Annotated in this window: 42 protein-coding genes, 2 tRNA genes and 3 pseudogenes; 33 read left to right on the top strand and 14 right to left on the bottom strand. The window is 70.2% G+C overall.

The window, feature by feature from the left end:
- The 5 genes from AB0M26_RS18925 to AB0M26_RS18905 all read left to right on the top strand — a co-directional run.
- A partial coding sequence (locus AB0M26_RS18925) for a hypothetical protein (protein ID WP_365262230.1) occupies positions 1 to 300 on the top strand: 300 nt, incomplete at its 5' end.
- Between the two features lie 85 nt (positions 301 to 385).
- Positions 386 to 1,396 carry a polyprenyl synthetase family protein gene (locus AB0M26_RS18920; protein WP_365262227.1) on the top strand — a complete coding sequence of 337 codons (1,011 nt, stop codon included), beginning with the start codon at positions 386 to 388 and terminating at the stop codon, positions 1,394 to 1,396.
- A gap of 716 nt (positions 1,397 to 2,112) precedes the next feature.
- Positions 2,113 to 3,399 (top strand): DUF2092 domain-containing protein, encoded by a 1,287-nt coding sequence (locus AB0M26_RS18915; RefSeq protein WP_365262224.1) that lies wholly within the window; start codon positions 2,113 to 2,115, stop codon positions 3,397 to 3,399.
- A 240-nt stretch (positions 3,400 to 3,639) separates the two neighbouring features.
- Entirely contained in the window at positions 3,640 to 4,641 is a 1,002-nt protein-coding gene (locus AB0M26_RS18910) for an ABC transporter ATP-binding protein (RefSeq protein WP_365262222.1), read from the top strand.
- Positions 4,628 to 5,629, top strand: coding sequence for an ABC transporter permease (locus AB0M26_RS18905; protein ID WP_365262219.1), 1,002 nt, complete (start codon positions 4,628 to 4,630; stop codon positions 5,627 to 5,629). The genes AB0M26_RS18910 and AB0M26_RS18905 overlap by 14 nt, the downstream gene beginning before the upstream one ends.
- Positions 5,630 to 5,733: 104 nt before the next feature.
- Here AB0M26_RS18905 and AB0M26_RS18900 read toward each other — a convergent pair whose 3' ends face one another.
- From AB0M26_RS18900 to AB0M26_RS18870, 7 genes are all read right to left on the bottom strand, one after another.
- Positions 5,734 to 7,119 (bottom strand): M28 family metallopeptidase, encoded by a 1,386-nt coding sequence (locus AB0M26_RS18900; protein WP_365262216.1) that lies wholly within the window; start codon positions 7,117 to 7,119, stop codon positions 5,734 to 5,736.
- 293 nt (positions 7,120 to 7,412) lie between these two features.
- Complete coding sequence (gene rarD, locus AB0M26_RS18895) at positions 7,413 to 8,435, bottom strand: EamA family transporter RarD (protein WP_365262415.1); 1,023 nt, start codon at positions 8,433 to 8,435, stop codon at positions 7,413 to 7,415.
- A gap of 344 nt (positions 8,436 to 8,779) precedes the next feature.
- Complete coding sequence (locus AB0M26_RS18890; protein WP_365262213.1) at positions 8,780 to 9,844, bottom strand: 2-oxoacid:ferredoxin oxidoreductase subunit beta; 1,065 nt, start codon at positions 9,842 to 9,844, stop codon at positions 8,780 to 8,782.
- Positions 9,837 to 11,765: a 2-oxoacid:acceptor oxidoreductase subunit alpha gene (locus tag AB0M26_RS18885; protein ID WP_365262210.1), complete on the bottom strand. Its 1,929-nt coding sequence runs from the start codon at positions 11,763 to 11,765 to the stop codon at positions 9,837 to 9,839. Before AB0M26_RS18885 ends, AB0M26_RS18890 begins: the two co-directional genes overlap by 8 nt.
- A gap of 246 nt (positions 11,766 to 12,011) precedes the next feature.
- Positions 12,012 to 12,671, bottom strand: a complete 660-nt coding sequence (locus tag AB0M26_RS18880) for a response regulator transcription factor (RefSeq protein ID WP_365262411.1) — start codon at positions 12,669 to 12,671, stop codon at positions 12,012 to 12,014.
- Positions 12,672 to 12,825: 154 nt separating this feature from the next.
- Positions 12,826 to 14,220 carry a sensor domain-containing protein gene (locus AB0M26_RS18875; protein ID WP_365262207.1) on the bottom strand — a complete coding sequence of 465 codons (1,395 nt, stop codon included), beginning with the start codon at positions 14,218 to 14,220 and terminating at the stop codon, positions 12,826 to 12,828.
- A gap of 267 nt (positions 14,221 to 14,487) precedes the next feature.
- Positions 14,488 to 15,699, bottom strand: coding sequence for a sensor domain-containing protein (locus AB0M26_RS18870; protein WP_365262204.1), 1,212 nt, complete (start codon positions 15,697 to 15,699; stop codon positions 14,488 to 14,490).
- A gap of 160 nt (positions 15,700 to 15,859) precedes the next feature.
- Here AB0M26_RS18870 and AB0M26_RS18865 point away from each other — a divergent pair, with 160 nt between their 5' ends.
- The 12 genes and pseudogenes from AB0M26_RS18865 to AB0M26_RS18810 all read left to right on the top strand — a co-directional run bounded on the left by AB0M26_RS18865 (position 15,860) and on the right by AB0M26_RS18810 (position 28,704).
- On the top strand, positions 15,860 to 16,294 hold the full coding sequence (locus AB0M26_RS18865; RefSeq protein ID WP_365262201.1) for an NADH-quinone oxidoreductase subunit A: 435 nt from the start codon (positions 15,860 to 15,862) through the stop codon (positions 16,292 to 16,294).
- Positions 16,285 to 16,968, top strand: a pseudogene (locus AB0M26_RS18860) (NADH-quinone oxidoreductase subunit B family protein); the annotation flags it as partial. The gene AB0M26_RS18865 and the pseudogene AB0M26_RS18860, both read left to right, overlap by 10 nt.
- Before the next feature lie 422 nt (positions 16,969 to 17,390).
- Positions 17,391 to 18,914, top strand: a complete 1,524-nt coding sequence (locus AB0M26_RS18855) for an NADH-quinone oxidoreductase subunit C (RefSeq protein WP_365262408.1) — start codon at positions 17,391 to 17,393, stop codon at positions 18,912 to 18,914.
- Positions 18,911 to 19,879 (top strand): complex I subunit 1 family protein, encoded by a 969-nt coding sequence (locus AB0M26_RS18850; RefSeq protein ID WP_365262198.1) that lies wholly within the window; start codon positions 18,911 to 18,913, stop codon positions 19,877 to 19,879. The genes AB0M26_RS18855 and AB0M26_RS18850 overlap by 4 nt, the downstream gene beginning before the upstream one ends.
- Before the next feature lie 107 nt (positions 19,880 to 19,986).
- Complete coding sequence (locus tag AB0M26_RS18845; RefSeq protein WP_365262404.1) at positions 19,987 to 20,670, top strand: 4Fe-4S binding protein; 684 nt, start codon at positions 19,987 to 19,989, stop codon at positions 20,668 to 20,670.
- On the top strand, positions 20,667 to 21,287 hold the full coding sequence (locus AB0M26_RS18840) for an NADH-quinone oxidoreductase subunit J (protein WP_365262195.1): 621 nt from the start codon (positions 20,667 to 20,669) through the stop codon (positions 21,285 to 21,287). The genes AB0M26_RS18845 and AB0M26_RS18840 overlap by 4 nt, the downstream gene beginning before the upstream one ends.
- Before the next feature lies 1 nt (position 21,288).
- Positions 21,289 to 21,678, top strand: coding sequence for an NADH-quinone oxidoreductase subunit NuoK (gene nuoK, locus AB0M26_RS18835; RefSeq protein ID WP_365262192.1), 390 nt, complete (start codon positions 21,289 to 21,291; stop codon positions 21,676 to 21,678).
- Positions 21,675 to 23,669, top strand: a complete 1,995-nt coding sequence (locus AB0M26_RS18830; protein ID WP_365262189.1) for an NADH-quinone oxidoreductase subunit L — start codon at positions 21,675 to 21,677, stop codon at positions 23,667 to 23,669. The genes nuoK and AB0M26_RS18830 overlap by 4 nt, the downstream gene beginning before the upstream one ends.
- Before the next feature lie 3 nt (positions 23,670 to 23,672).
- The gene (locus tag AB0M26_RS18825) at positions 23,673 to 25,451 is read left to right on the top strand and encodes an NADH-quinone oxidoreductase subunit M (protein ID WP_365262186.1); all 1,779 of its coding nucleotides are present in this window, start codon (positions 23,673 to 23,675) and stop codon (positions 25,449 to 25,451) included.
- Entirely contained in the window at positions 25,451 to 26,956 is a 1,506-nt protein-coding gene (locus AB0M26_RS18820; protein ID WP_365262183.1) for an NADH-quinone oxidoreductase subunit N, read from the top strand. The genes AB0M26_RS18825 and AB0M26_RS18820 overlap by 1 nt, the downstream gene beginning before the upstream one ends.
- A gap of 204 nt (positions 26,957 to 27,160) precedes the next feature.
- A complete protein-coding gene (gene htpX / locus AB0M26_RS18815; RefSeq protein WP_365262180.1) occupies positions 27,161 to 28,024 on the top strand; it encodes a zinc metalloprotease HtpX in 864 nt (287 codons plus the stop codon).
- A 272-nt stretch (positions 28,025 to 28,296) separates the two neighbouring features.
- Positions 28,297 to 28,704: a YccF domain-containing protein gene (locus tag AB0M26_RS18810; RefSeq protein ID WP_365262177.1), complete on the top strand. Its 408-nt coding sequence runs from the start codon at positions 28,297 to 28,299 to the stop codon at positions 28,702 to 28,704.
- 159 nt (positions 28,705 to 28,863) lie between these two features.
- On the opposite strand, the gene AB0M26_RS18805 is transcribed toward AB0M26_RS18810, so the two are convergent.
- Both AB0M26_RS18805 and AB0M26_RS18800 read right to left on the bottom strand, forming a co-directional pair.
- On the bottom strand, positions 28,864 to 29,352 hold the full coding sequence (locus AB0M26_RS18805; protein ID WP_365262175.1) for a YajQ family cyclic di-GMP-binding protein: 489 nt from the start codon (positions 29,350 to 29,352) through the stop codon (positions 28,864 to 28,866).
- An 89-nt stretch (positions 29,353 to 29,441) separates the two neighbouring features.
- Positions 29,442 to 30,343: pseudogene (locus AB0M26_RS18800) on the bottom strand (IS982 family transposase).
- A 70-nt stretch (positions 30,344 to 30,413) separates the two neighbouring features.
- Between AB0M26_RS18800 and AB0M26_RS18795 the strand changes: the two are divergent.
- Entirely contained in the window at positions 30,414 to 30,803 is a 390-nt protein-coding gene (locus AB0M26_RS18795) for a hypothetical protein (RefSeq protein ID WP_365262172.1), read from the top strand.
- A gap of 240 nt (positions 30,804 to 31,043) precedes the next feature.
- Positions 31,044 to 31,126 (top strand) — tRNA-Tyr (locus tag AB0M26_RS18790).
- A 151-nt stretch (positions 31,127 to 31,277) separates the two neighbouring features.
- Here the strand turns inward: AB0M26_RS18790 and AB0M26_RS18785 are convergent.
- The 4 genes from AB0M26_RS18785 to AB0M26_RS18770 all read right to left on the bottom strand — a co-directional run bounded on the left by AB0M26_RS18785 (position 31,278) and on the right by AB0M26_RS18770 (position 34,248).
- A complete protein-coding gene (locus AB0M26_RS18785; protein ID WP_365262169.1) occupies positions 31,278 to 31,454 on the bottom strand; it encodes a hypothetical protein in 177 nt (58 codons plus the stop codon).
- A gap of 621 nt (positions 31,455 to 32,075) precedes the next feature.
- Entirely contained in the window at positions 32,076 to 32,891 is an 816-nt protein-coding gene (locus AB0M26_RS18780; RefSeq protein ID WP_365262166.1) for an inositol monophosphatase family protein, read from the bottom strand.
- The gene (locus AB0M26_RS18775; protein ID WP_365262163.1) at positions 32,881 to 33,738 is read right to left on the bottom strand and encodes a DUF5919 domain-containing protein; all 858 of its coding nucleotides are present in this window, start codon (positions 33,736 to 33,738) and stop codon (positions 32,881 to 32,883) included. Before AB0M26_RS18775 ends, AB0M26_RS18780 begins: the two co-directional genes overlap by 11 nt.
- An 18-nt stretch (positions 33,739 to 33,756) precedes the next feature.
- Complete coding sequence (locus AB0M26_RS18770) at positions 33,757 to 34,248, bottom strand: GntR family transcriptional regulator (RefSeq protein WP_365262160.1); 492 nt, start codon at positions 34,246 to 34,248, stop codon at positions 33,757 to 33,759.
- A 170-nt stretch (positions 34,249 to 34,418) separates the two neighbouring features.
- On the opposite strand from AB0M26_RS18770, the gene AB0M26_RS18765 reads away from it, so the two are divergent.
- The 13 genes from AB0M26_RS18765 (at position 34,419) to AB0M26_RS18705 (ending at position 40,947) form a co-directional block, all read left to right on the top strand.
- On the top strand, positions 34,419 to 34,769 hold the full coding sequence (locus AB0M26_RS18765) for a hypothetical protein (protein ID WP_365262157.1): 351 nt from the start codon (positions 34,419 to 34,421) through the stop codon (positions 34,767 to 34,769).
- 2 nt (positions 34,770 to 34,771) lie between these two features.
- Positions 34,772 to 36,127, top strand: coding sequence for an FtsK/SpoIIIE domain-containing protein (locus tag AB0M26_RS18760; protein ID WP_365262154.1), 1,356 nt, complete (start codon positions 34,772 to 34,774; stop codon positions 36,125 to 36,127).
- An 84-nt stretch (positions 36,128 to 36,211) separates the two neighbouring features.
- Complete coding sequence (locus tag AB0M26_RS18755; RefSeq protein ID WP_365262151.1) at positions 36,212 to 36,406, top strand: hypothetical protein; 195 nt, start codon at positions 36,212 to 36,214, stop codon at positions 36,404 to 36,406.
- Entirely contained in the window at positions 36,406 to 37,092 is a 687-nt protein-coding gene (locus AB0M26_RS18750) for a DUF2637 domain-containing protein (protein ID WP_365262149.1), read from the top strand. Before AB0M26_RS18755 ends, AB0M26_RS18750 begins: the two co-directional genes overlap by 1 nt.
- A 20-nt stretch (positions 37,093 to 37,112) precedes the next feature.
- Positions 37,113 to 37,304 carry a mobile element transfer protein gene (locus AB0M26_RS18745; protein WP_365252246.1) on the top strand — a complete coding sequence of 64 codons (192 nt, stop codon included), beginning with the start codon at positions 37,113 to 37,115 and terminating at the stop codon, positions 37,302 to 37,304.
- A 13-nt stretch (positions 37,305 to 37,317) separates the two neighbouring features.
- Positions 37,318 to 37,473, top strand: a complete 156-nt coding sequence (locus tag AB0M26_RS18740) for a hypothetical protein (RefSeq protein WP_365252243.1) — start codon at positions 37,318 to 37,320, stop codon at positions 37,471 to 37,473.
- Between the two features lie 24 nt (positions 37,474 to 37,497).
- On the top strand, positions 37,498 to 37,818 hold the full coding sequence (locus tag AB0M26_RS18735; RefSeq protein WP_365262146.1) for a SpdD-like protein: 321 nt from the start codon (positions 37,498 to 37,500) through the stop codon (positions 37,816 to 37,818).
- Between the two features lie 88 nt (positions 37,819 to 37,906).
- Complete coding sequence (locus AB0M26_RS18730) at positions 37,907 to 38,095, top strand: hypothetical protein (RefSeq protein WP_365262143.1); 189 nt, start codon at positions 37,907 to 37,909, stop codon at positions 38,093 to 38,095.
- The gene (gene repSA, locus AB0M26_RS18725) at positions 38,088 to 39,467 is read left to right on the top strand and encodes a replication initiator protein RepSA (protein WP_365262140.1); all 1,380 of its coding nucleotides are present in this window, start codon (positions 38,088 to 38,090) and stop codon (positions 39,465 to 39,467) included. The genes AB0M26_RS18730 and repSA overlap by 8 nt, the downstream gene beginning before the upstream one ends.
- Positions 39,464 to 39,676 (top strand): excisionase family DNA-binding protein, encoded by a 213-nt coding sequence (locus tag AB0M26_RS18720; protein WP_365262137.1) that lies wholly within the window; start codon positions 39,464 to 39,466, stop codon positions 39,674 to 39,676. The genes repSA and AB0M26_RS18720 overlap by 4 nt, the downstream gene beginning before the upstream one ends.
- Entirely contained in the window at positions 39,676 to 40,440 is a 765-nt protein-coding gene (locus AB0M26_RS18715) for a hypothetical protein (protein WP_365262135.1), read from the top strand. The genes AB0M26_RS18720 and AB0M26_RS18715 overlap by 1 nt, the downstream gene beginning before the upstream one ends.
- A gap of 28 nt (positions 40,441 to 40,468) precedes the next feature.
- Positions 40,469 to 40,855 carry a tyrosine-type recombinase/integrase gene (locus AB0M26_RS18710; RefSeq protein ID WP_365262132.1) on the top strand — a complete coding sequence of 129 codons (387 nt, stop codon included), beginning with the start codon at positions 40,469 to 40,471 and terminating at the stop codon, positions 40,853 to 40,855.
- Between the two features lie 19 nt (positions 40,856 to 40,874).
- A tRNA-OTHER gene (locus AB0M26_RS18705) sits at positions 40,875 to 40,947 on the top strand.
- Positions 40,948 to 41,135: 188 nt separating this feature from the next.
- On the opposite strand, the pseudogene AB0M26_RS18700 reads toward AB0M26_RS18705, so the two are convergent.
- Positions 41,136 to 41,708: pseudogene (locus tag AB0M26_RS18700) on the bottom strand (site-specific integrase); the annotation flags it as partial.
- A 617-nt stretch (positions 41,709 to 42,325) separates the two neighbouring features.
- Between AB0M26_RS18700 and AB0M26_RS18695 the strand changes: the two are divergent.
- Positions 42,326 to 44,998 (top strand): LuxR C-terminal-related transcriptional regulator, encoded by a 2,673-nt coding sequence (locus tag AB0M26_RS18695; protein ID WP_365262401.1) that lies wholly within the window; start codon positions 42,326 to 42,328, stop codon positions 44,996 to 44,998.
- Positions 44,999 to 45,573: the final 575 nt, after the last annotated feature.

The following is a 45,573-nucleotide window of genomic DNA, read 5'->3' as shown; positions in this document are numbered from 1 at the left end:
GGGCTCGGGGTCTCGCTCGGGCTCGGGGTCCGGCTCGGGCTCCGGGTCTCGCTCGGCTTCCGCTCCGGCTCGGGCTTCCGCTCTGGCTCCCGCTCCCGCTCGGACTCCCGCTCCCGCTCCTGCTCCGGGGTCCCCGTGCCGCTGTCGGGCGACCCGGGGTCCGGCACGGGACCGCCCTCGCGCCCCGCGCACGCGCTGCGCCGTCTGGCCGAGCGCACACTGCCGGCGTCCCGGCGCCACCGGTCGTCGCGGTGGTCTTCCGGCGGCCGGGCCGGTCGGACGGGCGGCCGCCCGCTGTGATCCACAGGCGACCGGATACGCTGCCAGTGGTGACAGCGACAGATCGACATTCCGTGTAGGTCGTTTGCAGACAGGAGAACCCCTCGTGACCGTCGTCGGGCCGTTCGGGCTGAGCGTGCGGGACCAGGCTCTGGAAGCCGGTGTCCAGGCCGGGTTGGCGGCTGTCGAGGAGGGCCTGCTGGAGGCCACCAAGAGCGGCGTGCCCTTCATCACCGAGGCCGCGCAGCATCTGGTGAGGGCCGGGGGCAAGCGTTTCCGGCCGCTGCTGGTGATGCTGGCGGCGCAGTTCGGCGACAGTCACGCCCCGGGCGTCGTCCCGTCCGCCGTGGTCGTCGAGCTGACGCATCTGGCGACGCTCTACCACGACGACGTCATGGACGAGGCCGACGTACGGCGCGGGGTGCCCAGCGCGAATGCGAACTGGGACAACTCCGTCGCGGTGCTGACCGGCGACTTCCTCTTCGCCCGTGCCTCGCACATCCTCGCCGACCTCGGCCCCGAGGCCGTCCGCATCCAGGCCGAGGCCTTCGAGCGGCTGGTCACCGGCCAGATCCTGGAGACGGCCGGGCCGCGGAACGGCCGTGACCCGGTGGACCACTACCTCGACGTCCTCGCGGGCAAGACCGGCTCGCTCGTGGCGGTCTCCGGACGCTTCGGCGCGATGATGTCGGGCGCCGACGAGCGCGTCGTCGACGTCCTGACCCAGTACGGGGAGCGGCTCGGCATCGCCTTCCAGCTCGCCGACGACGTGCTCGACATCGCGAGCGACAGCCACGAGTCCGGCAAGACGCCGGGCACGGACCTGCGCGAGGGCATTCCGACGCTGCCGGTGCTGCACCTGCGGGCGCGGGCGGCCACCTCGGGCGACCCCGCCGACCAGGAGCTGTGCGCGCTGCTCGACGGCGACCTCACGGACGACGCCTTGCATACGGAGGCGCTCCGCAGGCTGCGGATCCACCCGGCGCTCGAACAGGCGCGCAGGGACACCGTCCGGTACGCGGAGGAGGCGCGCGCGGTACTGGCGTCGCTGCCGGTGGGCCCGGCGCGGGCGGCGCTGGAAGAGCTGTGCGACGCGGTGGTGCACCGCGCGGGCTGAGGGCCGGCCCCGCGGGTTCGGAACCGGCCCCTGCGCTTCGGAACCGGCCCCTGCGCTTCGGAACCGGCCCCTGCGCTTCGGAACCGGCCCTGCGCTTCGGAACCGGCCCTGCGCTTCGGAACCGGCCCTGCAGTTCGGATCCGGCCCTGCAGTTCGGACCGGCCCTGCGCTTCGGAACCAGCCCTGCAATTCGGAAGGACCCGCGGGTTCGGACAGGCCCCGCGGGTTCGGAACCGGCCCCTGCAGTTCGGACCGGCCCTGCGCTTCGGAACCGGCCCTGCAGTTCGGATCCGGCCCTGCAGTTCGGACCGGCCCTGCAGGATCGGGGCCGGCGAAGGCCGCGTCTCGGCGGCCCGGGCTCCGAGAGCTTGCCGTTGACGCGCCGTCATATCGCTTGCTCCCCACCGGCCCCACAGGCGCAGCGCGTCCGGCCCTTGCATTCCCCCCGCGCCCGCTTCCCGCTGCCGGTGCCCGCTCGCCACGTGCGGCGGGGCTCCACCCCCTAGGGGATGCTCCGCCTTCTGCGGTAGGCCCTCCGCCGGGCGGACGGTGCGTCTCATCCCCCAGGCGTATGCGGAGTTGATCCCGTCGGCTGACGCCTCGGCGTGGCCGGTTTGGTGGGATTAGTAGCACCAGCCCGGCGGACTAGGGTGACAATATGCGCGACGTGCCCGGGCTCGACGCAACGACCGCCGCCGACCACGGAGGTAGGGCAGATGTCAGGTAAGCGACCGACGCAGACCAACGACGCATGGGACGTCGACGACGCTGCAGTGCCGCCGAGCCGCAGAGCAGCCCGCTACGCGGTCCCGGTCGCCGTGGCGGGAATCGCGGCGGCCACGATCGGACTCGTGCCGGCGTTCGCCGGGTCCGGTGACCCCGACCTTCCGGAGATCTCGGCCGAGGACCTGATCGCCAAGGTCGCAGCCGCAGACGCCCAGCACATGTCCGGCACCGTCAAGGTAAAGACCGACCTCGGGCTTCCGTCGCTTCCGGGCGCGGGCTCCGGAGGCGGCTCCGGCTTCTTCGGCGGCGGAGAGGACGGCAAGGGCGGCGGCAAGGGCGGGGCCGCGGATCCGCAGTCGAAGCTGGCGCAACTTCTGTCCGGCTCCCACACGTTGAGGATCGCCGTCGACGGGCCCGAGAAGCAGCGGGTCTCGATCATCGACGACGCCGCCGAGTACAGCCTCGTCCACAACGGCAGCGAGGTGTGGGCGTACGACTCCGCGAGCAACTCCGCGTACCACGCGAAGGAGCCGGAGGGCGTCGGGACGGACGGGAAGAACGGCGACCGCGCGCACCGTCCGCCGCACGGCGATGCGGTGGACGCGACGCCGCAGCAGCTCGCGAAGGAGGTGCTGCAGGCGGCGGACGAGACCACGTCCGTGACGGTCGACGGCACGGCGAAGGTGGCCGGGCGCGACGCCTACCAGCTCCGGATCGAGCCGAGGCAGCCGGAGTCCACGGTCGGTGAGGCCCGTATCGCCGTGGACGCGAAGAACGGTGTGCCGTTGCAGTTCACGCTCTCGCCGAAGGCCGGCGGCGACCCGGTGGTCTACGCGGGCTTCACGTCGGTCGACTTCTCCGAGCCGGACGCGAAGACCTTCGAGTTCACCCCGCCCAAGGGCACCGAGGTCACCGAGCAGAAGGACGAGCCCGGTGGGGCGGCCGAGCGCGGAGTGGGCGTGCCGGTCGAACCCTCGGCGCCCCGTGGCGGCCTGCCCCAACTGCCCGGACTCGGCGGCTCGGGCGAGGGCTGGGCGACCGTCGTCCGGGTCAAGGACCCGGACCGCGGCTCGGCACCCAGGTCCGGCAAGGGCCGGGAGGGCTCCGAGGCGCGGTCGTTCATGGACGCCTTCGGTGACAAGGTCAGCGGCAAGTTCGGCTCGGGCACGGTCTTCAGCACCCGCCTGATCAACGCCCTGGTGACGGACGACGGCGCGGTCTACGTCGGCGCCGTCGACAAGTCGGCGCTGGTGAAGGCGGCCAACGAGTCGTACTAGCGCGGGCCCGGCGGGAGTTGTCCAAGGACCCGGCTCGCCACTCCGACACGCGCCCCACCGCTTCCCCCCGCGGTGGGGCGCGGCCGTGTCCCGCCCCCCGGTCCGCGTGGCGCGGAGGCCTTTCGCGACCACCACGGGGGCAGGATGGGTGCGGGCGGCCCGGGTCGTCCTCGGCAGTGCTTGACGACGGGGAGAGCGATGGAGCGATTGCTCGGTGAACGGGCAGGGCCCGGCGGGCCCATGAGGCGAGGAGCCGCGACCGCCCGTACGGGCCTCCCTGCGGGCGCGGAGGGCGAGGAAGGCGAGGAGGCCATCACCACGCGAGGTCTCACGAAGCGCTACCGCGGTGGGCAACTCGCCGTCCACGCCCTCGACCTCGTGGTGCCGCGCGGCAGCGTCTTCGGCTTCCTCGGTCCCAACGGCTCGGGCAAGACCACCACGATCCGCATGCTCATGGGACTGATCGCCCCCACCTCCGGATCGGCCCGCGTCCTCGGCCGCCCCATGCCCCGCTTCGAGCGCGACGTGCTCCCCGAGGTCGGCGCGCTCATCGAGGGCCCGGCGCTGTACGGCTTCCTCTCCGGCCGGGACAACCTCGTACGCCTCGACTCCGCCGACCCCACCGCAGATCCGCGCACCCGTTCCGCCCGTGTCGCCGCCGCACTCGACCGTGTGGGCCTCGCAACTGCAGCGCGCAAGAAGGCGCGCGCGTACTCGCTCGGTATGAAGCAGCGGCTGGGGCTGGCCGCCGCTCTGCTCCGGCCGCGCCGGCTGCTCGTCCTCGACGAGCCGACCAACGGCCTCGACCCGCAGGGCATGCGGGAGATCCGGTCCCTGGTGCGGGAGCTGGCGTCCGACGGCACGACGGTCTTCCTCTCCTCCCATCTCCTCGACGAGATCGAGCAGGTGTGCACGCACGCTGCCGTCATGGCACGCGGCCGCCTCCTCCAACAGGGCTCGGTCGCCGATCTGTCCGCGGGGGCGCGCGGCAGGCTGGTGGTGACCACACCGGATACGACCGTCGCCGCACGGGTGCTGGGCGCGCACGGCGTGACCGGGATCGCCGTGGCCGGGGGCCGGGTCACCGGCGACCTGCCGCAGAGCGAGGTGCCGGACCTCGCGGATCTCAACGCCGCGCTCGTCCGGGCCGATGTGCGCGTACGCGGCTTCGGTGCCGAACGGGCCTCGCTGGAGGACGCGTTCGTCGCTCTGACCGGGGAGGGCTTCGATGTCGCGGGCTGAGGACGCCATGGGGACCGCCGACGCACGGACGGCCCAGGCACGGGCCGCGCAGGCGCGGACGGTGGACGGGGCCGGTGCCCGGGCCCGCGACCGGGCCGAAGTCCGTACCCCCGCCGAAGCCCGTATCCCCGTGCAGGGCGAGGTACGGCGCGGCCTGCCGCGGTCGCTCGGTCTGCTCCGCAGCGAACTGCGGACCACGTTCCGGCGCTGGCGCACGCTCGCGCTGCTCGCCGTGCTCGCCGCCGTGCCCGTCCTCATCGGCGTCGCGGTGCGGATCGAGACGCGCGACGGGGGCCGGGCGGGCGGGGACGGCGGCGGCCCGGCCTTCCTCACCCAGATCACCGGCAACGGCCTTTTCCTGGTCTTCGCCGCGCTCGCCGCGACCCTGCCCGTCTTTCTGCCGATGGGGGTGGGCGTGGTCGCGGGCGACTCGATCGCGGGCGAGGCGAGCGCGGGGACACTGCGCTATCTGCTGGTCGCGCCCGCGGGCAGGACCCGTCTGCTGCTCTCCAAGTACGGGGCGGTGCTGGCCTTCTGTCTCGTGGCGACCCTCGTCGTGGCCGGTTCGGCCCTGGCCACCGCCGCATTGTTCTTCCCGCTCGGCGACCTCACGCTCATCTCCGGCGTCACGGTCTCCTTCACGGAGGGACTCCTGCGGGCTCTGGCGGTCGCGGCCGCCGTGGCCGCGTCGCTGACCGGGATCGCGGCGCTCGGTCTGTTCGTGTCCACCCTCACCAACAGCGGGATCGCGGCGATGGCGACGACCGTCGGCCTGCTGATCACCGTGCAGATCCTCGACTCCATCCCGCAGTTGCACGCCGTTCACCCGTATCTCTTCCCGCATTACTGGATGAGCTTCGCGGACCTGCTCCGCGAACCGGTCTACTGGGAGAAGCTGGTGAGCAATCTGGAGCTGCAGGGCCTGTACGTCGCGGTGTTCGGCTCACTGGCCTGGGCCCGGTTCACTGCGCGCGACATCACTGCTTGAGCGTCGCGGACAGCGCTTCGACGGCAGGGCGAAGGCCCCGCGCCGCAGCGGACGCGGGGCCTTCGCATCGGTGGGGGGTGGCGCTCGAGGGGCCGGTCAGCGGGTCAGAACGTCAGCTTCCAGCTGTCGATGTAACCCGTGTCCTGCGCGGCCACGTCCTGCACGCGCAGCTTCCACGTGCCGTTCGCGACCTCGCTGGAGGCATTGACCGTGTAGGTGGCGATGACGTTGTCCGCCGAGTCGAAGCCGCTGGAGTTCTTCATCCGGTACGCCGTGCCGTCCGGCGCGAGGAGATCGACCACCAGGTCACCGCGCCAGGTGTGCTTGATGTCGACGCCGACCTTGAGGGTCGCGGGGGCGTTGCCCGTACGGCCGGTGACGGCGACGGTGGAGCTGACCGCGCTGCCGTTGTCGGGGATGGCGACGTCAGTGGTGTTCTCGAAGACCGTTCCGGGGTCGGGGTCGGTCTGGCCCGCCGAGAGGGTCCAGATCGCGTGGGCGATGGCGTCGCTGTTGCGGTCGAGCGCGGTGTCGTTGATGTTCGACGTCGTGTCGCAGGAGGAGTGGTAGCAGCGGTCGAACGCCTGGCCTGCCGTGCCGCCCCACTTCTGCGCCTGGGCCGAGGACTTGGCGCGGCTCGCACCGGTGAAGAGGCCGCCGACGGGGATGCCTGCGTTCTTGAACGAGGCGTGGTCGGAGCGGCCGTCGCCCTCGGTCTCGATCTCGGTCGGAATGCCCTTGCTCGCGAAGAAGTCCTTGAAGACCGACTCGATCTGCGGGTCGTCGTCGTAGACGAAGTAGCCCGGGTTCGGTGAGCCGATCATGTCGAAGTTGAGGTAGCCGGAGATCTTGGAGCGATCGGGGGAGGGCAGGTTGTTCACGTAGTAGCGGGAGCCGACCAGACCCAGCTCCTCGGCGCCCCACCAGCCGAACCGCAGATGCTTTGCGGGCTTCAGGTTCTCGCGGGCCACGGTGAGCGCGGTCTCCAGGACGGCGGCGGAGCCGGACCCGTTGTCGTTGATACCGGGCCCCGAGGAGACGGAGTCGAGGTGGGCCCCGGCGAAGAGCACCTGGTCGGGGTCGCCGCCCGGCCAGTCGGCGATGAGGTTGTATCCGGTGGAACCGCTGGAGGTGAACTGCTGGACGGTGGTGGTGAATCCGGCCGCGTCCAGCTTGGCCTTCACGTAGTCGACGGACGCCTTGTAGCCGGGACGGCCGTGGGCGCGGTTCCCGCCGTTGGCGGAGGCGATCGACTGCAGCTCGCCGAGGTGTGCCTTGACGTTCGCGACGGAAATGTCGGGCGCGGCGACGGGAGACGCCGAGAATCCCCGGGCCGCCGAGGGGGCGGACGCCGAGGCGGTCGCGCCGGGTGCGGTGACGACGAGCCCGGCGACAGCGCCTGCCGCGAGAGCCGCGGCGGACGCCCTGCGGCGGAGCAACGATCTTCGGGTGGGCCGGGGTTCGGCTATGCGGGGGGTGCGTGATGACATGGTGGGGGCTCCGGATTCCGGGAGGTCCGATGAAGATCAGGACGGAACGAACGGGTCGCCCTGCGGGTTGGGCGACCGCAGGGCTCTGGAGCGAAAACGATTCTTTGACGCGAGCATGATGCTCGGGCGCGGCTGACGCTCCGTCAAGGGCAGATTTCGGACATGACCCGCCGGATATCGGTTTTTCCGGGTCTGGCTGAGGTCGTCGGTCGTACGAGCCCCCGGCCGCATGACGTACGGGCGTCCGGGGCGAGTCGGAGGGCTGGGGCCGACTCGGGGGCGTCGTAACCGCGCTACGTCGAGGTGACGGGTCCGGGGTCGGCCTCCGCGCCGCTCTCCCCCCGAGCGGCCGGACTTCCCATCGTCTCGGCCTGCCGCAGAGCGTCCCGGTCCGCCAGGGCCCGCAGGGCGGCGCGGCCGCGGCGCGCCGCGCGCAGCGCATCCCAGGTCAGCATCGTGAGCGCGAGCCAGACGAGCCCGAAGCCGGCCCACCGCTCCGCGGGCATCCTCTCGTGGAACCAGACCAGTCCGAGCAGGAACTGGAGCACCGGGGCGAGGTATTGCAGCAGGCCGATCGTGCTCAGCGGGATACGGATCGCGGCCGCCCCGAAGCACACCAGCGGCACCGCGGTGACCAGGCCGCAGCACGCCAGCAGCAGGGCGTGCGGGACGCCCTCCGCGGCGAAGGTCGAGGTGCCGCGCGAGGAGAGGAACAGCAGGAAGCCCAGCGCGGGCAGGAACTGCACGGCGGTCTCCGCGGCCAGGGACTCCATGCCGCCCAGCCCGATCTTCTTCTTCACCAGGCCGTACGTCGCGAAGGAGAAGGCAAGGACGAGCGCGATCCACGGCAGCCGTCCGTAGCCGGCGGTCAGCACGACGACGGCGACCGCACCGATGCCCACCGCGGCCCATTGGGCCGGTCGCATCCGCTCCTTGAGCAGCACGACGCCGAAGAGGATGGTGACCAGGGGGTTGATGAAGTAGCCGAGCGAGGTCTCGACCACGCGCCCGGAGTTCACGCCCCAGATGTAGAAGCCCCAGTTGACTGAGATGACGGTCGCCGCGACTGCGACCAGCGCGAGCCGCTTGGGTTGGCGCGCCAGTTCGGACAACCACGCCCAGCGCCGCAGCGCGAGCAGGATGAGCCCGACCGCGGCCAGGGACCACACCATGCGGTGCGCCAGGATCTCGACGGCCGAGGCGGGCTTGAGCAGGGGCCAGAACAGCGGCACGAGGCCCCAGAGGCCGTATGCGGCGACACCGCAGAGCAGGCCGGTGCGCTGGTCGTTCTTCGTCGGTGCCGCATCGCTCTCCAGCGGTGGCTGCGGCGTCTGCGGCTTCGGCGTCAAGGGCACTCCCGGGTGCGGCGGGGCAACACCACGAAGGTAGCGCCGCACCGGTGCTCCTGTCATGCCCGTATCGCCATACGGTCATGACAGGCTCGCGGGCGGCATGCGGGCTGCATGCCAGGCCGGTGGCCTCGCGGGCGGGCCGGTTGCGATGTCCCGGGGCGGCCACGCCCGGCCGAGGTCTCCCGGGCGAACGGATGGGGCGGGCGACGGTCTGGGCGCGACGCACGAACGCGGCCCGCCCCCAGTCACTTCGGGTGCGGGCCGCGCGGGGTGCAGTCTGCCGCGGGCGGCGCCGCGGGCCGCCTGAGTCAGGCCGTGACGGTCCAGGTGTCGTTTCCGCGCATCAGCGCGGCCAGGTCACCCTTGCCGCCCTGCTCGACCGCCTGCTCCAACTGGTCCGCCATGAGCGTGTCGTAGACCGGGCGGCGGACACTGCGCAGAACGCCGATGGGCGTGTGGTGCAGGGTGTCCGGGTCGGCGAGCCGGGACAGCGCGAACGCCGTGGTCGGGCTCTCCGCGTGCGCGTCGTGCACCAGAACACCGGCCGCCGACTCGGGCGTCACGTCGATGATGCGGAGGTCGCCGGTCGCCGGGTCGCGGACGACACCCTTGGATCCGAGGCCGTCCTCGGCGGGGTTGCCGAAGCGGATCGGCCGCCCGTGCTCCAGCCGGATCACCGCCTCCTGCGCCTGTTCCTTGTCCTTGAGGACCTCGAAGGCGCCGTCGTTGAAGATGTTGCAGTTCTGGTAGATCTCCACCAGTGCCGTGCCCGGGTGGTCGGCGGCCTGGCGCAGCACCTCTGTCAGGTGCTTGCGGTCCGAGTCGACCGTACGGGCCACAAAGCTCGCCTCGGCGCCGACCGCCAGCGAGACGGGGTTGAAGGGCGCGTCGAGCGAACCCATCGGCGTCGACTTCGTGATCTTCCCGACCTCGGAGGTGGGGCTGTACTGGCCCTTCGTCAGGCCGTAGATCCGGTTGTTGAACAGCAGGATCTTGAGGTTGACGTTGCGCCGCAGGGCGTGGATCAGGTGGTTGCCGCCGATGGAGAGGGCGTCGCCGTCGCCGGTGACCACCCAGACCGACAGGTCGCGGCGCGAGGCGGCGAGCCCGGTAGCGATGGCGGGGGCGCGGCCGTGGATGGAGTGCATCCCGTAGGTGTTCATGTAGTACGGGAAGCGGGAGGAGCAGCCGATGCCGGAGACGAAGACGATGTTCTCCTTGGCCAGGCCGAGTTCGGGCATGAAGCCCTGCACGGCGGCGAGAACCGCGTAGTCACCACAGCCGGGGCACCAGCGCACTTCCTGGTCGGACTTGAAGTCCTTCATGGACTGCTCGGCTTCGGCCTTCGGTACCAGCGAGAGCGCCTCAGTCATCGATGGCCTCCTTAAGGGCCTTGGCGAGCTCTTCGGCCTTGAACGGCAGCCCCCGCACCTGGTTGTACGAGCGGACGTCGACCAGATATCGGGCCCGCAGCAACGTGGCGAGCTGCCCCAGGTTCATCTCGGGCACCACCACTTTCTCGTAACGCCCCAGCACCTCGCCCAGATTCCGCGGGAACGGGTTGAGGTGACGCAGGTGCGCCTGGGCGACCCGCTCGCCGGCGGCGCGGAGGCGGCGCACGCCCGCCGTCACCGGTCCGTACGTCGAACCCCAGCCCAGCACCAGCAGCGGGGCGTCACCGGTCGGGTCGTCCACGGCCACGTCCGGGACCTCGATGCCGTCGACCTTGGCCTGGCGGGTGCGGACCATGAAGTCGTGGTTGGCAGGGTCGTACGAGATGTTGCCCGTGCCGTCCTGCTTCTCGATGCCGCCGATGCGGTGTTCCAGTCCCGGCGTCCCGGGGATCGCCCAGGGGCGGGCGAGACTGTGCGGGTCGCGCTTGTAGGGCCGGAAGACCTCGGCGCCGTCCTCGGTGGTGTGGTTGGGGCCGGTCGCGAACTGCACGCGCAGATCCGGGAGTTCGTCGATGCCCGGGATGCGCCACGGCTCCGAGCCGTTGGCCAGGTAGCCGTCGGAGAGCAGGAAAACCGGGGTGCGGTACGTCAGCGCGATACGGGCCGCCTCCAGCGCCGCGTCGAAGCAGTCCGCCGGGGTCGCCGGGGCCACCACCGGAACCGGTGCCTCGCCGTTGCGCCCGTACATCGCCTGCAGCAGGTCGGCCTGCTCGGTCTTGGTCGGCAGACCCGTGGACGGGCCGCCGCGCTGGATGTCGATGACCAGTAGCGGCAGCTCGAGCGACACCGCGAGCCCGATCGTCTCCGACTTCAGCGCGACCCCGGGCCCCGAGGTCGTCGTCACGCCGAGCGCACCGCCGAAGGCCGCGCCGAGCGCGGCACCGATGCCCGCGATCTCGTCCTCGGCCTGGAAGGTCCGCACGCCGAAGTTCTTGTGCCGGGACAGCTCGTGCAGGATGTCGGAGGCCGGGGTGATCGGGTACGAGCCGAGGAACAGCGGCAGGTCGGCCTGCTGGGAAGCGGCGATCAGTCCGTAGGCCAGCGCCAGATTGCCCGAGATGTTGCGGTACGTACCGGAGGGGAACGCGGAGGCCGCCGGCGCCACCTCGTATGAGACCGCGAAGTCCTCGGTGGTCTCGCCGAAGTTCCAACCCGCCCGGAACGCTGCCACGTTGGCCTCGGCCAGCCGCGGTCTCTTCGCGAACTTCGAGCGTAGGAAGGACTCCGTGCCCTCGGTCGGCCGGTTGTACATCCAGGACAGCAGGCCGAGCGCGAACATGTTCTTGGAGCGCTCGGCCTCCTTCCGAGTCAGCTCGTACTCCTTCAGCGCCTCGACCGTCAGGGTGGTCAGCGGCACCGGGTGGACGTGGTAGCCCTCCAGCGAGCCGTCCTCCAGCGGGCTGGCCGCGAATCCGACCTTGGCCAGCGCGCGCTTGGTGAACTCGTCGGTGTTGACGATGATCTCCGCGCCGCGCGGCAGGTCCGCCAGGTTCGCCTTCAGTGCCGCCGGGTTCATCGCGACCAGCACGTTCGGCGCGTCACCCGGCGTGAGGATGTCGTGGTCCGCGAAGTGCAGCTGGAAGCTGGACACGCCCGGCAGGGTGCCGGCGGGGGCGCGGATCTCGGCGGGGAAGTTCGGCAGCGTGGAGAGGTCGTTCCCGAAGGACGCCGTCTCGGAGGTGAAGCGGTCACCCGTGAGCTGCATGCCGTCGCCCGAGTCACCCGCGAACCGGATGATCACTCGGTCGAGACGTCTGACTTCCTTGGTGCCGGGAGCACGCTGCTCGCCGGTGGCTGCCCCGTCGGCCTCATCGGCCTGGGTGCTGACCTGGCTGGTCACTGAACTGGCCCTCCTTCGAGGCGGCGGCTGGGGTCTCACGCCGTACCGACCGGTGTTCCCTCGGCCACTGTACGGGGGTAAGGGTGGCCTTCCCCCTAGGTGTCACATCGTGGAACCGGGTCCGAGACGCCATTCTGGGCAGGTATGTCGTAATGTGCCCGGCTTGCAGGCCGCCGCCTCGTCCCGGACCCCAGGCTCATTCTTTGGGCCTACGACCCTGCCTCGAGCGAACGGCCAGAAACGGCTTCAGGAGTTGAGATACGTCAGCACGGCCAGCACCCGGCGGTGATCTCCGTCACTCTGCGACAAGCCCAGCTTCATGAAGATGTTGCTGACGTGCTTCTCCACCGCACCGTCGCTCACCACCAGCGCCCTCGCGATCGCCGAGTTCGTCCGGCCCTCGGCCATCAGCCCCAGCACCTCCCGCTCCCGCGGCGTCAGCCCCGCCAGCACGTCCTGCTTGCGGCTGCGCCCCAGGAGCTGGGCGACGACCTCCGGGTCGAGCGCCGTACCGCCCCGGGCCACCCGCACCACCGCGTCCACGAATTCGCGCACCTCGGCCACCCGGTCCTTGAGCAGATAGCCGACGCCCCGGCTGCTCCCGGCGATCAGCTCCGTCGCGTACTGCTCCTCCACGTACTGGGAGAGGACCAGCACTCCCAGACCCGGATGGTCGCGGCGCAGCCGTACGGCCGCACGGACGCCCTCGTCGGTGTGGGTCGGCGGCATCCGTACGTCGGCGACGACCACGTCCGGCAGCTCGCCCCGGCCGTCCATGTCGGCGATCGCCTCGACCAGTGCCTCGGCGTCGCCGACACCGGCGACCACCTCGTGGCCCCGGTCGGTGAGGAGCCGGGTCAGCCCCTCGCGGAGCAGCACCGAGTCCTCGGCGATGACCACTCGCACGGTGTCGCGCACGCTGTTCTGCGCGCCGCTCTGCGCATCCGTCACGCTGCAGTCCCCCGATCGGTTCGCGATGTTCCGGGTGGGTGTCCCAGGTGGGTGCGCGCGCCCGGACTGCCGGTGTCCCGGACGCCGCCCGATCGCGGGCCCCAGTGTCTCAGGATCCGGATTCCGGTCCCAGGCGGCGCGGGGCGGGCGCAGGCTGTTCGCGCCAGGGGAGTTCGGCGGTGACCGTGGTGCCGGCGCCCGGAGGGGAGTCCACGACGAGCAGGCCGTCGACCGCGTCCAGACGTCCGGCGAGTCCCGCGAGACCGGTGCCCCCGCCGCCGTCTCCCGCGCCCCCAGTGGTGAACGCGGTGGCCCCGCCCAGGCCGTTGTCCGTCACCTGGACCATGATCCGGTTCTCCGTCCGCCAGACGTCCACGGAGGCGGCGGCCGCATCACTGTGTTTGCTGATGTTCTGGAGGAGTTCGGAGACGGTGAAGTAGGCGATGCCTTCGATGGCGGGTGCGGGGCGGGTGGGGAGTTCGACTGTGACGGTGACGGGGACGGTGCAGCGTGCGGCGAGTGCGGAGAGGGCGGGGCCGAGTCCGCGGTCGGTGAGGATGGCGGGGTGGATGCCGCGGGCGAGGTCGCGGAGTTCCTGGAGGGCGAGTTTCACCTCTCCGTGGGCTTCGTCGACCATGCGGGCGGCGGTGTCGGGGTCGTCGAGGAGTTTTTCCTTGGCGAGGCCGAGGTCCATGGCGATGGCGACGAGGCGGGCCTGTGCTCCGTCGTGCAGGTCGCGTTCGATACGGCGGAGGTCGGCGGCCGCGGTGTCGACGACGATCCCCCGGTCCGACTCCAGCTCCGTCACCCGTGTGGCCAGCCGGGACGGCCCGAGCAGCCCGGCGAGCATCGTCCGGTCCACATGCGCGAACCCGCGGATCACCCAGGGCGTGGCGAGGACCAGCAACAGGCCGGCGGCGGAGGTGACCGCGACCTCGAAGGGGGAGTCGAGGTAGAAGCGGTCGCGGCCGTCCTCGCTCCCGTACAGCTGCAGGCCCGGCTGATGCCCGTAGTGGGGGAGCGTCCATCGCCAGAGCGGATAGAGGAAGAGCCCCCAGGCGTTCGCCCACAGCACGAGCGAGACGCAGAAGGCGAAGACCGCCCACGGGAAGTGCAGCACGCAGTACAGCAGATGGCGCCAGGACGCACCGTCCTTCAGCACCGCGCCGATCAGCGGCATCGGCCCGCCGCGCTTCGGGCGTACGGGATCGGGCGCCGGAACGTCCAGACGCAGCAGCGCGCGCGCCCTGGCCCGCTCCAGGGTGCCGAAGCGGCGCGCGCCGCCCAGCGCGCCCGCCAGCACCGGCACGCCGAGGAAGGTGATGAGCAGTCCGAGGCCGAGGCTCGTCGCCGTCACCGCATACACGAACATCAAGGTCGCGACCGGCAGGTTGAGCAGCAGGTGGAGGAACTCCCGCCAGGTGCGGCCTTCGACCGGGGCGCGCAGTACCGCGGGCGTCCGGTGCGGGCGGGTCCGCGGTCCGTACCCGTATGCGGTGTGCATCGTGTCGCCATCCGTTCTGTCTGCGCGCGGCCGGACGAGCCGGTCGCGGAGAGGGAGGGAGTGCCGGGGGTCGGGGTGTGCTGGGGGGTTCGGGTGTGCTGGGCGTCGGCGGGCGGAGGGCGAGGCGTGCCGGGGGTTCCGCCGGAGGTTCCGGTGTGCCGGAGCTGCTGGATCAAGATTGCGGGTACGGGGGCGGCCGGAACCATGGAGCCGTTCGGTGTCCTGGGGGTGGGGCTTTCCCCACCCCCGGTCGTCCTGGCGCGCCCGTCACCCCTCCGTACGGTCGCGCCAGGGCAGCTCAGCCGTCACCGCCGTCGGCCCACCCACGGGGGAGTCGAGCACGAACAGCCCGTCCACCGCGCCCAGCCGCTCGGCCAGTCCCGCGAGTCCGCTGCCGCCGTCCAGGCGTGCCCCGCCGCACCCGTCGTCCCGCACCTGGAGAAGCAGGCGCTGCTCGGACCGCCACAGTTCGAGGGACGCGGAACGGGCCTTGCTGTGTTTGCTGATGTTCTGGAGGAGTTCGGAGACGGTGAAGTAGGCGATGCCTTCGATGGCGGGTGCGGGGCGGGTGGGGAGTTCGACTGTGACGGTGACGGGGACGGTGCAGCGTGCGGCGAGTGCGGAGAGGGCGGGGCCGAGTCCGCGGTCGGTGAGGATGGCGGGGTGGATGCCGCGGGCGAGGTCGCGGAGTTCCTGGAGGGCGAGTTTCACCTCTCCGTGGGCTTCGTCGACCATGCGGGCGGCGGTGTCGGGGTCGTCGAGGAGTTTTTCCTTGGCGAGGCCGAGGTCCATGGCGATGGCGACGAGGCGGGCCTGTGCTCCGTCGTGCAGGTCGCGTTCGATACGGCGGAGGTCGGCGGCCGCGGTGTCGACGACGATCCCCCGGTCCGACTCCAGCTCCGCGATGCGCCGCTCCAGCTCGTCCGAGGGGGAGAGCAGACCGCGGACCATCGCGCGGTCGGCGTTCGTCAGCCCCCGCGCGATCCACGGCAGCACCGGCCAGAGCACGAGAAGCGAGACGAGCGCGACCGCGAAGGTCGCCACGCCCCACGGCAGCCGCATGAACGCGTACAACGCCGTGCGCCAGCCGACCGGATCCCGCAGGTGCGTCCACAGCCAGGTGAAGAAGCCGCCCCGTGCGCGCAGGCGCAGCGGCGACGGTTCCTCGACCCGTACGCGCAGCAGCACCCGGGCCCGCGCGCGTTCCCAGCGGCCGAGCAGCCGCGCCCCCGCCATGCCGGCCGCGAGCAGTGGCAGGCCGATCACGGTCACCGAGAGCGCCGTGCCCGTGAGCAGCCACGTCGTCACATAGACGAAGCCCGCGAGCGCCATCGGCAGGTTGGTCAGGAGGTGGGCCACCTCCCGCCACGTCTGCCCGCCGAAGGCGGCGCCCGGGGGTGCCGGCCGGTCGCCGCCGTCCGCGACGGCCGTCGCCGCGAAGGGCGTGGCGCCGCGGGAGGAAGGGGAGCTCTCGGTCATGGAGTCAGCCTGCCGGGAAGCGCCCCGTGGGCGCCATGGGGTGATTAGGTGGGAGACGGGTGGGGACAACCCCACCGCTGTCCGGGGCGGGGACGTGAGACGGCTGCTCACGCGGCCTGTGGCAGGCCCTAGACTTCCCGTCCGTACAGATCGTCGAACAATGCAGAACCCACCGGCAGTCAGGGAGCGAGGGGCGGACGTGACGGACGTGGCGACCGGCTATGCCGCGGGCTACTACGAGAGCTACTCGGTGGTCGGCCTGCTCGCCCTCGTCGGCGTGCTGTTCGTGGCCGTGGCCTTCGGGGCCGGGCGGCTGCTGCGGCCCGCCGTGCCCACGCCGGAGAAGCTGCTGACCTACGAGTGCGGAGTCGATCCCGTCGGCGAGGGCTGGGCGCACACGCAGGTCCGCTACTACGTGTACGCGTTCCTGTATGTGATCTTCGCGGTGGACTCGATCTTCCTGTTCCCGTGGGCCACGATCTTCGCCGCCCCCGGCTACGGCGGAACGACGCTGGTGGAGATGTTCGTCTTCCTCGGCTTCCTCGCCGTGGGTCTGCTCTACGCCTGGAAGAAGGGCGTCCTGGCATGGACGTGACACCCGCCCCCGAGCTGCTCCCGGAGCCGCGCCGGCTCGGTGTGCTCTCCCGTCTCGCCCCGGAGCCGATGAAGGTGGTCCTGAACTGGGGCCGCCGTTACAGCCTGTGGGTCTTCAACTTCGGGCTGGCGTGCTGCGCGATCGAGTTCATCGCCGCGTCGATGGCGCGGCACGACTTCATCCGGCTCGGCGTGATCCCGTTCGCCCCGGGGCCGCGCCAAGCGGACCTCATGATCGTCTCCGGTACGGTCACGGACAAGATGGCCCCGGCCGTCAAGCGGCTGTACGAGCAGATGCCGGAGCCGAAGTACGTTATCTCTTTCGGCGCCTGCTCGAACTGCGGCGGCCCGTACTGGGATTCGTACGCCGTGACCAAGGGCGTCGACCAGATCATCCCCGTCGACGTCTATGTCCCCGGCTGCCCGCCGCGGCCGGAGGCCCTGCTGCAGGGCATCCTCAAGCTGCAGGAGAAGATCGCGCGCGAGTCGCTGGGGGAGCGGTACGGGCGGACCGCGGGTGGGGCTTCGGAGAACGCTGCGGGTTCCGGAGACGCTGCGGGTTCCGGGCACGGTGTGGGATCCGGACACGGTACGGGATCCGGACGCGGTGCGGTCGGCCGTGCCTCGACGGCCGCGCTGCGCAGCGGGCTGGTGCAGCCGCCGGCGCCGCCCGCGGTTCCGGGTCGCCCGGTCGCGGAAGGGCCCAACTCGCCGGAGGGACGGGGCACTCCCGAGAGGCCGGACGCAGCGGAAGGGCTGGACGCAGCGGAAGGGCTGGACGCAGCGGAAGGGCCGGACGCACCGGAAGGGCCGGACGCACCGGAAGGGCCCCACTCGATCGAGTTCAAGGCGCTGCCGCTGATGCCCCGACGACCGGACGCACCGGAACGGCCGGACGCACCGGAAGGGCCGGACGCACCGGAGGGAGACGCCCGGTGAGCGAGCCCACGGCACCGAGGGAGCCGGAGAACGAGCCCACTCCTGGGGCGGAAGAATCCGTGGCAGGGGCGCCCACTGCGGAGGCGTCCGGCGCGGATGGCACTGCCCCGCACACGCCCGTCCCGGAGACGCCCGTCCCGCAGACGCCCGTCCCGGAGATGTCCGCTGCGGAGCCGACCGCCGCGGCCGAGTCGCCGGTGGGCTGGCTGCCGCGCCGCACCGCCGAGCTCTTCGGCGAGGAGGCCACGGCCGAGCAGGCCTATGACCTGCTGACGGTCGATGTCCCGCCCGCCGCCTGGCTGTCCGCGCTGGAGACCGCGCGGGACACCCTCGGCTGCACCTACTTCGACTGGCTCAGCGCGGTCGACGAGCCCGGCGCGGGCTTCCGCGTCTCGGCGCACGTCGTCGCTCTCCCGGCAGGCGCGCCCGGCAGCGGCGACGCCCCGGCCCCGGACGCCGGTTCCGCGCACGCCCGTTCCACCGGACCGCGCCGACTGCTCGTCCGCACGACCGTGTCGCACGAGGCGCCCGTGCTGCCCACCGCGACCGGGGTCTACGCGGGCGCGGCCTGGCACGAGCGCGAGACGCGCGAGATGTTCGGCGTGGACTTCACCGGACACCCCCACCTCGTACCGCTGTTGCTCCCCGACGGCTTCGAAGGACACCCGCTGCGCAAGGACTTCGTCCTGGCGGCGCGGGTGGCGAAGGCATGGCCGGGAGCCAAGGAACCGGGGGAGTCCGAGCACGGAGGGCCGAAGCGGCGGCAGATGCTGCCCCCCGGCGTGCCCGACCCGAACGAATGGGGGCCCCTCAAGGGCCAGTTGCCGCCCGCGCCCGCACGGCCCGCGCGAGGCGCGCGCGCCGCCGGTGGCGAGCGTCCGCCGCGCCGGGCGCGGACCGCGGGCGCGGCGAGCCCGCGGGCAACCGGCGAGGCCACAGGGGCGAACGAGGCGGCCGGGGCGCCTGAGGCGGCTGTGCCGGAGCGGCCCGCTCGGCGTACGCGCAGTGCGAGCCAGGGTTCGGTCAGCCAGCGGAGTCAGCGGGATCAGGGCGCCGCGAAGCCACAACCGGCCGGGGCGCAGGTGCCGATGGGCGAGCCCGACGCGGCGAAGGCCCCGGGCCCAACGGGCACGGAGGCTACGACGCCTACGGCTGATACGTCCGGCGCGACGGGTGTGCCCGGCTCCGCGGGCGAGCAGGCCGCGGAGGCCCCGGAGGCGCCGAAGGCCGTGACGCCGGAGACCGGGAAGCCGCAGGCGCGTGCTTCGGGTGCCCCAGACGGGAGGGGTGCTGCCCCCGCGGCTGAGCGGCCCGTCGCGGGGCGGCGTTCGTCGGATGCCCCATGGCACCACGCCCGCCCGGCGTTCGACGACGACGCCGGGCCGGAGGCGGCCGAGCCGCGGGCAACGGATGGCGCGGCGGTCGACGAAGCCGCCCCGGACGCGGACCGCACGCCCGGCTCCCCGGACGAAGCCTCCGGACCCGCCGACTCGGACGGCGCCGCAGCCGACGCGGAACCCCCGGCCCGCGAGCCCGGCACGCCCCCGGCCCGCGAGCCCGACACCCTCCCCACCCACGAGCCCGACACACCCCCCACCCCCGAGCCCGGCACACCTCAGTCCCGCGAGGACGACGCCGGCACTCCACCCCGGACCGACGACGACGGAGGCGAATCCGCATGAGCGACGTCATCGACGTCTCCTGGCGACTCCTCGCCGTCTTCGTCGCCTTCCTGCTCCTGCCGCTGATCGTGGGGCAGACCGAGCACAAGGTCATGGCCCACATGCAGGGTCGCCTCGGTCCCATGTACGCGGGTGGGTTCCACGGCTGGGCCCAACTCGTCGCGGACGGTGTCAAGTTCGCGCAGAAGGAGGACGTCGTGCCCGCCGGTGCCGACCGGCGGATCTTCCAGCTCGCCCCCGCCGTCGCGCTGCTCCCGTACCTCCTCGTCATCGTCGCCATCCCGATCGGTCCGGGGGAGGGCGCCGTCGGGCAGGTCGTCGACGCGGGCATCTTCTTCGTACTCGCCGTGATGGGCGTCGGCGTGCTGGGCTCGCTGATGGCGGGCTGGGCATCGGCGAACAAGTTCTCCCTGCTCGGTGGTCTGCGCACCGCCGCGCAACTCCTCGCGTACGAGCTGCCGATGCTGCTCACCGCGGGCTCCGTCGCCATGGCCGCAGGGACCGTTTCGCTGGTCGGCATCCTCGACGGCTTCCAGTGGTGGTGGATCCCGTGGCAGCTCGTCGGCGGACTGGTCTTCTTCACCGCGGGCCTGGCCGAGTTGCAGCGCCCGCCGTTCGACATGCCGGTCGCCGACTCCGAGATCATCTTCGGTGCGTACACCGAATACACGGGCCTGCGCTTCGCGCTCTTCCTGCTCGCCGAGTACGCGGGCATCATCGTCCTCTGCGCGCTGACGACCGTCCTGTTCCTCGGTGGCTGGCACGGGCCATCCGGGGCCGACGGACTCGGCTGGCTCTGGACGCTGCTGAAGACCGGGCTCCTCGCCTTCGGTGTCATCTGGCTGAGGGTGAGCTATCCGCGACTGCGCGAGGACCAGTTGCAGAAGCTCGCGTGGACCGTCCTCATCCCGCTCGCGCTGGCGCAGATCGCGCTCACCGGCATCGTCAAGGTGGTGATCTCCTGATGGCCCGCCCGTCACACGACCTCCACTCCGCAGCGACGCCCTCGGGGCGGTCCCGCTCCTTCCCCGGCAGCGGGCTCGCCAAGGGCTTGGCCGTCACCTTGCGGACGATGACGCGGAAGTCGCACACCGCGCAGTACCCGGACGTGCAGCCGCACCTGCCGCCCCGCAGCCGCGGTGTGATCGCGCTCTTCGAGGAGAACTGCACGGTCTGCATGCTCTGTGCGCGCGAGTGCCCGGACTGGTGCATCTACATCGACTCCCACAAGGAGACCGTGCCGGCTTCAACTCCCGGCGGGCGCGAGCGCAGCCGCAACGTCCTCGACCGCTTCGCCATCGACTTTGCACTGTGCATGTACTGCGGTATTTGCATCGAGGTGTGTCCCTTTGACGCGCTGTTCTGGTCGCCGGAGTTCGAGTACGCGGAGGAGGACATCCGCGACCTGACCCACGAGCGGGACCGGCTCCGCGAGTGGATGTGGACGGTGCCCGCCCCGCCCGCGCTCGATGCCGCCGCCGAGGAACCGAAGGAACTGGGCGCGGCCCGCAAGGCCGCCGATAAGCTCGCGGCCGCGGAACAACAGGCGGCACAGCAACAGCCCGCGCAACAACAGCCTGCGCAACAGCCCGCGGAACAGGCCGCCCTGGAGCAGACCGCAGCGGAGCCCGCACGGGAACAGCCCGCACAGGAACAGCCTGTCCGGGAGCAGCAGTCCGCACCGGACGAGGCTCCCGACGCGTCGTCGGGGAACCGGCGGCAGTCGGAGGACCGGCAGCAGAAGGGAGAGTCGTGACGCTCGCAGCCGCAGGACACGGCTTCCTGTCGCCCACCGGCGTGGAGATCGCGTTTCTCCTCGTCGGTCTCGTCACGCTCGGCGCGGCCCTGGTCACCGTGACGACGCGCCAGCTCGTGCACGCCGCGCTCTGGCTGGTCGTCACTCTCGGCGGGCTCGCCGTTGAATACCTGCTCCTCACGGCCGAGTTCATCGCCTGGGTGCAGGTGCTGATCTACGTCGGCTCCGTCGTCGTCCTCCTTCTCTTCGGGCTGATGCTCACCAAGGCCCCCATCGGCCGGTCCCCGGACGCGGATTCGGGCAACCGCTGGGCCGCCCTCGTCGTGGCCGTCGGCGCGGCCAGTGCTCTCGTCTGGGTCGTCCTGGACGCCTTCCGCGCGACGTGGATCGACCTCGACGGTCCCGCCCAGGGTTCGACCAAGATCTCCGGGGAGATCCTCTTCCGGCACTGGGTGCTGCCGTTCGAGGCGCTCTCCGTCCTGCTGCTCGCCGCCCTCGTCGGCGCGATCGTCCTCTCCCGCCGGAACGGCGATGACGGCTCCCGCCGGAACGGCGAGCGTGACGGCGCCGCCGACGGCCGCTCCCCGGCCGCCGCCAACGGTAAGGAGCAGCGCTGAGATGCACCTCGCCTACCCCGCCGTACTCGCCGTCCTCCTCTTCTGCGCCGGCCTCTACGGCGTGCTCGCCCGGCGCAACGCGATCCTGGTCCTGATGTCCGTCGAGCTGATGCTCAACGCCGTCAACCTCAACCTCGTCGCCTTCGACGTCTGGCTGCGCGACGCCCTCCACGCCGGACAGGCCCTCACCCTCTTCACCATCACCATCGCCGCTGCCGAGATCGGCATCGGCCTGGCGATCGTGCTGCTCGTGTACCGCAACCGCGGCAGCTCCGACGTCGACCGGCTCCGCGACCTCGCCGAGCGGCCCGACGGCGGAAGCGGCCCGGGCGGCCCCGACGAGACGACAGCCCAGCAGACCCCGGCCCAGCAGGCGGAGGCCGCCGCGTGACGACCACGACCCTCGCCGTCCTCGTCCCGCTGCTGCCCTTCCTCGGGGCAGCGGCGGGCCTCATGACCGGCCGCCGCGCCCCAGGCTTCGTACGGCCCCTGGCCATCCTGCCGACCCTCACCGCCGCCGTGCTCGCGGTGGTGGTCGCCGTACGGCAGGGCGGCGGCGACACGATCGACGCCGCCACGCGGCTCACCCCCACCGGCTCGGTCCCCATCGATCTCGCGCTGTCCATCGACGGGTTCGCGGCACTGGTGGCCGTGCTCGTCGGGGTCGTCGCCTCGTGCGTGCAGCTCTACTCGACCGGTTATCTGCGCAACGACCCGCGCTACGCCTCGTACGCCGCGCTCGTTTCCCTCTTCACCTCCGCCATGCTGCTCGTCGTCTACTCCGGCGACCTGATGGTGCTGCTGGTCGGCTGGGAGATCATGGGCATCTGCTCGTACTTCCTCGTCGGGCACTACTGGGAGACCGAGGCAGCCCGGTCGGCCTCGATCAAGGCGTTCCTGGTCACCAAGCTCGGTGATGTCCCCTTCCTCTTCGGCCTGTTCGCGCTGGCCGCCGACGCCGGGACCTTCCGGATCAACGGCATCCTCACCGCCGTCGCCTCCGGGGACGGGCTCGACCACCCGACGCTCATCGCTCTGCTGCTGCTCGCCGGTGTTGCGGGCAAGTCCGCGCAGTTCCCGCTGCACACCTGGCTGCCGGACGCGATGGCGGGCCCCACCCCCGTCTCCGCGCTGATCCACGCCGCCACAATGGTCGCGGCGGGCGTGTACTTCGTGGCCCGGCTGCTGCCCGTCTTCGCCGCCTCCGCAGCCGCGCTGGTCGTCATGGCCGTGATGGCCGCCGTCACCATGGTCGGCTCCGCGCTGGCCGCCCTCGCCCAGGACGACATCAAGCGCGTCCTGGCGTATTCGACGATCGGCCAGCTCGGCTACATGACCGGCGCCCTCGCGGTCGGCGACCGCGGCGCGGCCGTCTTCCACCTCCTCTCCCACGGCGCGTTCAAGGCCCTCCTCTTCCTCTGCGCGGGCGTCGTGATCGCCGCCGCCGGCACCAACTCCCTTGCCGCGATGAGCCGGATGGACGGGCTGGCCCGCCGCGTCCCCGACGCGTACTGGACGATGACCGTCGCGCTCCTCGCCCTCGCCGCCATCCCGCCCTTCGCGGGCTTCTTCTCCAAGGAAGCGGTCCTGGGCGCCGCCGAGCACGCGGCCACCGGCCACGCCGAAGCGGTCCCCGGGCCCGCGGGCTGGATCGTCCTCGTCTCCGGACTGCTCACCGCCCTCCTCACCGCCGGCTACGCTGCCCGCCTCTGGCTACTCGCCTTCCGTGGCAAGGGCGCGCCCGCCCCCGACCTCGGCAGGCAGCCGGTCGTCATGAACGTGGTGTTGTGGGCGCTCTTCGTGCCCACCGCCGCGTTCGGCATCACTGTCGGCTTCCTCCCGGGCTGGTTCGACGACCGGTCACTGGACCCGACGCTGACCACCTCCGTTCTCGGCACCGGACTCGCCCTCGTCGGCGCACTGGTGACCTACGCGGCTTGGCGGCACACCACCTCCCTCGCCCGCCGGATCCCGGTCGGTGCGGTCGCGGCGCATCCGCACACCGAGCCCGCCCTCACCGAAATCGAGGCCATCGACACCCACGAGGCCGTCTACGGCGACGTCGCCTCCGCCGAGGACCCCGCCGACCCCGGCCGCCTCCTCCTCGGCCCGCTCCACCGGCCCGCCGCCCACGGCTTCCACCTCGACGCGGTCTACGCCGCGCTGTTCGTCCGCCCCGTGCGCGGCGCCGCTCGGCTCGTCCGCTTCCTCGACCGCGAGGTCGTCGACACCTACGTGCGCGGCGCGGGCGGTTCCGCCCGCCTGCTCGGTGCGGTCGTCCGCCGCACCCAGACCGGCAACGTGCAGACCTATCTTGGCGCGCTGCTCGCCGGCTCCGTCGTCCTGGCTATCGCCGCCGTCCTCGTCGCCGCCGGAGCGTGAGCCATGAGTGGCCTGATCAATGAGACCGCTGAGCAGTACCTTCTCGCGGCCCTCGTCGTCCTACCCCTGATCGGCGCCGCCGCGGCGCTGCTCCCGGCCCCGCCCGGGCTCAGGGGCAGGAACCCCCAACAGGCCGTGCTGCGCCACGGCGTGACCGTCACCGGCGTCGTGCTCGCCCTGGCGATCGCCCTGGCGATCGGCTTCGACCACGACCACCCGTCGAGGATCCAGGCCACGACGGACATCAGCTGGATCCCAGCCCTCGACGTGCGGATCCACCTCGGCATCGACGGCATTTCGCTCCCCCTTCTCGTGCTGACAGCGCTGCTGACCTTCCTCTGCGCGCTCTACAGCTACTTCCGCCCGCCCTTCGCCCCCCAAGACGCCGAACGCACCATCGCCGGCGACCCCGAACGCACCGGCACGGGCGCCGGCGATCGCGAAACGGCTGGCGGGGCGTCCAACGGCGGAGGCTCTGCCAAGGCATTCGTCGCTCTGCTGCTCGTCCTCGAAACGGGCACCCTCGCCACCTTCGCCGTCCTCGATCTGCTGCTGTTCTTCCTGGCCTTCGAGATGGTGCTCATCCCGATGTACTTCCTCATCGCCCGCTGGGGCGGCGAGGGCCGCGAGGCCTCGGCCTGGAAGTTCATCCTCTTCACACTCCTCGGCTCGGTCGTCATGCTGCTGGGCCTCCTCCTCGTCGGTCTCCAGAGCGGCACGTTCGACATGGTGGCACTCGCCACTGACAACGGGTCATCGCTCAGCCACACCACGCAACTGCTCGCCGTCCTCGCCATCGGTACCGGCCTCGCCGTGAAGACCCCGATGTGGCCCCTGCACAGCTGGCTCCCGGACGCTCACACCGCCGCCCCCACCGTCGGCTCCGTCCTCCTCGCCGGCGTGCTGCTGAAGATGGGCACCTACGGCTTCGTGCGGATCGTGCTCCCCATCGCCCCCGAGGGCATCCGCACCTTCGCCCCGTACCTCGCCGCTTTCGCCGCCGTCGGAATCGTCTACGGGTCCCTGGCCTGCCTCGCGCTCGCCCGCACCGGCGCCAAAGGCGATCTGAAGCGCCTCATCGCGTACTCCTCCGTCGGCCACATGGGCTTCGTGCTCCTGGGCATCGCCACCCTGACGCCCACCGGACTCAACGGCGCCCTCTTCGCCAACATCGCCCACGGCCTGATCACTGGCCTCCTTTTCTTCCTCGTCGGAGCGGTCAAGGAGCGCTACGGCTCCACCGACCTCGACACGCTCTCCGGGGCCACGGGCGCCGCGCTCTACGGCAGGGCGCCGCGCCTCGGCGCGCTGCTCGCCTTCGCCGCCGTCGCCTCGCTCGGTCTGCCCGGACTGGCCGGGTTCTGGGGCGAGATGCTGGCGATGTTCGCCGCGTTCAGCCCGGCCGAGGAGCTCAGCCGCCCCGCGTACCTGACCTTCATGGTGCTGGCCGGCCTCGGCACCCTCCTCACCGCCGCGTACCTGCTGGTGGTCGTACGCCGCGTGTGCATGGGCGAGCGCCTGGAGCCCCAGCCCGGGCAAACCGGAGAAGGCGAACCGCAGGCGCGGGAACCGGCGGAGACGGCGACCGCGGCGGAATCCGGCACCGACCCCAGGGCCAGGCCCGGTTCCGCGTCCGCGCCCGCCCTGTCCGACGTCGGCGGCCATGAACTCGCCGCCTGGACCCCGTTGGTGGCCCTCACTCTTCTCGCCGGACTCTGGCCCGCAGTCCTCATCGGCCTCACCGACCCGGCCGTGCAGCAGCTCCTCGCAGGAGGCAAGTGATGACGGTGGCCGTGGAAAGCCTGGTCCAGTCCGTCGACTGGCTCGCGATCGCCCCGCCAACCGTCGCCGCGGTCGCCGGTCTCGTCGTCCTCGTCGCCGACCTCTTCGTACCCGAGCATCGCAAGCCCGTCCTCGGCTGGATCGCGATCGCCGGCCTCGCCCTCGCCGCGCTCTCGCTCCTGCCTCTCCTCGACGGCGACCGCAGCACCTTCTGCCTGACCTCCGACACCGGCGTCTGCAGTTACACCGCCGACCACTTCACCCTGGCGATCCAACTCCTCGTGCTCGCCGGAGCGCTGGTCTCGGCGTTGCTGTCGGTCCACACCGTCACCGAGTCCCGGCTCCCAGCGGGCGAGTACTGGTTCCTGCTGCTGTCCTCGGCCGCGGGCGCGGCGCTGCTGCCCGCATCGCGTGATCTCGCGACCCTCGTCGTCGCCCTGGAGGTGGCCTCGCTACCGGCCTTCGCCCTGGTCGGCCTGCGCCGCGGCGACAGGCTCTCCTCCGAGGCCGCCCTCAAGTTCTTCCTCTCCTCGGTCGCCGCCACGGCCGTCACCCTGCTCGGTGTCAGCTTCGTCTATGCGGCCACCGGCAGCCTGCACCTCACCGAGGTGGCCTCCCGCCTGAACGACGTTCCGGGCCGCTTCGACACTCTGGTCACGGCGGGCGTGGCCATCACGCTCGTCGGTTTCGCCTTCAAGACCGCGGCCGTTCCCTTCCACTTCTGGGTGCCCGACACGTATGTCGGGGCGCCGCTGCCCGTCGCCGCCTACCTCTCCGTCATCGGCAAGGCCGTCGGGTTCACCGGCATCATCCTGATCACGGTCATCGCGTTCCCGTCGTACGCGGACGTGTGGGGCCCGGTCGTCGCCGTCCTGGCCGCCCTCACCATGACCGCGGGCAATGTCGCGGCTCTCCGCCAGCGGCCCGACCGCGCCCACAGCGCCGTACGCCTGCTGGCCTGGTCGTCGGTCTCCCAGGCCGGCTATCTGCTGGTGCCGATCGCTGCGGCCGGTTACGTCGACGACCCCACCCGTGCGATCGGCTCCACCGTCGCCTACGCGCTCATGTACGGCGCCGTGAATCTCGGTGCCTTCGGCGTCGCCGCACTCGTCAGCCGTACCAACCCCGCGGGCCGCATCGACGACTACCGCGGCCTCTACGCCTCCCGCCCGCTCGCCGCGCTCGCCATGGGCTTCTTCCTGCTCAACCTGGCAGGCCTGCCACCGGGCATCATCGGCCTCTTCGCCAAGGTCACCGTCTTCTCGGTCGCCGTGGACGCCGGGCTCGCCTGGCTCGCCGTGGTCATGGCCGTCAACGTCGTCATTGCTCTCTACTACTACCTGCAGTGGACGGCCGTCCTCTTCCGCGGTCCGGAAGGTGCGCCCGCGAAGGTCCGCGTCCCGGCCCCGCTGACCGCCGCCATCGCCCTCGCCGCCCTCCTGGGCATCGCCCTCTCGGGGGCACCTCAGCTCGTGCTGCGCTTCGCCTCGGCGACCCTCCTCTGAGCGCGGCACCTTCCCCCAGCCGCTGCGGACTTCGGCCCTCCCGGTCGGGACGCGCACCCCGCGTCACCCGTACGCCCCGGTCCGCCCGCCGGACAAGGGAACCAGGGGAATGCGCCTCGCGTTGACCAGTGCAGGAGGGTCCACTGGAGAGTGGAAGACACCGCGCAAAGAGGGGTCCCCGCCACAGCACTGGGAGGGCGCACCGTGCACCGCCGGCACAACGGACTGAGGACTGCCCTGCTTCTGGGCGGCCTGTCGGCACTCATCATCGTCATCGGCAGCGTCTTCGGCCGTACGGGCCTGATCGTCGCCGTCGTCGTGGCGCTGGGCATGAACGCGTACGCCTACTGGAACAGCGACAGGCTCGCCCTTCGCGCCATGCGGGCCCGGCCTGTGAGCGAGTTCGAGGCTCCGGCCCTCTACCGCATGGTCCGCGAACTCTCGACCGCCGCACGCCAGCCCATGCCGCGGCTGTACATCTCGCCCACCCGGGCGCCGAATGCTTTCGCCACGGGCCGCAATCCACGCAACGCAGCTGTCTGCTGCACCGACGGCATCCTGCAGATCCTCACCGAGCGCGAGCTGCGTGGCGTCATCGGCCATGAACTCAGCCACGTCTACAACCGCGACATCCTCATCTCCTCGGTCGCGGGAGCGCTGGCCTCCGTGGTGATGTTCCTGGTGAACTTCGCCTGGCTGATCCCCATAGGTCGGGCCGACGACGACGAGGGGCCCGGCATCCTGGGGCTGCTGCTGATCATGATCCTCGGCCCGCTCGCCGCATCCCTGATCCAGCTCGCGATCAGCCGCTCGCGGGAGTACGACGCCGACGCCTCGGGGGCCCGGCTCACCGGCGACCCGCTCGCCCTGGCCTCAGCCCTGCGCAAGCTCGAGGCGGGTACGAAGCAGCTCCCATTGCCGCCCGAGCCGCGCCTGGAGACGACGAGCCATCTGATGATCGCCAACCCGTTCCGGCCGGGCATGGGTATGTCCAAGCTCTTCTCCACGCACCCGCCGATGCCGGAGCGGATCGCCCGCCTCGAGGAGATGGCGGGCTACCGGAGCTGAGGCGCGGCCGTTGCCCTCATGGCAGCGGCCGGACCGGCGCGAGGGTACGGGAACCCTCTCCGTACGGGTCAGGAAACCCGATCCGTACGTGCGAGAGCACCCGATCCGTACGGGTCAGGGGACCCGATCCGTACGTGCGAGAGCACCCGATCCGTACGGGTCAGGGGACCCGATCCGCCACGAACCCGGCTCCTGAAGGACCCGGAACCGGCGCCGTAGGTGGCCCAGCGGCCCGGAGCGCGACGGGTCCGGCCCCGTGGGACGCTGGAGGCATGACGACGATCAATCTCATCCTGAACATCCTCTGGTTGATCTTCTGCGGTATATGGATGGCCATCGCCTACGCCGTAGCGGCTCTCGTCTGCTTCATCCTCATCATCACCATCCCGTTCGGCATCGCGTCGCTCCGCATAGCGGGGTACGTGCTCTGGCCGTTCGGCAGGACCACCGTGGAACGGCGGGACGCGGGAGCGCCGTCCTTCATCGGCAATGTGCTCTGGGTGATCTTCGCGGGATGGTGGCTGGCGCTCGGCCACCTGTTCACCAGCATTCCGCTGTTCCTGTCGATCATCGGGATCCCGTTCGGCTGGGCGAACCTCAAGCTGATACCGATCTCGCTGATGCCCCTGGGCCGCGAGATCATCGAGACGGACCGCGGGGAGTTCGCGAGAACCTGGTAGGGGCCGCTGAGGCCCTGGCGGTCACCGCACAAAACGGCGACGGCGGTACGGCGCCGCCGCCGTACCGCCGTGGGCCGCCCCGGAGTTCCGCGCTGCCGCGAGACCCTCAGGCCCTCCTGCCATCTGCCATCGGCCGCCTGCCGTGCGGCAGGCGCGCTCTCACCTGTAGTTGACGAACTGCAGCGCGAAGTCGAAGTCCTTACCCTTCAGCAGCGCGATGACGGACTGCAGATCGTCCCGGCTCTTCGAGCTGACGCGCAGCTCGTCGCCTTGCACCTGCGCCTTGACGCCCTTCGGGCCCTCGTCGCGGATGATCTTCGCGACCTTCTTCGCGTTCTCCTGCGAGATCCCCTCCTGCAGCGAGGCGAGGATCTTGTACTCCTTGCCAGAGGCCTGCGGCTCGCCCGCGTCCAGGGCCTTCAGCGAGATACCGCGCTTGACCAGCTTGGACTGGAAGACGTCGAGGATCGCCTTGACCCGCTCCTCGGAGTTGGCCCGCATCTCGATCTTCTCGCCGGACCACTCGATGGATGCGCCGACGTTCTTGAAGTCGTACCGCTGGGAGATCTCGCGGCTCGCCTGGTTGAGGGCGTTGTCGACCTCCTGCCGCTCGACCTTCGAGACGATGTCGAAACTGGAGTCGGCCATGTTGAGTTGGCTCCTCGTACCTAGATCCGTCATGTGTACGGAACCGTCCCCGGCCCGCACCGTCAGCCTAGATGATCTATTCCAAGGGGTCAGTGATCGTAGGCGATCAGTGAGCGTAGGACGGTTTGTCCGGTGGCGTCGTTGTGCCAGATCGCGGCGGTCAGCGCGAGGATGCGTTGCATGACGCGGGCTATGACACCTCCGGGTGTGCGCCCTCGGTGCCGTTCGAGGTCAAGCTGTCCCTTGATGGTCTCGTTGATCGATTCGATGACCTGTCGCAGCAGCTTGAACAGGGCTGCGCCAGGCCGTTCCCGTTCACCTTTACGGGCAGGCCGCAGCAACTGGACTCCATGCTCGGACAGTTCGCGTTCGAAACCACGGCCGAAGTAGTTCTTGTCGCCGATGAGAGTCTGTCGGGGGCGCTCTCGCAGAAGCTCGCATTCGGCTGCCAGAAGGTCAAGGAGAGTCTCGCGTTCGTCGGCCTTGGCCCCGGTCAGGGCGAAGGCGATGGGCAGACCTGAAGGGTGCAGACCAGGTGCAGGCGCAGGCCCCAGAAGAAGCGGCTGTGGCTGGCGCAGCCGTATTCGGCCCAACCTGGCGGAGCGTTTGACGGTCTCGCGGGAGCGGCCGCATTCCACCGGGGTGGAGTCCACGACCCATACGTCGTCGCTCCACACCGAGGTGGTGGTGGCCAGGATCCGGTTGACGCTTCGCATCAGACCGGCGGCCTTGCGCAGCCGCTTGTTGTAACCGGGCTGCTGGGGCAGGTAGGGGAAGAGGTGGCGCAGGTGGGCACGGGCATGGCGAAGCCATTTGGCCTCGGAGGTGTAGCCGAGTATGGCCTGCATCGTGGCGAGGGTGACCAGTTCGGCATCGCTCAGGCGGGGCGTAGTGCCGACCGGCGGGCGCCACGGCGCCAGGCCGGGATGCTCCTTCAGCATGTCGTCGGCCGTCGCATAGCTGTCGCGAGGGTGTCCACGTCGTTCGTCACAAAACGATCTTGGACACCCTCGTTCTCGTCTCCGCAGGCACCCCTTGGACCACACCACCAGGAGGAACCAGTGTCATACCCGCAACTGCTCACCCCCGAGGAGAAGCTCGCCGACGCGAAGAAGCTGATGAGCCTCCCGCGTATCGTCGTGATCTGCGGCTCCACCCGCTTCATGACCGAGATGAACGAGGCCGATCTGCGGGAGACCAAAGCCGGAAAGATTGTCGTCAAACCGGGCTGTGACATGAAGTCCCCGCACCAACTTTGGTCCGATCCTGTCGAGGCCGAGGCGCTGAAGGTTCGACTCGACGATCTGCACCGGGCGAAGATCCGGCTCGCTGATGAGGTGCTCGTAGTCGGCGACTACATCGGAGACAGCACCCGAGCCGAAATCGCCTACGCCCGGTCGCTGGGCAAGCCCGTGCGGTTCACGCACCCCGAAGTCGACCCTGACGCCTGACCGCCCACTGCCACCTCGACAACCAGGGCCGGCAGCGCACCGCCTGACCGTCTCGCGGTGGCTTCGGCCGCCGCCCACCCCACACCCTCCGCAGGCATCCCTTGGAATTGATCATCTAGTCACCCTGGCCGTGTTCCAGCGGCGATCAACCGGGTGGCGAAGCACCCCCTGCCATCGGGTATGGTTTACGTCGTTGCCAGGGAGCACCGCGCAAGAAGTGCACGTCCCGGCCACATCCCCGGCGGGTTGCCCGAGCGGCCAAAGGGAGCAGACTGTAAATCTGTCGGCTTACGCCTACGCAGGTTCGAACCCTGCACCCGCCACGCCAAGGGAAGCAGTCCCTGACCAGTGCGTCTGGTCGGGGACTGTTCTCGTTCCGTGCCGACTGGGATGGCCCCTTGGGTCCCCGTGGCTCCCCGCCTCATCGGGCACGCAACGGGCACGGGCCGCCCGGCGGTGCTCGGCTCCGAGGATTCAGCGGCGTCGACGCAGAGTGAATGCGCAAGCAATCATGCCGAGAGCCCAGGCGATCAAGAGCGCGCCCCAAAGCGGCATGGTCACCTCTGGGATGAGAAGGCGGATCTCGGTGCTCGCGCGGTTCTCAAAGATGAAGATCAAGGCGATTGCGGTGATCAGAGCGAACGGAAGCATGCGGCGGACCGCAGGACGGGAGAAGAATGACGTGTGCGGCCGCTCATCGGTACTGGTACGAGACATGAGACGCCTCTCAATCGCGCATCCCCTTCGTCCAGTGTCCCTCTCCAGCCCGGTGGCTCGCTAGGGAACATATTGCGCGTCGACCGGGTAAGCCCGCCTCTGTCAGGAGAGAAGCCTTCGACAACGTGAGCTTCGCGTCTACCTGAGGTCGGTTCCGCGGGTTTGGGCGGTGGCCTGCCCGGTCTGGGGTCGAGCATGATCAGGGGGCCGTACGCTGGTTGGCAACTCGGGCAGTCTTTGCACCTGCCCGGAATTTGAACGAGTGGCCCCCTGGTCTTGCTCGACGCGGGACCCGGACCGGGGAGGTGCCTAAAGCCGTGGAGGCGACCGCCCCCACCTCCGGCCTGGTCTTTTCGCCCCCTCGGGCGCGGGTGGGTGACGGCGCGCGGCCCCCGTGGCGAAGACATTGAGGGGGCGGCGCGCCGGCGCCCGCCCGGCGCCGCCGCGCCTGTGGCGCGGCTCTGATCCCATATGGATCACTGCTTGCAGCTTCGGGAGGCCGGATTGTTGGCGAGCGAAGCGAGCCCTTGATGAAGTAGAGAAAGTTTGACCGCGTCAGTCCTTGGCTGTACTGGTAGATGCGAAGGCGTCGGCCAACAAGGTCAGTACCTCGTCCCGGAGGCCCGGTGCAACGGCGATTGTCGCCTGGGACCGTTCAGTGTGGGAGCTGCCATCGAGGTCTAGGACCAGGGCACCGGCTTCGCGCGCGATGGCAACGCCTGCTGCGGTGTCCCAGGGGTGGTTGGACAGCATGAGGCTGGCGTCGAGCTTGCCCGCTGCGACCCAAGCAAGATCAATGGCTGCCGAGCCGAGCATCCTGATTCGTTGTGCTCGTTCGGCAAGGAGCTTGGTGATGGCCAGACGAGGGCGATTCCGCGTCTCGGCTCCGGGTCCGACGGCGTAGTCCCCGATGCTGACGATGGCATCACGAAGGTTGGTCTTCTCGCTGACGGCCACCCGGTCACCGTTGCACGTGCACCCGTGCCCCTCGGCCGCGCTGAATCGGGAGTCTAGGAACGGCAGATCGATGACCCCCAGAATTGCTCTGTCTCCACGTAGGAGCCCGAGCGAGATCCCGCATAGGGGGAGACCTCTGACGAAGTTTGCGGTGCCGTCGACAGGGTCGAGTACCCAAGTGAGTTCTTGCCCCAGGTCGTAGAGGCCCTTCTCCTCACCGAAAAAGCCGATCTCGGGTGTCTCCGCGGAGAGGAATGCACGGAGTTCGGACTCAACGGCAAGATCAACGTCTGAGACCATGTCACGGTCGCCCTTGGCCTGGACAGAGGTGGCCGGACCGGCAAGAACGCGGTGCCGTGCGCGTGCGGCTGCTTCGGCAGCGATCGGTAGGAGCGCGCGTAGGTCAGGCTTCATTGTCGCGCCTCTCCCAGAGCGAATTGAAGATCTGCTCGAACGTCTGGTGCAGGCCACCGTTGGTCCAGCGCTTCCGAATCATGAGCGTCGGCGAGTCAACGCCCCTGGTCTCAGGGAGATACGGCTGGGCGACGCATACGGCTTGGTCGAGCAGAATGATGTTGAAGCGGATCGGCTCGTCGTAGACGGCGATCTCAAGCCGTCCTCTCGCCGCTTCACTGAGGCGGGCGCCGACCCGTTCTTGCAAGGTCATGATGTTGAGGGCGGTAAGCGCTGAGAGCTGCCCTTCTGGGAAGCCCTCTTCCCTCTCCCGGTCCTTGATGTACTGGCCGTAGGGCTTGAGGAAGAGGCATCTGAACGACGTCCCGTTCTCCACCATTTCCTTGATGACGCTGTCAGAGTGGTGCTGGCAGATCAGGTTGAGAGACAGGCCGGCGGCCCGTACCTCGTTCGCCCCCGCGAGTAGGTCAAAGACCGGCACCTTGGACATGAACTCTGAGCGGCTGGCGAACACCCCTGTCACGTCCGAGAACTGGTCTCCGATCAGTTGCCCCAATGGATCGCTAGGTTGGCCATCGGCTGACCTCGATCCCCCGTGACCGATGAGCCCAGCCGCAACCAGGACGTCACCCGGTGGAACGGTGTTGCCCTCCCACGCCTCGACAGCTTCGGGTGTTACGGGCCAAGCCAGGATGGACGACAGTAGATCTGCAAACTCTTCTGGGCTGTGGCCGCTGGTCTGGCGAGCTGCCGTGATCTGGTTCCTGGCCAGTGCGGCTACGTCTGGCTTGTACGAGGCCCGTCCTTGAAGCGGGATCAAGGATGCGGTCTTCTCGTCGCTGGCCACTCGGTCCCCCAAGGGTGGTCAGGCCCCGGCCGCTCGGCGGCGCTCTCCTGATTCGCTCGAGCGGGGGGCCTCATGCGGATACGGCTGTCCGGTGCGGGAATACAGGTCGATCAGGCGAGTCTGCAACTGGCTGACCGCCCGCCGGAGTTCGCCCACTTCTTCGCGGAGTTCTGTGACAGTGCTCGAGTTCTTGTCCTCCGCGAGCGAAGCTACCTGCTCGCGTACTTCAGTCAGAGCGCGTGCTAGATCTTCGAGTCCCACACGGGTGCCAACGGTCTCCTCCGGCGTGGCCTTTACGTAGACGGCCTTGCCTGGCTGGCCATGTACCAGCCCTTCGCTCCTCAGCTCCTTGATCGCGGCACGTACGACGGTAGTTGATACCTCGTACAGCTCGACGAGCCTTGATGTTGACGGCAGGGCCTCGCCCACAGGTAGCGCTCCGCTGGCGATCTGAGACCGAAGATCGTCGGCAACGCGCTGGTAGGCGGGGCGTCCGATCGTGTCGATCACTGATGCCTCCCTTATGCACATGGCTGAACCAGCCACACCTAGTGCATCACAGCCCAAGGACAGGAACTAGGGCGGCAGGTCTTGAGCGCGCTCAGAATCTAGCCTTGACGAACTTTGTGCACATGGTGCAACCTTGTGTGCAAGGTTGCTCTCGCGCTCAAGGAGTGAACATGCGTCAGATTCCCGTGGAAACGTCGGCGGCGATGGTGATGGTGGCCGTGCCCCCACAGGACAAGGTGATCAACAAGAAGACCGGAGAGATCGCGGTCGACCGGGAGACCCAGGAGCCGCTGAAGACGGTGGACGTGATGTTCGCCGCGAACGGCAGTGCTGAGGTCATCACGGTGACGGTGCCCGCGTCGGGCGTCTCGGATGAGCTGGCCATGGGTACGCCGGTGGCTCTGACTGGGCTGGTGGCTCGTCCGTGGGAGAACGAGTTCAACGGGCAGAAGCGGCACGGGATCAGCTTCCGCGCGGTCGCGGTGACCTCGCTGGCCGAGGCTCCTGCGAAGGCGGCCTGATCATGACCGAGTTCACGGTCGCGCTCCTGGTGGTCGTCGCTGCCGCAGTGATCCTGCGGTGGCGGCGCCCCGCCTGGTACTGGATGACCTTCGGCGTCACCCTCGCCGCTATGCGGGTCCTCGTCCGCTACACCTCCGTCATGGACGCCTGCGGGCTCACCGTCCCGCCCTCCCGCTGGCGCCTGACCCTCGCCCGGCTCACCAGCCGCCCCGTTCCCGAGTCACGGGCACCGCGCATCCTGCGTCTACGGCCGACCCGGACGGGCCTGGTCCTACGGCTCAAGCTCCGCCCCGGTCAGGACGCCTTCGACGTCTCGGCCGCGACGGACCGGCTGCGGCACTCCTTCGGCATGTACGGGGTCACCTCGCGTGAAATCTGCTCGGGTGTGGTCGAGTTGCGGATGACCGGCTACGACGTCCTGGCCCGAGTGCAGATGCCCGCCAACACCGACCGAGCCCCGATGCGGGTGCCCGTCGCGCTGCGTGAGGACGGTTCCGTGCACTACCGGGACTACCGCACGGTCCCGCATGGGCTCACGGTCGGTGCCACGGATTCGGGTAAGTCCGTGTACCAGCGGACTTTGGTGGCCGGTCTTGCTTCGCAGCAGGTTGCGCTGGTGGGGATCGACTGCAAGCAGGGGGTTGAACTCTTCCCGTTCGCCCGGCGCTTCACAGCTTTGGCGGACAACCCGGATACCGCGCTGGAGCTGCTGGAAGCGCTGGTCTCCCGAATGGAGGACGTTTACCAGGTCATCCGGGCGGAGCAGCGCATCAGCGCGGGCGTGGATGATGCGGAGATCGCTGCCGACATCTGGGATTTGCCCGCGCGCTTGCGTCCGGTTCCGGTCGTGGTCCTGGTTGACGAGGTCGCCGAACTGGCCCTGTTCGCCAGCAAAGAGGAGGAGAAGCGGCGGGACCGGATCATCACCGCGCTCGTCCGCCTGGCCCAGCTCGGCCGCGCTGCGGGGATCTATCTGGAGATCTGTGGGCAGCGCTTCGGCTCCGAGCTAGGCAAGGGCATCACGATGCTCCGTGCCCAGCTCACTGGCCGCACCGCCCACCGCGTGAACGATGAGACCAGCGCGAACATGGCCTTCGGCGACACGGCCCCAGACGCGGTGCTGGCTGCAGTTCAGATCCCGAGCGAAACACCCGGCATCGCTGTGGCCGGTGACTCCTCCGGGGGTTGGGCCCGCATTCGCGCTCCGCACACCTCGATGCGGCAGGCCGTGAACATCTGCAACAAGCACGCCGAGCGCACGCCGGAGCTGCCCGAGCTGGCGCCCTTCCGGCCCGCCGTGGCCCCGCTGCCTTCGGCTCGCGTGTCCCTGTCCAAGGCCGCTCCCGCTACGGCCTGACCTCTCTCCTCGCATCCCGGTCGGCGTGACCGTCTTCGCGCCAGGTCCTTACCCGACCCATGCCTGAAATCCGGAGGTGAACTCGTGGACGCTCACGAGGACTTCGAACGCACAGTGCGCCTCCTCAGCGCCCTGGCCCTGTACGCGCACCTGCTCGGCGCCGATCAGGAATTCGTCGCCGAGGTGGGCCCGGCCCTGGCAGCGTCCCTGCCCTGCGGCATCGTCCCGCACGGCTACGACCCGGCCAACGACCCCGACCACCTCGGTGAGGACGAGTGATGGCCCGGCCCGCCATCCGGCCGGATGCCGTCCTGGTCCAAGCCGTCATCGCAGGTGCCCTGTCCTTCGCCCACCTGCACGACCTGGCCGCCGCCGCGGGACAGGACGGATGGAAAGCCTGGGCCTACCCCATCAGCGTCGACCTGCTCCTGGTCGCCGCCTGGCGACGCCTCCGCAACGACGGGCCCTCCCGGCTCGCCTGGTGCTGGTTCGTCATCGCCCTGGTCGCCTCGCTCGGCGCCAACGTCGCCACAGCCGGGTTCCTCGACCTCCAACACCCCCCGGCCTGGCTCCGGTTCGGCGTCGCCGGGTGGCCGGCCCTCGCCTTCCTCGGCGGCACCCTCCTCGCCCACACCAACCACACAGGCGAGAACCGTGCCCCCGACGCTGTGCCCGCGGCCCCCGAGCCACGCCGCCAGGAAGAGCCGGTGGCGGTAGAGGTCTCGGAGCCCGCGGCTCCCACTACGGAGCCGGATCGCGCCGAGATCCCGACGGTTGAGGAAGTTCCCGAACTCCCTGTCACTGATCCGGCTCCGTCGGTCCCGGCCGCACTGGTCGAGCACGCGCGGAAGGTCGCCGACGCTCACCAGGCCCGTACCGGATCCCGGATCGACATCGACACCCTGCGGGCCCGTCTCGGTGTCCCGCCCCAGCTCGCCCACGCCGTCGCAGCCCAACTCACCTGACAGACAAGGAGAACCCACGCATGCCCCGCCGTGACCACTTCCACTCCGTCATGCGGATCGGCCCCGTGCAGATCGGCACCCACCGCGACCGCCACGGCCGCACCAAGCACGCCGCCGTATGCACCGCCGACCGCTGCGGCTGGTCTTCGGACTTCACCAGCCAGTCCGCCGCCCAGCTCGCCGCCCGCACCCACCGCTGCACCGTCCGCTGAGGAGAAACCACGCATGGATGTCCCGCTCTGGCTCGCCCTGATCGCCGTCGGCTACCTCGGCATCAAGCTCATCCGCCCGCCCTGGTGGCTCGTCGCCGTGCTCCTCCTCGGCGGCTTCCTCCTGGCCGACAGCCTGCTCGCCCCCGTCATCAACACCGCCATCAAGTAACCCCACGCGGAAGGGAGACACACCATGCTCCGCCCCAAGGTCCCCACCAACCCGGCCCCGACCGGCATCGTCACTCCGCTCAACACCGAGCCGACCGCCGTCGTGCAGCACACGCCCGCACCGACACCGGTAGCGCCGGCGCCTGCTGCCCCGGTGCTCTCGCGGCCCTCGGTTCAGCTCACCCCGGGTGCCCTGGTCGCACTCGTCGGTGGAGGGACGGCCGTGGTCCTGGTCGTCGGGGCCGTCCTGGTCTCGATGCTCCTCGCGGTCGCCATCACCGCCGCCTCGCTCGCGATCTGCGCGCTCGTCATCCGCACGCTCATCAACGCCCAGCACCAGCGCTGACCGGCCCCCGGGCGGCCTCAACCGCCAAGTCTCCGCCGCCCGGGAGCCGTGCCCTGTCCGAACCACAGATCCGGAAGGAACCACCATCATGACCCAGCACCGCACTCGTCCCGACTCGCGCATCTGCCCGACCTGCAACGGCTTCGCCTCTGCCGCGATCACCCTGGGCGGCCGCGACCGCCACGGCAACCTGCGCACCATCACCGCCCACTGCCCGAACTGCCAGGGCACCGGTACCACCCCCCGCACCCGCAAGCAGGTGGGCGCCCGTGCCTGACACGGTGCTCGACCCGACCACCCTCAGCGACCTGCTGAGGGTGGCCTCGGCGTCCGACTTCCACCGGTGGGAAGAGCAGGTCCACCGAACCGGCGGGTGCGCCGACCCCATCCACCTCACCGGCTGGACCCTCACCAAAGACCGCACGACCGGCGAGCAGCTGCACCACTACTCCACCGAGTCCGAGCCCGGCGGACGCCTCCGCGTCGCCTGTGGCAACCGCCGCGCGTCCCGCTGTCCGGCCTGCGCCTTCACCTACGCGGGCGACACCTACCACCTCATCCGCGCGGGACTGGCAGGAGACGACCGCCGCGACATCCCCACCGCCGTACGCGACCACCCACGGGTCTTCGCCACGCTCACCGCCCCGTCCTTCGGCCCGGTCCACAACCGGCCCGAGACCGGCCGTTGCCGCTGCGGGAAGCGCCACCAGACCGACGACCCCGCCCTGGGCACGCCGCTGGACCCGGAGACCTACGACTACGCGGCCGCGGTGCTGTTCAACAACCATGCAGGCGAGCTGTGGCAGCGGTTCGCCAACCGACTGCGCCGCGAGATCGCCGCCCGCGCCGGACTCACCCAAAAAGCGCTGAAGGACTCGGCCCGCATCTCCTACGGCAAGGTCGCCGAGTTCCAAAAGCGCGGCGCCCTGCACTTCCACGCCGTGATCCGCATCGACGGACCCGACGGCCCGGACACCCCGCCCCCGTCATGGGCCACCGTTGCTCTTCTCACCGATGCCATCCACGCAGCCGCGGCCCACGCCTACACCTCGGTGTCCGTGCCCGCGGCCGAGGGAGAGCCGGCGCGTACCTTCCGCTGGGGCACCCAGCTCGACGTCCGTCCCGTGAAGGCCTTCGGTGACGGCTCTGACATCACCGAACAGGCCGTCGCTGCCTACGTCGCCAAGTACGCAACCAAAGCCGCCGAGACCACCGGAACCCTCGACCGCCGCATCGTCGAACTCGCCGACCTCGACCGCCACCAGGTCCCCGAGCACGCCCAGCGCCTCATCCGCGCTTGCTGGGACCTCGACGCCATCTATCCGGACCGGCGGCTGAAGGCGTGGGCTCACATGCTCGGCTTCCGCGGCCACTTCTCCAGCAAGTCCCGCCGTTACTCGACCACTCTCGGCGAACTTCGTCAGACCCGCGCCGACTACCGCGCCGCACAGGAACGCGCCGCGCTCGGCCTGGAGGACCGCGAGCCGGACACCGTGCTCGTCCTCGCCGACTGGCAGTACGCCGGACACGGCCACACCCCCGGAGAATCCGCCCTCGCCGCATCCATCGCCCAAGACATCCGCACCAACCGCGAAACCGCGCGCGAAGCACTGCAAGATCTCCGCGCACAGGAAGGAGTGCACGCATGACTGACCGACTGCTCGACGTCGGGCAGGCCGCTGAGCGCCTGGGGACTACCGAGCGCTTTCCACGTCGGCTGATTGAGGAGCGGCGCATCGCGTTCGTCAAGGTCGGCCGTCATGTACGTATTCCGGAGAGCGCCATCGAGGCGTTCATCGCGGACAACACCGTGCAGCCGATCACCTCAGGCTCCGTGCGGTTGGGACTGGTGGCCTGATGGCAGGCAAACGGCGGTTCGGGCGCATCCGCAAGCTTCCCTCCGGCCGCTTTCAGGTTCGGTATCCCGGGCCCGACGGTGTGGATCGCCCCGCGCCCCAGACCTTCCGCACCAAGACGGATGCGGAGCGGTGGCTCGTCAAGATCGAGGCTGAGATCAGGGATGGGCGCTGGCTCGATCCGGACGCTGGAAAGGTGACCGTGGGGGAGTGGGCAGACCGCTGGTACGACTCGGTCTGTCTGGGGCTCAAGGCCAAGACCCGAGCGGTGTACGAGGGACTGATTCGCCTATGGATCAAGCCTCGCCTCGGCTCCTACCCGCTGATATCCGTGCGGCCGATCACCGTGGCGGAGTGGGTTGCAGGGCTCCGAAAGGCTGGTCTGAGTGCTTCGCGTATCCGGACGGCCTACCGGGTGCTGTCCCAGATCATGCAGACGGCGGCGGACAACGACATGATCCCTGCCACCCCGTGCCGGGGAATCAAGCTGCCGCGGTTGCCGGAAACCGAGCCGCACATCCTCACGGATGACGAGGTGACGAAGCTGATCGCTGGCATGCGTCCGCCGCATGACCTGCTCGTGAAGCTCCTCGCCTACGGCGGTTTGCGAATCGGTGAAGCTTTCGCGCTCCGGCGCGATGACGTGCAGATCGATGGGACGTCGCTGGTGATCGATGAAGCCGTGGAAGAGGTCGGCGGCCGTCATGCGTGGGGGACTACCAAGAGCCACTCGAAACGCAAGATCGCTGCCACAGTTCCTTGCTGACGAGCTGGTGCATCATCTAGCCAAGCACGTGGGCCAGGAGCCCGACGCGCTGCTGTTCACCAGCCGATCAGGGCGTGCCCTGCATTACAACGCGTGGCGCACGTGGCACTTCGACAAGGCGGTGACTGCGGCCGGCCTCCAGGACGTGACTCCTCACGACCTGCGGGCTACGCACGCGACGTGGGTTGCCGACCGGCACGGCGTCATGGCGGCGGCAAAGCGGCTGGGGCACTCCAACGCGAGCGTCACCACTCGGCACTACGCTCGTGTCGTCGACGGCCGCGATGCTGACGTGGCCAGGACGATGCACGACGAGCACGGGCGGACCCGCGCCAAGGGCACGGCAAACGATCATGCACGCAACGGGCACGGCGACGATGATGACGGCCCAGCGGGTGTTCCAGTGCCCGTCTGACCTGGGGCGGAAGGTCCGCGGCGGGTTGATCTTCCGGAAGCCTGTAAATCTGTCGGCTTACGCCTACGCAGGTTCGAACCCTGCACCCGCCACACTGGGAAGAACCCCCTCCGATCAGGCTTTTTGCCTGGTCGGAGGGGGTTTCTCGTTGGCTCTCCGCTGTTCGAATGGTTGTGGACGAGACCTGGACGTGTCTCGCCCACTAACGCCCATATCCCACCGTTGATCAGTGCGTGCCCCCAGGCGTCCCCCGGGGGCGAGCATGATCACTCCGGCTCGTTCACTCCCGCAGGGCCGCGTCGATCCGGCTGTTTGCCCGCTCCCGCGTCTGGTCGAGCACCTTGGCGTACACCTTGTGCAGCACTGCGATGCTGTGCCCGGCGCGGCGGGCACACTCCATCGCATCCACCCCGGAACTGAGCCAGAACGAGACGCCTGCGTGCCGCAGGTCGTAGGGACGGCGGGCCAACGGCGAGGCCGTTTCCGTATCGCTCAGCACGTCCTGCCGGGCCTTGGCCCACACCTCCCCATAGCCGGTCTCCTGTAGCAGGCCACCGCGGTTCGTCCGGAAGAGCCGACCATTGGGCGCCGTGCCGTGAGTTGCGATGTGCTGCCGCAGCAGGCGAACGATGTGCGGCGGGATCGGCACCGGACGGGAATCCTTCTTGGCGCGGGACTTGAGGTGGCGCGTCTCATGCGCCGTCCCGTCATTGGTCGAGCTCCGTCCAGCCCGGACGACGCCTTGCCGCAGGAGGGTGAGCATCCCCCACCCAGTCTCCGGGAGTTGGCAATGGCTCACGCGCAGTCCGGCGGCCTCGGCTTGGACTATCGCCGCGTAGTACAGGCACCCGAACCGGGTCCTCCAGCGCGGAGACCGCACCGTCGGGGTCAACGGACGACCGCTACCCCGGACTTCGCGGCCCCATGTGCCCTGCTCACGGGAGGGCATATTGCCGCCATGTCTGATGCTTCTCAGCACAGTCGTCTGGGGGTGGGTGAGCAGGTGACCGATCCGGGATTTAGGTCAACGCCGACCCGCAGCAGGTAGCAGTTTTCGATCGCCATCACCGGCAGCCGCGATCAGACGGCGCGGGTATGGGACCTGACCAGTATGGGACCTGGCCACCTCCAGCGTCTGGGGCCCGACCTGGTGTTCCCGTTCCCGGTACGTGCGCTGACGGTCACAGCAGAGGGCGGCTGGTGGCCAGCTTCGGCGATGAGATCGCAGAACTGCCTCACCACTGACTGCAGCGGCCCATATCCCGGGCTCGCAGGCAACGAGCAGGCACCACGCTCATGGACACGATGGGTCGGGTGGGGGCGCAGTGCGGCCAGGGTCTTGTTCAGCTGATGGCGCAGCCCGGCGTTCCGAAGAGGACGACATTAATCGGGCAAACGTACTGTGGTGGTGGGCGGCCTGATGGGAGGTGCCATCGACGGACAGCGCCGCCCCGGGAGGTTGGCGTGACCATGCACGAGCCGCCGTCGCGCTGGCCGCTGGCCGCGCGGGACCGGGAGCTCGAGGGCTTCTCGGCGGCGTGGGCGGGCCGGCGAAGCGAGGGGCTGGTGATCTTCGGGTCGGCCGGAGTGGGCAAGTCGCGGCTGGCCGAGGAGTGCCTCGCCCGGGCCGTCCGCGACGGCTACCGCGGAGGCAGGGCGACCGCGTCCGCCGCGGCAGCCGCCGTGCCGCTGGGGGCGATCGCCCACCTGATCCCGAGGGGAGTGGATCTATCCGACCCGGTGAAGAGCTTCCGCGCGGTCGCCCGCGCACTCGCCGGGCCGGACGATCAGCGCTGGGCGCTGCTCGTCGACGACCTGCACCTGCTGGACGCCACCTCCGCGGTCCTGCTGCGACAACTGCTGGACGCCCGCGTGGTGCGTCTGATCGGCACCGTACGTACCGAGCGGCCCGGTGAACCGGTCGGCGGTGAGGCCGTGCAGGTGCTGACCGGCACGGAGGCGATGCACCGGATCGACCTGACGGCATTCGACCGCCATCAGATGGAAGAGGTGCTGGAGGCGGCCCTCGGCGGGCCCGTGGACCGGCGCACCCTGTACGGGCTGCACCACGCATCCGGCGGAAACGTGCTTTACCTCCGTGAGCTCGTCCTCGGTGCACTGGCCGACCACACGCTGACCAGCGACGGCGAGGTGTGGTCGATGGCCGAGGGGGCGCTGAAGGGCACGCCCCGGCTGACGGAGCTCATCAGCACCCGGCTCGCCGCCGCCGGGCCCGCCGGACGCCCCGTGCTGGAACTGCTCGCGCTGTGCGAGCCGCTGTCCCTGGCCGATGTGGAGCACGAGGCACCGCCGGGGGTGCTGATCGGTCTGGAGGAGGCCGGACTGATACGAAGCGTGCACGACGGTAGGCGTACCAGCGTGACTTTGGTCCACCCGCTGTACGCGGAGGTGCTGCGGTCGACCATCACCACCTTGCGCCGCCGTGAGGTGCTGCTGCGGCGCGCCGCGCGTATCGAGTCGTTCGGCGTCCGTCGGCGTGGCGACGCGCTGCGCGTCGCCTCCTGGCGGCTGGCCGCCACCGGCACCGCCGACCCCGGCCTGCTCTTCCGGGCGGCCGCCTTCGCCCGCCTCGCCCACGACGACCGTCAGGTGGTCGCCCTTCTCCAGGCGATCCCCGAAGACGCGCGGCCGTTCGTCGGTCGCCTGATCATCGGGGAGTCCCAACTGATACTCGGCAGATGGAACGACGCCGAGGCGACCTTCGCCGAGGCGTACGCGCGCGCCGCCGACGAGGGTGAGCGGCTGAGCGTCACCCTGGGCCGTACCTCGAATCTGGTCTGGAGCAACGCCGATGTCTCCGAGGCCCTGGCGGTCAACGACACCGCGGCGGCCGAATCCTCCACGCCCGCCGCCCGACACATGCTGCGGATCAACGAGGGGTTCGTCCGGATCGGGGCGGGGCAGCCGCGGCAGGGACTTGCCCTGTTGGAAGAGATGGAGGACGACTTCACCAAGGCGCCCGACGTCAACGCATGGCTTCGCGGTGCGCTGATGAAACCCGTCGGGCTCGCGCTGGTCGGCCGTACCGGCGAGGCGGTGAAGCTGGCCGAACAGGCCTACGCGGCACACATCGAGGCGGACGAGCACGCGGTGGTGGCGCATCCGGCGGTGGAGAAGATCGCCCTGGCGTTCGCCCTCGGCGAGACCGGCCGGCTGGCCGACGCGAGCGCCACCGGCGAGCAGGCGAACGCTGAACTCGGCGATGCCAACCCAGTCGTCCAGGTGTGGATGGCCCTGGTCATCGGTCGTGTCGAGTGGCTGGCGGGGCATGTGGCCGCCGCCCGCCGCTGGCACGCCGAAGGCGCCGCACTCGCCCGCAGCCTCGGGTTCATCAAGACACTGCGTCTGGCGCTGAGCCATATCGCCGCCTGCGCGGCCGTCATGGGTGACGCGGACGCCGCGGAGGCGGCACTGGCCGAACGTCACGACTCCCCGCGGGTCACCCCGGCCGTCTTCTCCACGGGGGAGGAACTTCTCGGCGAGGCATGGCTGCTGGCCTCCCGCGGCCACCTGGCGACCGCCCGCGCCGTTCTCACAGAAGGGGCCGCGGCCGCGAGGACCACAGGACACCTCGCGTGCGAGGCCCTGCTGCTCACCGACGCCGCACGCATGGGAGGAGCCGCGGGCGTCGCCGGCCGGCTGTCCGAGCTGGCCGGGGTCAGCGACAGCTATCTGGTCCGTGCCCGCGAGCGCCTGGCGGCCGCGCTGGTCGCCGACGACCCGGACAAGCTCGAGGCGGTCGCGGGCGAGTGCGCGCGGCTCGGCGCGGATCTGCTGGCGGCCGAGGCCGCGACGGCGGCCGCCGCGGCCTGGGCGAGGAAGTCCCGCAGCCGTGCTGCCGCGGCTGCCACTCAGCGGGCGGCCGCCGCCGCCGCGCGCTGCCAGGGCGCCCGTACGCCCCTGCTGACCGCCGTCGCCGCCGTTCCGCTCACCCAGCGGGAACGCGAGGTCACCCTTCTCGCCGCCGCCGGCCGGACCAGCAAGGACATCGCGACAGAGCTGAGCCTGTCGGTGCGGACCGTGGACAACCACATCCAGAGCGCGTACCGCAAGCTCGGCATCTCCACTCGACAGCAACTGGCGGCCGTCCTCGGCGCCCGGGCGGACTCTCAGCAGCAGTGAGGCGGCGTGGACCGTCCGGTGTGCCGGCGTTGATTCCGCCTGACCCGGCTGTCCACCCGCATACCGCTGCCAGCAGGGACGCGGCACGCGGACGCCCCGCGACCGTCACCCCAACAGCAGTGCATTTACCGGCGGTTCCGCGCCAGCCCCGGTGAGCAGTCCCGCCCCGACTCGACTCCGTCTTGGCTCGGACGAGTACCCGGATGCCATCAGAACTCTGATCGGTGCCTCTTTCACCGCGTATCCGAGTTTCTTGTACGCCGCTCAGACGCTCTTGGTGACGAGGCGCTGCTGAGGCAGGCGTGAGGTCGGCGGAGCGGGTTGGGCAGTGGCCTGCCCGATCTGGGGTCGAGCATGATCAGGGGGCCGTACGCTGGTTGGCAACTCGGGCCGTCTTTGGACCTGTCTGCACCGACGGCGGCGAACACGGAAGGGTTGCGTCCAGGGAAGTGGTGTACGGGTTCGACCTGATCCGGGGGTTTGCTCCGGCATCGGGATGGTGCCCGCATAGACGAACGGCCACCGGCTGATCTTCGAAGTGTCGAAGCCTCGAAGGAGATCAGCACGATGACCGC

This window comes from Streptomyces sp. NPDC051776, from assembly GCF_040681345.1.
Lineage (GTDB): Bacteria > Actinomycetota > Actinomycetes > Streptomycetales > Streptomycetaceae > Streptomyces.
This window is presented reverse-complemented; position numbering and strand designations above follow the sequence as displayed.

Coding starts and splice junctions, on each gene's coding strand:
- AB0M26_RS18915 (WP_365262224.1), top strand. CDS start 2,113: ATGTCAGGTAAGCGACCGACGCAGACCAACGACGCATGGGACGTCGAC.
- AB0M26_RS18910 (WP_365262222.1), top strand. CDS start 3,640: ATGAGGCGAGGAGCCGCGACCGCCCGTACGGGCCTCCCTGCGGGCGCG.
- AB0M26_RS18905 (WP_365262219.1), top strand. CDS start 4,628: ATGTCGCGGGCTGAGGACGCCATGGGGACCGCCGACGCACGGACGGCC.
- AB0M26_RS18900 (WP_365262216.1), bottom strand. CDS start 7,119: ATGTCATCACGCACCCCCCGCATAGCCGAACCCCGGCCCACCCGAAGA.
- AB0M26_RS18890 (WP_365262213.1), bottom strand. CDS start 9,844: ATGACTGAGGCGCTCTCGCTGGTACCGAAGGCCGAAGCCGAGCAGTCC.
- AB0M26_RS18875 (WP_365262207.1), bottom strand. CDS start 14,220: ATGCACACCGCATACGGGTACGGACCGCGGACCCGCCCGCACCGGACG.
- AB0M26_RS18870 (WP_365262204.1), bottom strand. CDS start 15,699: ATGACCGAGAGCTCCCCTTCCTCCCGCGGCGCCACGCCCTTCGCGGCG.
- AB0M26_RS18865 (WP_365262201.1), top strand. CDS start 15,860: ATGCAGAACCCACCGGCAGTCAGGGAGCGAGGGGCGGACGTGACGGAC.
- AB0M26_RS18855 (WP_365262408.1), top strand. CDS start 17,391: ATGTCCGCTGCGGAGCCGACCGCCGCGGCCGAGTCGCCGGTGGGCTGG.
- AB0M26_RS18850 (WP_365262198.1), top strand. CDS start 18,911: ATGAGCGACGTCATCGACGTCTCCTGGCGACTCCTCGCCGTCTTCGTC.
- AB0M26_RS18845 (WP_365262404.1), top strand. CDS start 19,987: ATGACGCGGAAGTCGCACACCGCGCAGTACCCGGACGTGCAGCCGCAC.
- nuoK (WP_365262192.1), top strand. CDS start 21,289: ATGCACCTCGCCTACCCCGCCGTACTCGCCGTCCTCCTCTTCTGCGCC.
- AB0M26_RS18825 (WP_365262186.1), top strand. CDS start 23,673: ATGAGTGGCCTGATCAATGAGACCGCTGAGCAGTACCTTCTCGCGGCC.
- AB0M26_RS18820 (WP_365262183.1), top strand. CDS start 25,451: ATGACGGTGGCCGTGGAAAGCCTGGTCCAGTCCGTCGACTGGCTCGCG.
- AB0M26_RS18810 (WP_365262177.1), top strand. CDS start 28,297: ATGACGACGATCAATCTCATCCTGAACATCCTCTGGTTGATCTTCTGC.
- AB0M26_RS18805 (WP_365262175.1), bottom strand. CDS start 29,352: ATGGCCGACTCCAGTTTCGACATCGTCTCGAAGGTCGAGCGGCAGGAG.
- AB0M26_RS18785 (WP_365262169.1), bottom strand. CDS start 31,454: ATGCTTCCGTTCGCTCTGATCACCGCAATCGCCTTGATCTTCATCTTT.
- AB0M26_RS18780 (WP_365262166.1), bottom strand. CDS start 32,891: ATGAAGCCTGACCTACGCGCGCTCCTACCGATCGCTGCCGAAGCAGCC.
- AB0M26_RS18765 (WP_365262157.1), top strand. CDS start 34,419: ATGCGTCAGATTCCCGTGGAAACGTCGGCGGCGATGGTGATGGTGGCC.
- AB0M26_RS18760 (WP_365262154.1), top strand. CDS start 34,772: ATGACCGAGTTCACGGTCGCGCTCCTGGTGGTCGTCGCTGCCGCAGTG.
- AB0M26_RS18750 (WP_365262149.1), top strand. CDS start 36,406: ATGGCCCGGCCCGCCATCCGGCCGGATGCCGTCCTGGTCCAAGCCGTC.
- AB0M26_RS18745 (WP_365252246.1), top strand. CDS start 37,113: ATGCCCCGCCGTGACCACTTCCACTCCGTCATGCGGATCGGCCCCGTG.
- AB0M26_RS18740 (WP_365252243.1), top strand. CDS start 37,318: ATGGATGTCCCGCTCTGGCTCGCCCTGATCGCCGTCGGCTACCTCGGC.
- AB0M26_RS18735 (WP_365262146.1), top strand. CDS start 37,498: ATGCTCCGCCCCAAGGTCCCCACCAACCCGGCCCCGACCGGCATCGTC.
- AB0M26_RS18730 (WP_365262143.1), top strand. CDS start 37,907: ATGACCCAGCACCGCACTCGTCCCGACTCGCGCATCTGCCCGACCTGC.
- AB0M26_RS18720 (WP_365262137.1), top strand. CDS start 39,464: ATGACTGACCGACTGCTCGACGTCGGGCAGGCCGCTGAGCGCCTGGGG.
- AB0M26_RS18715 (WP_365262135.1), top strand. CDS start 39,676: ATGGCAGGCAAACGGCGGTTCGGGCGCATCCGCAAGCTTCCCTCCGGC.
- AB0M26_RS18695 (WP_365262401.1), top strand. CDS start 42,326: ATGCACGAGCCGCCGTCGCGCTGGCCGCTGGCCGCGCGGGACCGGGAG.